Annotated in this window: 51 protein-coding genes and 3 tRNA genes (2 of these 54 cut by a window edge); 25 read left to right on the top strand and 29 right to left on the bottom strand. The window is 63.9% G+C overall.

What is annotated here, in order from left to right; all coding sequences use genetic code 11:
• Positions 1 to 773, top strand: the 3' portion of a protein-coding gene (locus PQR42_RS11250) for a hypothetical protein (protein ID WP_408385715.1). The gene continues 340 nt to the left of window position 1, outside the view; 773 of the gene's 1,113 nt are visible here — the last part of the coding sequence; its start codon lies beyond the left edge, outside the window; it ends in the stop codon at positions 771 to 773.
• 91 nt (positions 774 to 864) lie between these two features.
• Here PQR42_RS11250 and PQR42_RS11245 read toward each other — a convergent pair whose 3' ends face one another.
• From PQR42_RS11245 to PQR42_RS11235, 3 genes are all read right to left on the bottom strand, one after another.
• Complete coding sequence (locus PQR42_RS11245; protein WP_408385713.1) at positions 865 to 1,590, bottom strand: DUF2968 domain-containing protein; 726 nt, start codon at positions 1,588 to 1,590, stop codon at positions 865 to 867.
• Positions 1,591 to 2,113: 523 nt separating this feature from the next.
• Positions 2,114 to 3,613 carry a gamma-glutamyl-gamma-aminobutyrate hydrolase family protein gene (locus PQR42_RS11240; protein WP_408385711.1) on the bottom strand — a complete coding sequence of 500 codons (1,500 nt, stop codon included), beginning with the start codon at positions 3,611 to 3,613 and terminating at the stop codon, positions 2,114 to 2,116.
• 160 nt (positions 3,614 to 3,773) lie between these two features.
• A complete protein-coding gene (locus tag PQR42_RS11235; protein ID WP_408385709.1) occupies positions 3,774 to 5,531 on the bottom strand; it encodes a cation:proton antiporter in 1,758 nt (585 codons plus the stop codon).
• Between the two features lie 206 nt (positions 5,532 to 5,737).
• On the opposite strand from PQR42_RS11235, the gene PQR42_RS11230 reads away from it, so the two are divergent.
• The 10 genes from PQR42_RS11230 to guaD all read left to right on the top strand — a co-directional run bounded on the left by PQR42_RS11230 (position 5,738) and on the right by guaD (position 18,642).
• Positions 5,738 to 6,424, top strand: a complete 687-nt coding sequence (locus PQR42_RS11230; RefSeq protein WP_408385707.1) for a DUF2848 domain-containing protein — start codon at positions 5,738 to 5,740, stop codon at positions 6,422 to 6,424.
• 7 nt (positions 6,425 to 6,431) lie between these two features.
• Complete coding sequence (locus tag PQR42_RS11225; RefSeq protein ID WP_408385705.1) at positions 6,432 to 7,781, top strand: MFS transporter; 1,350 nt, start codon at positions 6,432 to 6,434, stop codon at positions 7,779 to 7,781.
• A 78-nt stretch (positions 7,782 to 7,859) separates the two neighbouring features.
• Positions 7,860 to 8,540, top strand: coding sequence for a GntR family transcriptional regulator (locus PQR42_RS11220; protein ID WP_132373483.1), 681 nt, complete (start codon positions 7,860 to 7,862; stop codon positions 8,538 to 8,540).
• A gap of 74 nt (positions 8,541 to 8,614) precedes the next feature.
• Positions 8,615 to 9,994, top strand: a complete 1,380-nt coding sequence (locus PQR42_RS11215; protein ID WP_408385985.1) for an amidase — start codon at positions 8,615 to 8,617, stop codon at positions 9,992 to 9,994.
• Between the two features lie 100 nt (positions 9,995 to 10,094).
• On the top strand, positions 10,095 to 10,604 hold the full coding sequence (locus PQR42_RS11210; RefSeq protein ID WP_132373482.1) for a disulfide bond formation protein B: 510 nt from the start codon (positions 10,095 to 10,097) through the stop codon (positions 10,602 to 10,604).
• A gap of 388 nt (positions 10,605 to 10,992) precedes the next feature.
• Positions 10,993 to 12,540, top strand: a complete 1,548-nt coding sequence (gene xdhA / locus PQR42_RS11205; protein WP_408385703.1) for a xanthine dehydrogenase small subunit — start codon at positions 10,993 to 10,995, stop codon at positions 12,538 to 12,540.
• On the top strand, positions 12,540 to 14,945 hold the full coding sequence (gene xdhB, locus PQR42_RS11200) for a xanthine dehydrogenase molybdopterin binding subunit (RefSeq protein ID WP_408493632.1): 2,406 nt from the start codon (positions 12,540 to 12,542) through the stop codon (positions 14,943 to 14,945). The genes xdhA and xdhB overlap by 1 nt, the downstream gene beginning before the upstream one ends.
• Before the next feature lie 95 nt (positions 14,946 to 15,040).
• Complete coding sequence (xdhC, locus tag PQR42_RS11195; protein WP_408216149.1) at positions 15,041 to 16,057, top strand: xanthine dehydrogenase accessory protein XdhC; 1,017 nt, start codon at positions 15,041 to 15,043, stop codon at positions 16,055 to 16,057.
• Between the two features lie 71 nt (positions 16,058 to 16,128).
• The gene (locus tag PQR42_RS11190) at positions 16,129 to 17,181 is read left to right on the top strand and encodes an adenosine deaminase (RefSeq protein ID WP_408385699.1); all 1,053 of its coding nucleotides are present in this window, start codon (positions 16,129 to 16,131) and stop codon (positions 17,179 to 17,181) included.
• Between the two features lie 105 nt (positions 17,182 to 17,286).
• Positions 17,287 to 18,642 (top strand): guanine deaminase, encoded by a 1,356-nt coding sequence (guaD, locus tag PQR42_RS11185; RefSeq protein ID WP_408216155.1) that lies wholly within the window; start codon positions 17,287 to 17,289, stop codon positions 18,640 to 18,642.
• Between the two features lie 84 nt (positions 18,643 to 18,726).
• Here guaD and PQR42_RS11180 read toward each other — a convergent pair whose 3' ends face one another.
• Positions 18,727 to 19,971, bottom strand: coding sequence for an NAD(P)/FAD-dependent oxidoreductase (locus PQR42_RS11180; protein ID WP_408216158.1), 1,245 nt, complete (start codon positions 19,969 to 19,971; stop codon positions 18,727 to 18,729).
• 132 nt (positions 19,972 to 20,103) lie between these two features.
• Here PQR42_RS11180 and PQR42_RS11175 point away from each other — a divergent pair, with 132 nt between their 5' ends.
• Complete coding sequence (locus PQR42_RS11175) at positions 20,104 to 20,832, top strand: class I SAM-dependent methyltransferase (RefSeq protein ID WP_408216160.1); 729 nt, start codon at positions 20,104 to 20,106, stop codon at positions 20,830 to 20,832.
• Between the two features lie 115 nt (positions 20,833 to 20,947).
• On the opposite strand, the gene PQR42_RS11170 is transcribed toward PQR42_RS11175, so the two are convergent.
• The 19 genes from PQR42_RS11170 to PQR42_RS11080 form a co-directional block, all read right to left on the bottom strand.
• Positions 20,948 to 21,391 carry an excinuclease ABC subunit A gene (locus tag PQR42_RS11170; RefSeq protein WP_012434019.1) on the bottom strand — a complete coding sequence of 148 codons (444 nt, stop codon included), beginning with the start codon at positions 21,389 to 21,391 and terminating at the stop codon, positions 20,948 to 20,950.
• 60 nt (positions 21,392 to 21,451) lie between these two features.
• Positions 21,452 to 21,874: a signal peptidase gene (locus PQR42_RS11165; protein WP_408216163.1), complete on the bottom strand. Its 423-nt coding sequence runs from the start codon at positions 21,872 to 21,874 to the stop codon at positions 21,452 to 21,454.
• Positions 21,875 to 21,910: 36 nt separating this feature from the next.
• Positions 21,911 to 23,152 carry a beta-ketoacyl-[acyl-carrier-protein] synthase family protein gene (locus PQR42_RS11160; RefSeq protein ID WP_408216166.1) on the bottom strand — a complete coding sequence of 414 codons (1,242 nt, stop codon included), beginning with the start codon at positions 23,150 to 23,152 and terminating at the stop codon, positions 21,911 to 21,913.
• Positions 23,149 to 24,375, bottom strand: coding sequence for a beta-ketoacyl-ACP synthase (locus tag PQR42_RS11155; protein WP_408216168.1), 1,227 nt, complete (start codon positions 24,373 to 24,375; stop codon positions 23,149 to 23,151). Before PQR42_RS11155 ends, PQR42_RS11160 begins: the two co-directional genes overlap by 4 nt.
• Positions 24,375 to 25,100 (bottom strand): 3-ketoacyl-ACP reductase FabG2, encoded by a 726-nt coding sequence (locus PQR42_RS11150; protein WP_408385697.1) that lies wholly within the window; start codon positions 25,098 to 25,100, stop codon positions 24,375 to 24,377. The genes PQR42_RS11155 and PQR42_RS11150 overlap by 1 nt, the downstream gene beginning before the upstream one ends.
• Positions 25,097 to 25,582: a hotdog family protein gene (locus tag PQR42_RS11145; protein WP_408385983.1), complete on the bottom strand. Its 486-nt coding sequence runs from the start codon at positions 25,580 to 25,582 to the stop codon at positions 25,097 to 25,099. Before PQR42_RS11145 ends, PQR42_RS11150 begins: the two co-directional genes overlap by 4 nt.
• Before the next feature lie 32 nt (positions 25,583 to 25,614).
• The gene (locus PQR42_RS11140) at positions 25,615 to 26,796 is read right to left on the bottom strand and encodes a beta-ketoacyl-[acyl-carrier-protein] synthase family protein (protein WP_408385695.1); all 1,182 of its coding nucleotides are present in this window, start codon (positions 26,794 to 26,796) and stop codon (positions 25,615 to 25,617) included.
• Positions 26,793 to 29,201 carry an MMPL family transporter gene (locus tag PQR42_RS11135; protein ID WP_408385693.1) on the bottom strand — a complete coding sequence of 803 codons (2,409 nt, stop codon included), beginning with the start codon at positions 29,199 to 29,201 and terminating at the stop codon, positions 26,793 to 26,795. The genes PQR42_RS11140 and PQR42_RS11135 overlap by 4 nt, the downstream gene beginning before the upstream one ends.
• The gene (locus PQR42_RS11130; RefSeq protein WP_408385691.1) at positions 29,201 to 29,881 is read right to left on the bottom strand and encodes a LolA family protein; all 681 of its coding nucleotides are present in this window, start codon (positions 29,879 to 29,881) and stop codon (positions 29,201 to 29,203) included. Before PQR42_RS11130 ends, PQR42_RS11135 begins: the two co-directional genes overlap by 1 nt.
• Positions 29,869 to 30,300 carry an acyl-CoA thioesterase gene (locus PQR42_RS11125; RefSeq protein ID WP_408385689.1) on the bottom strand — a complete coding sequence of 144 codons (432 nt, stop codon included), beginning with the start codon at positions 30,298 to 30,300 and terminating at the stop codon, positions 29,869 to 29,871. The genes PQR42_RS11130 and PQR42_RS11125 overlap by 13 nt, the downstream gene beginning before the upstream one ends.
• Entirely contained in the window at positions 30,297 to 31,892 is a 1,596-nt protein-coding gene (locus tag PQR42_RS11120) for an HAL/PAL/TAL family ammonia-lyase (protein ID WP_408385687.1), read from the bottom strand. Before PQR42_RS11120 ends, PQR42_RS11125 begins: the two co-directional genes overlap by 4 nt.
• Positions 31,879 to 33,603: a glycosyltransferase family 2 protein gene (locus PQR42_RS11115; RefSeq protein WP_408385685.1), complete on the bottom strand. Its 1,725-nt coding sequence runs from the start codon at positions 33,601 to 33,603 to the stop codon at positions 31,879 to 31,881. Before PQR42_RS11115 ends, PQR42_RS11120 begins: the two co-directional genes overlap by 14 nt.
• Positions 33,603 to 35,399, bottom strand: a complete 1,797-nt coding sequence (locus PQR42_RS11110) for an ApeI family dehydratase (RefSeq protein ID WP_408385683.1) — start codon at positions 35,397 to 35,399, stop codon at positions 33,603 to 33,605. The genes PQR42_RS11115 and PQR42_RS11110 overlap by 1 nt, the downstream gene beginning before the upstream one ends.
• A complete protein-coding gene (locus PQR42_RS11105; RefSeq protein ID WP_408385682.1) occupies positions 35,396 to 36,058 on the bottom strand; it encodes a COG4648 family protein in 663 nt (220 codons plus the stop codon). Before PQR42_RS11105 ends, PQR42_RS11110 begins: the two co-directional genes overlap by 4 nt.
• Complete coding sequence (locus PQR42_RS11100) at positions 36,058 to 36,309, bottom strand: acyl carrier protein (RefSeq protein ID WP_007180827.1); 252 nt, start codon at positions 36,307 to 36,309, stop codon at positions 36,058 to 36,060. Before PQR42_RS11100 ends, PQR42_RS11105 begins: the two co-directional genes overlap by 1 nt.
• Before the next feature lie 3 nt (positions 36,310 to 36,312).
• Positions 36,313 to 36,612 carry a phosphopantetheine-binding protein gene (locus tag PQR42_RS11095; RefSeq protein ID WP_408385681.1) on the bottom strand — a complete coding sequence of 100 codons (300 nt, stop codon included), beginning with the start codon at positions 36,610 to 36,612 and terminating at the stop codon, positions 36,313 to 36,315.
• The gene (locus tag PQR42_RS11090; protein WP_408248818.1) at positions 36,587 to 37,381 is read right to left on the bottom strand and encodes a lysophospholipid acyltransferase family protein; all 795 of its coding nucleotides are present in this window, start codon (positions 37,379 to 37,381) and stop codon (positions 36,587 to 36,589) included. Before PQR42_RS11090 ends, PQR42_RS11095 begins: the two co-directional genes overlap by 26 nt.
• Entirely contained in the window at positions 37,365 to 38,093 is a 729-nt protein-coding gene (locus PQR42_RS11085; RefSeq protein WP_408385678.1) for a beta-ketoacyl synthase chain length factor, read from the bottom strand. The genes PQR42_RS11090 and PQR42_RS11085 overlap by 17 nt, the downstream gene beginning before the upstream one ends.
• A 694-nt stretch (positions 38,094 to 38,787) precedes the next feature.
• The gene (locus PQR42_RS11080; protein WP_408216202.1) at positions 38,788 to 39,492 is read right to left on the bottom strand and encodes a DUF4136 domain-containing protein; all 705 of its coding nucleotides are present in this window, start codon (positions 39,490 to 39,492) and stop codon (positions 38,788 to 38,790) included.
• Positions 39,493 to 39,719: 227 nt separating this feature from the next.
• Between PQR42_RS11080 and pepN the strand changes: the two genes are divergently transcribed.
• The 5 genes from pepN (at position 39,720) to PQR42_RS11055 (ending at position 44,652) form a co-directional block, all read left to right on the top strand.
• Positions 39,720 to 42,425, top strand: a complete 2,706-nt coding sequence (gene pepN / locus PQR42_RS11075) for an aminopeptidase N (RefSeq protein WP_408385676.1) — start codon at positions 39,720 to 39,722, stop codon at positions 42,423 to 42,425.
• 204 nt (positions 42,426 to 42,629) lie between these two features.
• Positions 42,630 to 42,911 carry a type II toxin-antitoxin system RelE/ParE family toxin gene (locus PQR42_RS11070; RefSeq protein ID WP_408216208.1) on the top strand — a complete coding sequence of 94 codons (282 nt, stop codon included), beginning with the start codon at positions 42,630 to 42,632 and terminating at the stop codon, positions 42,909 to 42,911.
• A 16-nt stretch (positions 42,912 to 42,927) separates the two neighbouring features.
• Positions 42,928 to 43,383: a HigA family addiction module antitoxin gene (locus PQR42_RS11065; RefSeq protein ID WP_408216211.1), complete on the top strand. Its 456-nt coding sequence runs from the start codon at positions 42,928 to 42,930 to the stop codon at positions 43,381 to 43,383.
• 121 nt (positions 43,384 to 43,504) lie between these two features.
• Positions 43,505 to 44,521, top strand: coding sequence for a class 1 fructose-bisphosphatase (locus PQR42_RS11060; RefSeq protein WP_106283319.1), 1,017 nt, complete (start codon positions 43,505 to 43,507; stop codon positions 44,519 to 44,521).
• 55 nt (positions 44,522 to 44,576) lie between these two features.
• Positions 44,577 to 44,652, top strand: a tRNA-Thr gene (locus PQR42_RS11055).
• A gap of 107 nt (positions 44,653 to 44,759) precedes the next feature.
• On the opposite strand, the gene PQR42_RS11050 is transcribed toward PQR42_RS11055, so the two are convergent.
• Positions 44,760 to 44,960 (bottom strand): hypothetical protein, encoded by a 201-nt coding sequence (locus PQR42_RS11050; protein ID WP_408216214.1) that lies wholly within the window; start codon positions 44,958 to 44,960, stop codon positions 44,760 to 44,762.
• Positions 44,961 to 45,140: 180 nt separating this feature from the next.
• On the opposite strand from PQR42_RS11050, the gene PQR42_RS11045 reads away from it, so the two are divergent.
• Positions 45,141 to 47,891, top strand: a complete 2,751-nt coding sequence (locus tag PQR42_RS11045; protein WP_408385674.1) for an excinuclease ABC subunit UvrA — start codon at positions 45,141 to 45,143, stop codon at positions 47,889 to 47,891.
• Positions 47,892 to 47,911: 20 nt separating this feature from the next.
• Here PQR42_RS11045 and PQR42_RS11040 read toward each other — a convergent pair whose 3' ends face one another.
• Complete coding sequence (locus PQR42_RS11040) at positions 47,912 to 48,823, bottom strand: LysR family transcriptional regulator (RefSeq protein ID WP_408385672.1); 912 nt, start codon at positions 48,821 to 48,823, stop codon at positions 47,912 to 47,914.
• A 134-nt stretch (positions 48,824 to 48,957) separates the two neighbouring features.
• On the opposite strand from PQR42_RS11040, the gene PQR42_RS11035 reads away from it, so the two are divergent.
• The 3 genes from PQR42_RS11035 (at position 48,958) to PQR42_RS11025 (ending at position 51,600) form a co-directional block, all read left to right on the top strand.
• The gene (locus PQR42_RS11035; RefSeq protein ID WP_408493631.1) at positions 48,958 to 50,067 is read left to right on the top strand and encodes an aldo/keto reductase; all 1,110 of its coding nucleotides are present in this window, start codon (positions 48,958 to 48,960) and stop codon (positions 50,065 to 50,067) included.
• Between the two features lie 514 nt (positions 50,068 to 50,581).
• Positions 50,582 to 50,731, top strand: coding sequence for a hypothetical protein (locus PQR42_RS11030; protein WP_007180815.1), 150 nt, complete (start codon positions 50,582 to 50,584; stop codon positions 50,729 to 50,731).
• Between the two features lie 272 nt (positions 50,732 to 51,003).
• Positions 51,004 to 51,600: a chorismate mutase gene (locus tag PQR42_RS11025; protein WP_408216222.1), complete on the top strand. Its 597-nt coding sequence runs from the start codon at positions 51,004 to 51,006 to the stop codon at positions 51,598 to 51,600.
• A 148-nt stretch (positions 51,601 to 51,748) separates the two neighbouring features.
• Here the strand turns inward: PQR42_RS11025 and PQR42_RS11020 are convergent, their stop codons facing one another.
• Together PQR42_RS11020 and PQR42_RS11015 are read right to left on the bottom strand one after the other, a co-directional pair.
• A complete protein-coding gene (locus PQR42_RS11020; protein ID WP_408385668.1) occupies positions 51,749 to 52,900 on the bottom strand; it encodes an exonuclease domain-containing protein in 1,152 nt (383 codons plus the stop codon).
• A 351-nt stretch (positions 52,901 to 53,251) separates the two neighbouring features.
• Complete coding sequence (locus PQR42_RS11015) at positions 53,252 to 53,455, bottom strand: cold-shock protein (protein ID WP_064268598.1); 204 nt, start codon at positions 53,453 to 53,455, stop codon at positions 53,252 to 53,254.
• A 416-nt stretch (positions 53,456 to 53,871) separates the two neighbouring features.
• On the opposite strand from PQR42_RS11015, the gene PQR42_RS11010 reads away from it, so the two are divergent.
• Complete coding sequence (locus PQR42_RS11010) at positions 53,872 to 54,120, top strand: hypothetical protein (RefSeq protein WP_408385666.1); 249 nt, start codon at positions 53,872 to 53,874, stop codon at positions 54,118 to 54,120.
• 531 nt (positions 54,121 to 54,651) lie between these two features.
• Complete coding sequence (locus PQR42_RS11005; RefSeq protein WP_408216230.1) at positions 54,652 to 55,797, top strand: porin; 1,146 nt, start codon at positions 54,652 to 54,654, stop codon at positions 55,795 to 55,797.
• A 114-nt stretch (positions 55,798 to 55,911) separates the two neighbouring features.
• On the opposite strand, the gene greB is transcribed toward PQR42_RS11005, so the two are convergent.
• A complete protein-coding gene (greB, locus tag PQR42_RS11000; RefSeq protein WP_132373449.1) occupies positions 55,912 to 56,481 on the bottom strand; it encodes a transcription elongation factor GreB in 570 nt (189 codons plus the stop codon).
• A 120-nt stretch (positions 56,482 to 56,601) separates the two neighbouring features.
• On the opposite strand from greB, the gene PQR42_RS10995 reads away from it, so the two are divergent.
• Together PQR42_RS10995 and PQR42_RS10990 are read left to right on the top strand one after the other, a co-directional pair.
• Positions 56,602 to 56,678: transfer RNA gene (locus PQR42_RS10995), tRNA-Arg, on the top strand.
• A 77-nt stretch (positions 56,679 to 56,755) separates the two neighbouring features.
• Positions 56,756 to 56,832, top strand: a tRNA-Arg gene (locus tag PQR42_RS10990).
• 107 nt (positions 56,833 to 56,939) lie between these two features.
• On the opposite strand, the gene PQR42_RS10985 is transcribed toward PQR42_RS10990, so the two are convergent.
• Positions 56,940 to 57,113, bottom strand: partial view of a phage protein NinX family protein gene (locus tag PQR42_RS10985; protein WP_408385981.1) — the 3' end only. The gene runs 333 nt beyond the window's last position; 174 of the gene's 507 nt are visible here — the last part of the coding sequence; the start codon falls outside the window, past its right edge; its stop codon occupies positions 56,940 to 56,942.

Genomic DNA, 57,113 nt, shown 5'->3' with positions numbered 1-57,113 from the left:
CGCGCGGGTCCGGCCATCATTGGAGTGCGCTCGCGGGCGGTGCCTGCGTGCTCGGCGGCGCTGCGATGCTGGGGTGGATTGGGTTCGATCATCTGATGCATCGTGACACGGCCACTCATGTGGATTTCGCGAGCAAGGTCTCGGACGAGCGCGATTCGCAGTCGGCGAAATTTCAGCCACCGTCCGCAGTTACCGCTCGCGCAGCAGATGACGCTGCGGTAAACGCGTCTGCGGCAGTCGCGGCATCAACGCCCGCACTCTCGAGCGCGACGCCCAAGTCGCCACCTACGTCGATTCCCAAGGCAGCGTCGGTATCGATACCTGCTTCGATCTCGTCGCCCGCGTCGCGCCTGGCTCCGTCGCGCGTCATCGCTGAAAGACCCGCCTCGCAACGCCGCAAGCTCGTCCGCGACAAGAGCGGCGCACAACCCGAGCAAATTTACCCGCGCAGCGCGAGCCGCGCCGTCGCAAACCAACCTTCGCACAGAGCGGCAATCGCCGACGACGTGGCACGCAGCGCGATCCCAAAAGTCGCCGCAAATGTGTCGCCAAAGCCGTCGGTTGCCGGGCCCTATTCGCCTCTCGCCCCGACTCGGCCCGGCGTCGACGAATACGCGGGCGTAACGATGTCCGCCGCGACACATGTCCGCGATACTGCGCCGATGCCGCGCACCGGTTCTTCAAACAATGCGTCCGGCGCCAGCCGAACCGAATGGATGAACCATCTCTCACAGCGACGCGTGACCGACATTCCGGATCAATTCGCGAAGTAAGCACGACACGACTGCACAGACGTCGCGTAGTGCAAAAAAGCCCGGCCATTCACGAATTCACGAATGGCCGGGCTTTTTCACGTTCACGCATTTACTTCTTAATCGGCAATCCCATCTCGGTTTGCCGCTGCAGTTGCATCACTTCGCCCTGCACCTGGCGCAACTGCGCCTGCGCCCTTTCCTTCTCCGCATGCAGCGCGGCCGCTTCGCCTTGCGTTTGACGCTGATAGTCATTGACCTTGGCCTGCTGGGTGCGAGCCACGTCGAGATCGGCTTGCAAGCGTTTTGCGCGATCTTCGGACAATGCAATAACGTCGTCGATGTACGCCTTCTGCGCCTGCAACTGCGTGCGGCGAATCTCGACATCCGCGAGTTGCGCCGTCTGCTGCGCAAAGCCCGCATAGATCGCTTCCGCGCGCGCCGCGTCCTCGGACTTGATCACTCGCCAGAAATGCTTGTCCTGAAATAACGCGACGTAGTACGTCATTTCCCGCGGATAGAAAAACAGACTCGCGCCGTAACTGCCGTTATACGTGGTGCGCAGTTCGCTTAGCTTCGAGTCGTGAATCATCTGCATCAGTTCGGCGACATTGCCTTGCGCATCGCCGGCCGTGGCCGACGTGGCCGACGCAGCTGATGCGGTGTTGCGCAGCGCATCGGCGACAGGCTGCGGCGTCAGGGTGTTGATGGCCGGCCGTGTGCCGACCAGCGGCGCGGCCTCGTCGCTTTGCGCGGCCAGTACGAAACCGCCCTGCTGCAACAGCGCACACGAGGTCGCGAGCAGCATGGCGCGCCGTACTATTAAGGGGTACTTCATACGTGCATGCTCCATGCGAATCCAAAACAGCCGCAGATTATCGCGCGGATTCGCCTTTAAGCGAAGCATTCAAATGCCACGCGGGCGGACTTTAAATCGAGATAAATTGCCAGCGAATGATTTGATCGATCCAGTCCATCCATCGCGAAATAAACGAGTTCGGAAAAGACGAAAATGCGACGTTCCGTCTCGTGCGGATGACGCTGAATTTACGTCGGGGTCGTACGAATTCAGCCGTCAACGGATTCGCAATATGGAGATAAGGTGATTGATAAAGAGATACGCGCACTCCGGTCAAGAAAAAACTCGCATTCCTGACTATCTATCTCGATAACGAGATATCGCGACTCCGAAAATTAAAAATGCCGCACGCATCGACAGACTGATACAAAAGGCGAGCGAGAAGCCAGCCATTAAAACAGCAAGAGAAAACACAAGAGGCGTACCGCTGCAAACTGCAGCGGTACGCCTCTAACAAACCACGCATTCGGCCATCCAACACCACCTCACCAGCCCGGCAATCTCAAAACCGCGTCTCACGCGCCACACGCAGGAACGTATCGAGCAACGGCGTGCAGTCGAGCAACTCCGGACCGCCCGCGCGATGAAACTCCGGATGCCATTGCACACCCATCACGAACGGCGCGCGCCGGTAGCGCACGGCTTCGATGATGCCATCCGACGCCGACACCGCTTCGATATTGAGATCGCGGCCGAGCGTCTTGACCGCCTGATGGTGAATCGAGTTGACGATCGCATCGCGCCGGCCGGGAAACATATTGGCGAGCGTCGAGCCGTCAGGGAAGTGAATCCCGTGTCGATGCTGATCGTAGTTCTCGTTGACGTGCGTGCCCGCGGTCGGCACATCGGTAGCGATGTCCTGATACAAGGTCCCGCCGAACGCCACGTTGATCAGTTGACAACCACGGCACACGCCGAGCACCGGCTTGCCCGACTCGACGAACTCATGCAGCAGTTCGAGTTCGTACATGTCGCGCACGCGGTCGCCGGGCCACTCGTGGCTGGTTGCCTGTTCCGCGTACGACTGCGGCGAGACGTCGGCGCCGCCTTGCAGCAGCAGGCCGTCGAGATGCTTCGCGTAATCGCGCAAACGGATATTGCTCGGGTGCAGCATGCCCTGATGACCGACCGTCGGGATCATGAACACCAGCACGTCGCGCGACATCACCCAGTGCGCGATCGATTCCTCGAGATACTGCAAGGTCTTGCCGCGCAGTCCCTTCGCACCCGGCTCGGGATGGAAGATACGCGCCGACACGCCGATGCGCAGCGTGCGCTGCGTGATCCGCTGGCCCGCGCGATCGAACAACTGGCGCGCGCGCGCCGCGACGATGCGGCCGAACACGGTCCACGCCGAATCGTTGTGCTTCAGATAGCGCGGCGGCGACGGCGGCAAGGCATTGGGCGGCGGCGGGTTGGACGCGGTGAAGTCAGGCGCCGCGCCGAAACCGGGCGGCGGCGAGCCAGCTCGACGTTCGGTGGAAGCCTGAACCTCTTCGACCACGGTAGCGTCTTCAACGGAGCTCACCATCTCGCCGTCGACGGGTTCGCTGCTCCCGACAGTCGGCGGCGGTCTCATTGCATGGACGCCGGCACGCCGCGCTTCCTGTTCATGCACCGCCGCTTCCTGCTTCGCGGTGGATGCCGCAGCCGAGCTGCGTGCTTCGGCCGCATCGCGTTGCCGCGCCGTTTGCGGATCGGTGGGCGTGACGGCGGACGCGCTGTCGGGATCGTCGGTCGACGATCGCACGGCGGCCTCCTCGGCAGCCGGCGTCGCTCGGGACTCAGCGGGCGCATGGGTGGACGACGCCCCCGGCGGCCTCACCGTGTCCTTGATCGGCGACTGGATGGCATCTTCGTGCGAGAGGGGTAGCGAGGCCGCCGGGTCGGTCGGCGTGGAGCCAGATGTCGACACAGCGGACGTGCCGGACGGCGCGGGCGACGGCGAAGGCGGCGTTGGATTGCCGGGCTTGCCGGCATTTTCAGGTTTGTTTTCGCTCATGACAGTCAGACAGGCGCCTTCCACGCGAACGAATGAATATGCCCTGATTATCCGCTAGCGAGGCAAGCGCCGCAAACCCGCACACAATTGCTCACATTGTTGCGGGCGCCTATGACGCCTATGAGGAACTCAACCTGGAGAATCGCGCGGCAAGTCTGACTTAAGGATCCGGCTGCTCTTCGAAAGTCTCGCGCAAGGCGATCTGCATCGCCGCGTGGATTTTCACGCACCAGCGCCACACCAGCGCCAGCAGCAACGCGGCGCAGACCAGCACCGCGGTAAGCAGGCCGGTCGGCGGCAGAATGCCGCCGGAAAGCGCCGCGACCAGCAGAAACACGCCGACCATCGAGACCACCGGCACCAGATCGGAGATCGCGTAGCGGATCGCACTGGTGAAGCGCCCCGCCGTCGCCGGTTGCACGCTGACCTCGGCGAGCAGCAACGCAAGCGACTTGAGCTTGCGATACACGGCCACCAGAAACGGCATCGACACAACCAGTGCGAGGCTCCATAACACCACGCGCTGCATCGGCTCGGAACTCACCCAATGTGCGAGCCACGAACTGGTATAAGGCGCGCTATACGACACAATCAGGAAAATCGCGGCGACGAGCGCCAGATTGACGGCAATCTGCAGGATGATCCGCCGCGTCATGCTGAAGAGCGTCGGTTCACCGCTTCCCGTACTCAGGCTGCGCAACCATTGCCCGTACATGCCGAATACGTTCGCGAGCGTGCGCGGCATGGCGTGACCGAGACGCTGCGTCAGCGGGTCGGCCGCGCGGATCAGATACGGCGTGAACAGCGTGGTCAACGCGGACACCGCCACCGCGATCGGATACAGAAACGCGCTCGTCACCTTGAGCGTCAAACCGAGCGACGCGATGATGAACGAGAACTCGCCGATCTGCGAGACGGTCATGCCGACGCGCATCGCGGTGCGGCCGTCCTTGCCGGCGAGAAAGGTGCCGAGCCCGCACGAGACGATCTTACCGACGATCACCGCCACCGTGATCACCGCGATCGGCCACGCGTAGTCGACCAGCACAGCCGGATTCAGCATCAAGCCGATTGTCACGAAGAAGATCGCGGAAAACGCGTCGCGCAGCGGCGCGATCAGATGCTCGATCCGATGCAGATGACGCGATTCGGCCATGATCGCGCCGATCAGGAACGCGCCGAGCGCGATGCTGTAGTCGAGTTTCACGACCAGCAGACAGAAACCGAAGCAGAAACCGAGCACCGAGACGAGCAGCATCTCGTCGCTCTTCGCGCGCGCCACGTAGTTCAAGGCGCGCGGCACGACCAGAATGCCGACCACCAGCGACACCGTCATGAACAGCAGCAGCTTGCCGAGCGTAACCATGGCGACGCCCGCGCTCAGCTGCCCGGTCTGTGCAATGCCCGACAGCAGCACCAGCATCGCGATGGCGAGAATGTCCTCGACGATCAGAATGCCGAACACCAGTTGCGCGAAGCTCTCGCGTTTCAGGCCCAGTTCGGAGAGCGCCTTGACGATGATGGTGGTCGACGAGATCGCGAGAATCGCGCCGAGGAACAGCGAATCCATCGAACTCCAGCCGAACGCGCTGCCGATTTCGTAACCGATCCACAGCATCAGCACAATCTCGGAGAGCGCCGCGACGATCGCCGTCGCGCCGACCTTGAAGAGTTTGCGCAGACTGAATTCGAGGCCGAGCGAAAACATCAGGAACACCACGCCGAGTTCACCGAGCGTCTGAATGGTTTGCTCGTCGTGGATCAACTGGAACGGCGGCGTGTACGGCCCGATGATCACGCCGGCGGCGATGTAACCGAGCACCACCGGCTGTTTCAGGCGATGGAACAGCACGGTGACGACGCCGGCGAGCGCCATCACGACCGCCAGGTCCTGAATGAAGCCGATGCCATGGTGCATGAATGCGTCCCTTACAAAAAGTAATGTTGGAGAACGCAGTTTAACAAACGAATGCGGCAAGCCGTCGCGCGCCAATGTCCTTCGGGCGTTGGACTAATCGCCGGGCCGCACGACTCATCCAGCCCTCAAAAGAATGTTTTTGACACGCTGGACTCCTGTGAAATATCACAATAATATTTGTGGCATATTTTCTTGGGAGTCGAGCAATGCAGCAGCTGTCCTTCAACGTTGTAGACCGTTCCGGCGGCAGTCGTGCCGAGATTGCCGAGGTGAATCGTCTGACCATTGCGGGTTGGGCCGGGCGCGATCAGGCCGCGATCGAGCATCACATCGCCGAACTGGCCGAACTCGGCGTGAAGCGGCCGTCCACCACGCCGTGCTTCTACCGCCTCGGCGCGGAACTGCTGACGCAGGCCGAGCAGATCGACGTGGTCGGCGTGAAGTCGAGCGGCGAAGCCGAATGCGTGCTGGTGCAGTCGAAAGCAGGCTTGCTCGTCACCGTCGGTTCGGATCACACCGACCGCGAGGTCGAGGCCTACGGCGTGACCGTCTCCAAACAGGTCTGTCCGAAGCCGGTGGCGCGCGACGCCTGGCGCTTCGACGATGTCTCCGGCCACTGGGACCAGCTGGAATTGCGCGCCTACGCGGTGACAAACGGCGAGCGGCGCGTCTATCAGCAAGGCAGCGTGGCGTCGCTGCTGCCGGCCGCCGATCTGCTCACGCGCGCGCCGCTCGCGCAAGGCGCGGCCATGTTCTGCGGCACGCTGGCGGTACAGGGCGGCATCGTCGGCATGGCCGACGGTGACGCGCTCGAACTCGAATTGCACGACCCGATCCTGAACCGCACGCTGCGTCACGCCTATCGCGTGTGCGCGCTACCTATCGTCGAATGAGGCACCCATGAGCTCCCCTTCGCTATCCGCCGCCGACGCGTCTTCCGACGCGTGGCTCGAAGCCGCCGCCCTGCGCAAGATCACCTGGCGCATCATGCCGTTCCTGTTTCTCGTCTATGTGCTGTCGTATCTGGACCGCGTCAACATCGGTTACGCGAAGCTGCAGTTCACCGGCGACCTCGGCCTGTCGAACGCGGCGTACGGACTCGGCGCGGGGATCTTTTTCTTCGGCTACTTCGTGTTCGAAGTGCCGAGCAACCTGCTGCTGAAGAAGTTCGGCGCGCGCGCCACGATCGCCCGCATCACGATGCTGTGGGGCTTGCTCTCGTGTCTGATGATGTTCGTGCGCTCGGAAACGATGTTCTACGTGCTGCGCTTTTTCCTGGGCGTCGCCGAAGCGGGGCTGGTGCCGGGCGTCGTGCTCTATCTGACCTTCTGGTTTCCGTCGGACCGGCGCGCGCGCATGGTCGCCGTGTTCATGGCGGCGATTCCGGTGGCAGGCATCATCGGTGCGCCGTTGTCGGGGTTTCTGATGTCGGCATTGCATGAAGCGCATGGTTTGCGCGGCTGGCAGTGGATGTTCCTGATCGAAGGCATTCCGTCGATTCTCGCCGGCTTCTGGGCGCTCGCCGTGCTGCGCAATACGCCCGCCGAAGCCGCCTGGCTCACCGACGACGAAAAACGCGTGATTCTCGGCCGCCTTGCGCGGGAGAACACAGCGGCCGCGGCGGCCGGCGCGGAGCATAGCCTCGCGGTGGCGTTGCGCTCGGGCCGCTTCTGGCTGCTCACGCTGATCTATTTCTGCCTCGTCACCGGCAATGCGGGCTTCTCGTTCTGGCTGCCGCAGATCGTCAAGGATCTGGGCGTGACGAACCTCGTCACCAACGGCTTCGTCACCGCGATTCCGTATCTGGCGGCGGGCATCGGCATGATCCTGATCGGGCGTTCGTCGGACATCACCGGCGAGCGGCGCTGGCACTACGCCGTGTGCTGCTTCATCGGCGCGGCGGGTTTGCTCGGCAGCGCCTCGGTGACCAACTCGATTCCGCTCGCCGTTACCGGTTTGTCGATCGCGTATATCGGCATTCTCGCGGGCTTCGGCATCTTCTGGTCGATGTCGACGACCTTCCTGCAAGGCTCGGCCGCGGTCGCCGGGATTGCCGTGATCAATTCGATCGCGAACCTCGCGGGCTATGTGAGCCCGTATGTGCTCGGCATCGTCAAGGACGCGACGCATAGCGTGACGTTCGGGCTCGTGCTGATCGCGGGGGCCCTGATCGTCGGCGGGCTGGTCACGCTGATGATGCCGCGCGTCAAGGTGCAGCATGCGGCGACGGTGTCGCCGAGCCGCGCCTGAGGCGGCCTGAGCCTGCCCGCGCCGTCCACGCAAAACCTTGCTCTACAATGCGGACGACATCGTCCGCTTCCACTTCACATGACGCTTTTGCAGACTGCCCGCCCTTCCACGCCCGCCCGCGCGACCGCTGCCGCGAGTCTCGCCGAGCAGGCGTATGCGTTCGTCAAGCGCGAGATCATCACCATGCGCCTGCGGCCGAGCGAGGTGCTCAACGAAGCGGAACTGATGGCGCTGACCGGCATCGGCAGGACGCCGGTGCACCAGGCGCTGCACCGGCTGGTGCATGAAGGCATGCTGACCATCATGCCGCGCAAAGGCATCATGGTCCGCCCGGTTTCGCTCGACGACGTGCTGGCGATCATCGACGTGCGCCTCGTGAACGAAAGCTATTGCGTGGAGCTGGCCGCGCGCCACGCGCAACAGCACGACTACGACGCGATGCAGGCGCTGCTGGACCGCTCGGCCGTGTGCGTGGCCGCGCACGATATAGAAGGCATGATGGATATCGACCGCGAGTTTCATCTGGCGATCTCGGCGGCCTCGCGCAACCCGGTGCTGGCCGACATCCTGCGCGGGCTGCACGAGCGCTCGCTGCGCTTCTGGTTCATTTCGCTGTCCGAGCCGCATCATCTGGAAGACGTGCACGAGGAACATCTCGAACTGTTTGGCCTGCTGCGCGAACGCGATGCCGAAGGCGCGCGTCAATCGGTGCAAAAGCATATCGAAGCGTTCCGCGCGACACTCTTCAATCGCATGTAGCCGAACGCACTTAAGCCATCGCATTTAGCCCAATGACCGGCTTTGCCCGGTTCAACCGGATTCCTACCGACATCATGGCCACTGAATTCACGCCCTTTCCGCCGCTAGCCCAACTTGCCGCCGACCTCGCCGCCGGACGCACCACGAGCCGCGCGCTCGTCGAGACCGCGCTCGAACGGATCGCCGATCCGGCCGGCCAGGGCGCCGCCGTCTTCATGCACGTCGACGCCGACAGCGCCCGCGCCGCCGCCGATGCGCACGACCGTCTGCGCGCCGCCGGCACCGTACTTTCACCGCTCGCCGGGATTCCGGTATCGGTCAAAGACCTGTTCGATATCGAAGGCCAGCCGACCCGCGCCGGTTCCACAGTGCTCGCCGACGCCCCCGTCGCCAAGGCGGATGCCGTCGCGGTCGCGCGTTTGAAGCGCGCGGGCGCCGTGATCGTCGGCCGAACCAATATGAGCGAGTTCGCGTTTTCCGGACTTGGCCTGAACCCGCACTATGGCAACCCGCTGTCGCCGTACCAGCGCGGCGTGAAAGGCGACGAGCGGATTTCGGGCGGCTCGTCGTCGGGCGCGGCGGCTTCCGTCGCGGACGGCATGGCGGCCATCGCGCTCGGCACCGACACCGGCGGCTCGATCCGCATTCCGGCGGCACTGTGCGGCCTCACCGGCTTCAAGCCGACCGCCGACCGGATTCCCAAACAGGGCGGCGTGCCGCTTTCGTCGACTCTCGATTCGTTCGGCCCGATCGGCGTTTCGGTGGCGTGCTGCGCGCTGGTCGACCGCATGCTGGCCGGGCTCGAGCCGCGCATTCCGACCGCCCGCCCGCTCGAAGGCGTGCGCCTCGGCGTGCTGACCAATTTCGTCACGGACGGCGTCGAGCCGGCGGTCGCGGCGGCGATCGACACGGCGCTGAAGCATCTGGAAGCGGCCGGCGCGATAGTCAGCGAAGTGCGTTTCGCGCCGCTCGACCGTTTGCCCGAGATCAACCGCTTCGGGTTCTCGCCGATCGAGGCGTATGCGTGGCATCGTCCGTTGCTGGAAAAGCATCGCGACCAATACGATCCGCGTGTGCTGGTGCGCATTCTGAAGGGCCAGCCGGCCAGCGCCGCCGACTATCTGGACCTGCTCGCCGAACGCGAGGCGATGCTCGCCGAGGCCGCCCGCACGCTGTGGCAGCGTTTCGACGCGGTCGTGGCGCCCACGGTGCCGGTGGTGCCGCCGCGCGTCGCAGACCTCGTTGACGACGATGACGCCTTTGGCCGCACCAACGCGTTGATCCTGCGCAACCCGAGCGTGTTCAACTTCCTCGATACGTGCGCGCTGTCGCTGCCGTGCCATCTGCGCGGCGACGCCCCGGTCGGCCTGATGCTGGCCGGCGCGCCGCATGCCGACGACGCCCTGCTGGCCATCGGCCGCGGCGCCGAAGCGGTGCTCAAGGCGATTCGCTGATCAGGAAATACGTCGTAAAAGCAGGATAAGCTGGGGGGCGGGGGTTCGCGCTAGAATCGCGGGCACCCGCCCTTTCCGTTTCCAGACAGCCACACGATCCATGAATAACGACACTGCAATGCTGCGCCGCGAGCGCTCCCTGCTGGTTCTGCTTGGCCTGATCTGCGTTGCCCTCGTGGGCGGCGCGCTGTATCTGCAGTATTTTCTGCACGAAGACCCTTGTCCGTTGTGCATCATCCAGCGGTATTTCTTTTTGCTGATCGCGATCTTCGCGTTCCTCGGCGCGCGTTTTAACAGCTGGCGCGGCGTGCGTCTGCTGGAAGTGATGGCGGCCTTGTCGGCGCTGGCTGGTATCGTCACGGCCGCGCGTCATGTGTATGTTCAGGCGAATCCGGGCTTTAGCTGCGGCTTCGACGCGCTGCAGCCGCTGGTCGACAGCTTGCCGCCCGCGCATTGGCTGCCAGGTGTATTCAAGGTCGCCGGGTTGTGCGAAACGGCCTATCCGCCGATTTTGGGTCTGACGCTGCCGCAATGGTCGCTGGTCGCATTCGTGATCGCTTTCATCCCGTTGGCGCTGACGCTGGTCCGCAACCGTCGCCGGATCGCCTGATCGGGATTTGCCGGCCCGCTTTGCCACACTGAAGGAATATCGCCGGATTCGGGCCGCCATTTTGGGCGGCAGAAATCCGGCGTTTTTTCGTCCAGAATCCCCGTATTCAGCGGTATTTAGCGTTTGATCGAGTGCCGATTTCCCCCGCCGCGCCCCGCTCCGCCTTCTTTTCCGCCTTCCGCCCCGTTTTCACGCAACTTCCCGCCTAAGCGCGAATCGTACTTATCTCATGACCGCTCCCGAATAAGCTTCATGCGATATGGGAAATATTTTTGGGACAAGGTAATGCTATCTTCGTAATTGGATGGCGATCTACGTGCGCGAGGCCGGCTTTGGCGCGACCCCATGCGTAACGCGCGCCCGGTCCGCACTGTCTTTCGGATTCGCCATGACAACGCAAACCATCCGCTTTTATCACCAGGGGTCCGTCCGTGAGGTTGCGGGCGTCCCTGCGTCGCGCACCGTGCTGCAGCACCTGCGCGAGGATCTGCATTGCACCGGCACCAAGGAAGGCTGCGCGGAAGGCGACTGTGGCGCCTGCACGGTCGTCATCGGCGAACTGGACGCGCATGGCGGTCTCGCGCTGAAAGCGGTCAATGCCTGCATCCAGTTCCTGCCGACGCTGGACGGCAAGGCGCTTTTCACCGTCGAAGACCTGCGCGCCGCCGACGGCGCCCTGCATCCTGTGCAGCAAGCCATGGTCGACTGCCACGGCTCACAATGCGGCTTCTGCACGCCCGGTTTCGTGATGTCGATGTGGGCGCTGTACGAAAACCAGCCGGCCGCCGCCGGCCTGCCCACCCGCGATGAAATCAACGCCGCGCTCTCCGGCAATCTGTGCCGCTGCACCGGCTATCGGCCGATCGTCGACGCCTCGCAGAAGATGTTCGACTATCCGCAATATCCACGCGTGACACTGGACCGCAAGGCCGTCGCCGATCAGTTGCGCGAACTGCAACGGCGCGACACCTTCGAATACCACGCGCCCGATACACGCGGTGCCGCGTTCGGCTCGCCCGCCTTTTATGCGCCGGTCTCGCTCGATGCGTTCGCCCGGCTCCGCGCCGACAATCCGCACGCGCGTCTGCTCGCCGGCAGCACGGACGTCGGCCTGTGGGTCACCAAGCAATTTCGCGATCTCGGCGACATTCTGTACATCGGCAACGTCGCCGAATTGAGGACGATCGAGCGCGATGCGCAGACGCTGACGATCGGCGCCGCCGTCACGCTCGAAGACGCGTACGCGGCACTCGCTGTGGATTACCCCGAACTCGCCGAACTGTGGACGCGTTTCGCATCGCTGCCGATCCGCAATGCGGGCACGCTCGGTGGCAACGTCGCGAACGGCTCGCCGATCGGCGACTCGATGCCGGCGCTACTCGCGCTCGGCGCCGAAGTCGTGTTGCGCCACGGTCCGAAAACGCGCACGCTGCCGCTCGACGCGTTCTACCTCGGCTATCAGAAGACCGCGCTCGCCGCCGGCGAATTCGTTGCGGCGCTGCGCGTGCCGCGCCCGGCCGGCAATCTGCGCTTTCGCACCTACAAGGTGTCGAAGCGCTACGATCAGGACATCTCGGCCGTGTGCGCGGCGTTCGCGCTGCACTTCGGCGAAAACGGCGTCATTCAGCAAGCCCGCGTCGCGTTCGGCGGCATGGCGGCCACGCCGAAGCGCGCCGCGCAAACCGAAGCCGTCCTGAATGGCGCGACATGGGACGAAAGCACCGCGCGGCAAGCCATGAATGCGCTCGTCGCCGATTACCAGCCGCTCACCGACATGCGCGCTTCGAGCGCTTATCGACTGAAGGTGGCGCGCAATGTGCTGTGGCGCTTCCACCTCGAAACGCGCGATGACGCGCCGCTCGCCCTCTTCGACGTGAATGCGTTCGCGTTCGAAGCCGGTGCGCCGGACGCCGCCGTTGCGAAGGAGCCGTCGTGATGAACCGGACCGATGCTTTTGTCGAACATGCTGCGAGGCACATCGCTCACGAGAGCGACGCGTCGATCGGCGTATCGCTGCCGCATGAATCGGCTGCGCTGCATGTGAGCGGCGAAGCCACCTACACGGACGACGTGCCCGAACTGCAAGGCACGCTGCACGCTGCGCTCGGCCTGTCGCGCCACGCCCATGCGCGGATCGTGTCGATGGATCTCGAGGCGGTCAGGAAAGCGCCGGGCGTGATCGCCGTGCTGACCGCCGAAGACATTCCCGGCGAGAACAATTGCGGTCCAGTGCTGCACGACGACCCGATTCTCGCCGTCGACGAAGTGCTGTACCTCGGCCAGCCGGTGTTCGCCGTGATCGCCGAAAGCCACGAGCTCGCCCGCCGTGCCGCCGCGCTGGCAAAGAGCGACGACGTGATCCGCTACGAACCGCTCGAAGCCATCCTCACGCCCGCCGAAGCAAAAGCCGCCAGGCAGTTCGTGCTGCCGCCGCTGCATCTGCGACGCGGCGAGCCGGATGCGAAGATCGCCGCCGCGCCGAACCGGATCAGCGGCACCTTCGAAGTTGGCGGCCAGGAGCAGTTCTATCTGGAAGGCCAGATCGCGTACGCCGTGCCGAAGGAAATGGACGGCATGCTCGTCTACAGTTCGACCCAGCACCCGAGCGAGATGCAGCAGGTGGTCGCGCATATGCTCGACTGGCCGGCGCACAACGTGGTGTGCGAATGCCGGCGCATGGGCGGCGGCTTCGGCGGCAAGGAATCGCAATCGGCAGTGTTCGCCTGCGTGGCCGCACTGGCGGCGAAACGGCTGCGCCGTCCGGTCAAACTGCGCGCCGACCGCGACGACGATTTCATGATCACCGGCAAGCGCCACGACGCGGTCTACGCGTACGAAGCGGGCTTCGACGACAGCGGCCGCATTCTCGGCGCGCGCGTCGAAATCGCGTTGCGCGCGGGCTATTCCGCCGACCTCTCCGGCGCCGTCGCCACGCGCGCTGTCTGTCACTTCGACAACGCGTACTACCTGTCCGATGTCGACATCGTCGCGCTGTGTTGCAAGACCAACACGCAATCGAACACCGCGTTCCGCGGCTTCGGCGGCCCGCAAGGCGCGCTCGTGATGGAAGTGATGCTCGACAGCATCGCGCGTCAGTTGAACTGCGATCCGCTCGACGTGCGCCTGGCCAACTACTACGGCATCGGCGAGCGCGACACGACGCCGTACGGACAGCGTGTCGAAGACAACATCATCGCGCCGCTGACCGATGAGCTGCTCGGCACCAGCGACTATCGCGCGCGCCGCACAGCGATCGTGGCCTTCAACGCGAGCAGTCCGGTGCTCAAGCGTGGCATCGCGTTTTCGCCGGTGAAGTTCGGCATTTCGTTCAACGTGCCGTTTCTGAATCAGGCCGGCGCGCTGGTGCATGTGTACAAAGACGGCTCGGTGCTCGTCAATCATGGTGGCACGGAAATGGGCCAAGGTCTCAACACCAAGGTCGCGCAAGTGGTCGCCAATGAGTTCGGTCTGCCGCTCTCCCGCGTGCGGGTCACGGCAACCGATACCTCCAAGGTCGCGAACACGTCGGCGACCGCGGCTTCCACCGGCAGCGACCTGAACGGCAAAGCCGCCGAAGCCGCGGCGAAGACGATTCGCGCGCGGCTCGCGGAACTCGCGGCCAAACAACTCGGCGGTGCAGCAAACGACGTGCAATTCGCCAACGGCGAGGTGTCGGTGAACGGCGGCGCGATGCCGTTCGAGCAACTAGTCGGCGCTGCGTATCTGGCGCGCGTGCAATTGTGGTCGGACGGTTTCTACACCACGCCGAAAGTGCATTGGGACGCGAAAACACTGACCGGTCACCCGTTTTATTACTTCGCGTATGGCGCGGCGGTCTCGGAAGTCGTGATCGACACGCTGACCGGCGAATGGAAACTGGTGCGCGCGGACCTGCTGCACGACGCCGGTCAGTCGATCAACCCGGCCATCGACATCGGCCAGGTGGAAGGCGGCTTCATTCAGGGCATGGGCTGGCTCACCACCGAGGAACTCTGGTGGAACCGCGACGGCCGTCTGATGACGCACGCGCCGTCCACCTACAAGATTCCAGCGGTGAGCGATACGCCCGCCGCGTTCCACGTGCAGCTCTATCAGAACCGCAACGCCGAGCCGACCGTGTTCCGCTCGAAGGCGGTCGGCGAGCCGCCGCTGCTGTTGCCGTTCTCGGTGTTCCTCGCGATTCGCGACGCGATCGCGGCCGCCGTGCCGGACGCGCAACAGGCGCCGGCATTGCGCGCACCGGCCACGCCCGAAGCGATTCTCGACGCACTGGACGCGTTGCAGCCACCGGCCGCGCCGCAACCGGCAACGGAACCGGCGGCGACCGACACGACAGTTTGAAAAAATAACCCACGGCCTGACGCGACACGAACGCGTGAGACCACACTCAACCGGCCGCACGGACACCCCGCGCGGCCACGTATGGAGAACGCCGGATGCAAGCCTGGCTACCTGACCTGCAACAACTGCTCGCGCACGGCGACGCCGCCGTGCTGGTGACGGTCGCGCGCGTCGAAGGTTCGGCGCCCCGCGAAGCCGGCACCAAGATGATCGTCACGCGCGATTCGGCGAAGCACACCATCGGCGGCGGACATCTCGAATGGAAAGCCATCGAGACCGCGCGCCAGGTGTTGCGCGACGGCATGCGCTCGCCGCACATGCGTCGCCTGGAGCGCTTCGCGCTCGGCCCGAGCCTCGGCCAATGCTGCGGTGGCGCGGTGATTGTCGCCTTCGAGCGACTCGATGTGGGCGACCTCGGCTGGATCACGTCGCTGGCGAAACGCGTGGCCGCCGGCCTTTCGACGGTGCGTAGCGTATCATTCGGCCCCGCACCGGATGCGGTGATGCTGTCCGACCCCGAGCCGGGCGTCGACGCCGCTGACTGCCTGCTGTGGGACGGCGCCGGTTTCGACGACAGCGGCGCGCTGCTCACCGAAACCATCGCGCCAGGCGATTTCTCGGTCGTGCTGTTCGGCGCCGGTCACGTGGGTGCCGCGCTGGTTCGCGTGCTGGCCACGCTGCCTTGCGCGGTCCGCTGGGTCGACGAACGCGACGCGCAATTTCCGCCCGCGGAAACGCTGCATGCGCCGAACGTGAAGATCGATCCGAACGACGCCCCCGACGAAGCCATCGACCAGGCCGCGCCGAACACGTACTTCATCGTGATGACGCACAACCATGCACTCGATCTCGAGTTGGCCGAGCGCATTCTGCGGCGTGGCGACTTCGCGTTCTTCGGCATGATCGGCTCGCACAGCAAGCGCAAGCAGTTCGAACACCGGCTGGCCGCGCGCGGTCTCGATCCGTCGCTGATCGCGCGGATGAAGTGCCCGCTCGGCGTGGACGGCATCGTCGACAAGTCGCCGGAGATCATCGCGATCTCGGCGGCGGCGCAGGTGCTTCAGGCCGTCGAGGCGAACGCGGGCATGCATCACGCCACGCAGACGGTTTGAAGCGCGGCACGTCGTCGACACAACACCTACGCATCCGGCGCGAACCGACTCCAACGAACTCCTGACCGACCATGACTACAACGACCGTTACCCCCACGCCGCTAGCCGAAAAAACCGCGCTGGCACCGAAGGCAGAGTTGCACATTCACATTGAAGGCTCGCTCGAACCTGAATTGATCTTCGCGCTTGCCGAGCGCAACGGCGTGAAGCTCGCCTACGACTCGATCGACGCCTTACGTGCCGCGTATGCGTTTACCGATCTGCAATCGTTCCTCGACATCTACTACGCGGGCGCGAGCGTGCTGCTGCACGAGCAGGACTTCTACGACATGACGATGGCCTACGTCGAGCGCTGCCTCGCCGACAACGTGATTCACAGCGAAATCTTCTTCGATCCGCAGACGCACACCGAACGCGGCGTGCCGATCGCGACCGTCGTGGCCGGCATCGAACGCGCGCTCGCCGACGCGGAAAAGCGCGGTATGACGAGCAAGCTGATTCTGTGCTTCCTGCGCCATCTGTCGGAAGAGGACGCGCTCGCCACTTTCGAAGAAGCGCGGCCTTTGTTCGAGCAGTACAAGCATCGCCTGATCGGCGTCGGTCTCGATTCGTCGGAACGCGGCCATCCGCCTTCGAAGTTCGAACGCGTGTTCGCCAAGGCGCGCGCGCTCGGCCTGAAACTCGTCGCGCATGCCGGCGAGGAAGGCCCGCCCTCGTATATCTACGAAGCGCTCGATCTGCTGAAAGTGGACCGCGTCGATCACGGCGTGCGCAGCATCGAAGATCCGGCGCTCGTCGCGCGTCTCGCGGATTCGCGCGTCGCGTTGACCGTGTGTCCGCTGTCGAACCTGAAGCTGTGCGTGTTCGACGACCTGACCAAGCACACGCTGAAGGATCTGCTCGATAGCGGCGTTGCCGTGACGGTGAATTCCGACGATCCGGCTTACTTCGGCGGCTACGTGAACGCCAACTATTTCGCCACCATCGACGCGTTGAAGCTCAACGATGCCGAGGTCTACACGATCATCCGCAACAGCTTCGAAGCGTCGTTCGTCACGCCCGAGCAACGCAGCGAACTGATCGCGAAGCTCGACGCGCACTGGCACCCAAGCGGTCCGCACTGACGGGCCGAGATATCGCAGCCGGCGGCGGCACGGGCTCATGAGTGAGCCGAGGATTCAACCGTCGTCCGGACTGTGCAGCTTCCCACAATCGGAGACGGTTTTTCCATGACTCAATCGGCTAAAGCAGCCCAATCGGCATTCCGCGCGCAACTGCTGACCTTCAACGGCGACCCCGCGCAATCGCCCAACGCGGCGGTCTTCAACGAGGACGGCCTGCTGATCGTCGAAGACGGCCACGTCATCGCGGCCGGCGCGTATGCCGCGCTCGCGCCGCAACTCGCGCCCGGCACCCAGGTGCAGGAAATGCGCGACAAGCTGATCGTGCCGGGTTTCATCGATACGCACATTCACTATCCGCAGACGGACATGATCGCGTCGCCGGCGCCGGGTTTGTTGCCGTGGCTCGAGACGTACACGTTCCCGACCGAGCGCCGCTTCACCGATCCGGCTTATGCGCGCGACACCGCGAGCTTTTTCGTCGACGAACTGCTGGCGTGCGGCACGACGACCGCGCTCGTGTACTGCACGGTCCATAAGGAATCGGCCGACGCGCTCTTCACCGAGAGCGAAGCGCGCAATCTGCGCATGGTGGCCGGCAAGGTGCTGATGGACCGCAACTGCCCCGAGTTTTTGCGCGACACCGCGCAGTCGGGCTACGACGACAGCGCCGAGCTGATCGGCCGCTGGCACAATCGCGGCCGCCAGATGTACGCGCTCACGCCGCGTTTCGCGCCGACCTCGACCGAAGCGCAACTCGAAGCGTGCGGCGTGCTGGCGGGCAAGAACCCGGACATCTTCATCCAGAGCCACGTCGCGGAAAACACCGACGAGGTGAAATGGGTCGCCGATCTGTTCCCGGGCCACCGCAGCTATCTCGACATCTACGATCACTACGGTCTGCTGCGCCGCCGCGCCGTGTACGGCCACTGCATCCACCTCGACGAGGAAGACCGCAAACGCATGGCGCAAACCGGCACGGTCGCCTCGCATTGCCCGACTTCGAACCTGTTCCTCGGCAGCGGCCTGTTCGACTTCGACAAGGCCGATGAAGCCGGCATGCCGATCGCACTGGCGACGGACGTCGGCGGCGGCACCTCGTTCTCGATGCTGCAAACCATGAACGAAGCGCACAAGGTCGCGCGTCTGGGCGGACATCATCTGACGGCCACGCGCATGTTCTATCTGGCGACCGCCGGCGCGGCCGAAGCGCTTGATCTGGCGGACAAGGTCGGTACGTTGAAGCCGAAGTCGGAAGCGGACTTCGTCGTGCTCGATCCGCGCGCGACACCGCTGCTCGCGCGCCGCACCGCGCGTATTGAAACGCTGGAGGAACTGTTGTTCGCGTTCGCGTTGCTCGGCGACGATCGCGCGATCTACGAGACGTATGCGGCCGGCAAGCGCGTGCATCGTCGCGATGATGCGCGGCAGCCTGCGTCGGGAGCGGCCAGGATCGCGGCTTGAACTGAGTGATTCACACGGCTGAATGAAGAAACGGCGCTTCGATTACGAAGCGCCGTTTTCTTTGATGCCTGCCGCGCAGTTGGCTCACCGCTGCATGCACACCTCATGCAACGCATTCAACCGACGCACCGGATCCGCGACATACGGATTCGACTCATCCCACGCATAGCCCGCCAGCACCGAGCTGATCATGCGGCGAATCGAAGGCGTCTGGTCCGGATAAAAAATGATGTCCTGCAGCGCGCCCGAATACCACCGCTCGACGAACGCGCGGAACGTATCGATCCCCTTGCGCAACGGCACGTCGTAAGCGGCCGACCAGTCGATCTGTTCGCCGTCCAGTTGCCGGTTCAAGGTTTCCACCGCGAGATGCGCCGAGCGCAACGCAATCGTCACGCCGGACGAGAACACCGGATCGAGAAACTCGCCCGCATTGCCGAGCAGTGCGTAGCCCGGCCCATGCAGGCGCTCCACGTTCGCCGCATAGCCGCCGATGTGGCGCACCGGCATCAGGAACGGCGCGTTACCGATCAGGCCGCTCAACGTCGGCTCCTGCTGGATCAGCGCGCGCAGCTTCGCGTCACGCTCCGCGTCCGGCACGTCGAGGAGACTCGCCTCGGCGACACACCCCACCGACGAACGTCCGCCCGCCAGCGGAATCATCCAGAACCACACGTCGCGGTGTTCGGGATGCGTTGCCACGCAGATCTTGTTGCGATCGGTCACGCCGGCCGGAATGCCGTCCTGCACATGCGTGAAGATCGCGGCGCGCGTTGGCATGCGCGTCGGCGCTTCGAGGTTCAGCAGGCGCGGCAACACGCGGCCGAAGCCGCTAGCGTCGAACACGAAACGCGCTTCGATCTGATAGGCGTGATCCGCTTCGTCGACCACATCGACCAAAGGCGTAACGCCGGGGTGAACCGCGCGCACCGTATGCCCGAAGCGCACGTCGGCGCCCTGCTCCGCCGCGCAGCGAATCAGAATATCGTCGAACACCGCGCGCTCGACCTGATAGGTGGTGCCCCAACCCGGCGAATGCTTGTCGCGGAAGTCGAACGCCGACGACTGGTCGCGATACACGAAATGCGCGCCGTTCTTGTACTGGAAGCCCGCTTCGACCACGGCCTGCAGCATGCCGGCCTCTTCGAGATAGGCCATGCTCTGCGGCAGCAGGCTCTCGCCAATGGAAAAGCGCGGAAAGTGCTGGCGCTCCAGCACCAGCACGGAGCGCCCGGCCTTGCGCAGCAATGCCGCCGCAACCGCGCCTGCCGGTCCGGCACCGATGATCACGACATCGACGGTCGTGCGCTTTGACGAATGTGTACTCAAATTTGCCTCAATCGTTTGGCTTGCCCGGAGCAGCGTTTCGCTGCATCCTTACGTCTCGTTACAATTGCGTTCGACGCCCCGGAGGAAAACCCTTGGGCGTGGTAATAACGCCATTTCGCCGGGGAGCCCAGCGTGTCGCCATCCGAAACATCCAGTGTGCCTTTCGTGCCCGAAACGGCTTTCGGGATCTGGTTCCTGCGTACCTACACCTGGGAACATCATGTGCTGCGGGTCGCGATCAACGACCTCAAACGCCTGATCGACACGCCCTTGCCCGAGGCGCCGGTGATCGTCGACGTCGGCTGCGGCCAAGGCATTTCCTTCCGTCTGCTCGCCGAGGCGTTCAAGCCGCGCCGCCTTGTCGGCATCGACTTCCACGAGCCGTCGTTGACGCTCGCCGCTCAGGCAGCGAGCGCCTGTCGCGACAAGCTAGCAGATATCGAACTGCTGCACGGCGACTGCGCGAACTTGCCGCTACCCGACGCGAGCGCCGATATCGTGTTCTGCCATCAAACCTTCCATCATCTCGTCGAGCAGGACCGCGCGCTCGCCGAGTTCCGCCGCGTGCTCAAACCGGGCGGCGTGCTGCTGTTCGCCGAATCCACCGACGCATACATCAAATCGTGGGTAATCCGGCTGCTGTTCCGTCATCCGATGCACGTGCAAAAGAGCGCCGACGGCTACCTCGACATGATCCGCCGCGGCGGCTTCAACTTCAGCGAGCGCAACGTCTCACTGCCCTACCTCTGGTGGAGCCGCGCGAAAGACTTCGGTCTTCTCGAACGGCTCGGCCTGACCCATCCGCAACCCGGCAAGCGTCGTGAAACGCTGGTCAATGTCGCGGCGGTTAAAGCCGGTTAATGCGCAGCAAGGCGCGAGCCTGATGCGGTAAAACAGCGCGAGGCGGCGCACGCCGCCTTCCTGTCTGCCTCGCGCGCATACGTACTTTTCCGCGCTGGCTTGCGCGGACCCACTCTTACTTACGCAGCGTCACCACTTCGCCCGTCAACGCGACGCCAGCAACCACCGCGCCCGCGCCGCACGTGTACTCGGTGGCGCTCTCACGCAATTCGTTCTTGTAGTTGCTCTTGATGTTGATCACCGCGTTGCCGCCTTCCTTGCGCGCGCGCTCCTGCAACTCGATCACCGCCGAGAGGAAAACGTGCTGGCAGGCTTGCAGATCGCTCTTGCCGAACGCGTTGGTCTTCTTGTTGGTGGCGAATTCGCCCATCGTCTTCACGACAGCCGGATGGCGCTGACCCGCGAAATACAGCCCGATGTCTTCGCTCACTTTGCCGGGTTCGCTTTGCAAGGCCTGCTCGACCGGAAAGTAGCTGACCGTATCGCGGGCAAAAGCCGGCGCAGCGCTCAGCGTGGCAAACGATGCAAACAATGCGGCAAACAGCAGATGGCGTTTCATTGAGACTCCTTGGTGGTTGTTGTTGCTCTGTGAGTTCTATTTCAATCGACCCGGTTCGACTCAGTTCGATTCCAGCACGACGAGCTGACCGCTTACAGCGATCGCGGCGGCGCTCGGACTAACGCCGCAGGTGAATTCGGTCGACGAGTTGCTCTCGGTGCTATGAAAACGCGTCGATACATCGATCACGGCATTGGCGTGGCGTTCGCTGGCCGCCGCGCGCAGTTTCTGCACGGCTTCGGCGAGCGCTTCGTGGCAAGCGTCGTCGGGACCGGCGACCTTGCGCGCGATCCGCACGGAGTACGACACGTCGCCCTGGCGGCTCTTGACCGCCGGGTGGTCCTGCTGGCCGAAATACACCGGCACGTTGCCGCGCGATTCGCCGCCGGCCGCGGCGAGCGGCAGCGACTTCACCTGCGTGGCGCAACCCGCCAGCGTCAGCGCCATGACTGCCAGCGCGCCCAGTACACCTGCTCTTTTCATTGTTATCGCCCTCGTTTCTATAAAGTCGCGGCCGTTTCAGCCGCCCTGCCATGCTTCGAACATCAGGCTCGCGCAACTGCCGCCGAATCCGTATGACACCGACATCGCCGTGCCGATGCGCGCGTCGCGCGTCGTGCGCACGAGCGGCATGCCGTCGAGAGCCGGCTCCGGCGTGTCGATATCCGCCGTGCCCGCGATGAAGCCGTCGCGCATCATCAGCAGCGTGTAGACCGCCTCGTGCGCGCCGCATGCGCCGAGCGGATGGCCCGTCATGCCCTTGGTCGACGAAAACGCCGGCAGGCGATGGTCGAACGCCGCGCCGAACACCTCGTTCAATGCGTGCAGTTCTTCGAGGTCGCCGAGCGGCGTCGACGGTGCGTGCGTGTTGATGTAGTCGGGCCGCTTGCCCGCTTCGTTCAGCGCGCCGCGCATGGCCCGCGCGATCCCCGCCGCGCGCGGCGTGACCATGCCGCCGCTGTCCGTGCAGTCGCCGAAGCCGGTGAGCTCCGCGTAAATGCGTGCGCCGCGCGCGAGCGCGTGATCGAGTGCTTCGAGCACGAGCACGCCGCCGCCGGACGCGATCACGAAACCGTCGCGCTCTGTGTCGTAGGGGCGCGATGCCTTCTGCGGCGTATCGTTGAAGCGCCGCGATAACGCGCCCATCGCGTCGAACATCAACGTCATGTTGTCGTGCAGCGACTCGCTGCCGCCGGCCAGCACGATCTGCTGACGGCCGGTCTGAATCAGTTGCATCGCCTGGCCGATCGCGAGCGCCGAAGTCGTGCATGCCGACGACGGCGAATAGCTGACGCCTTCGAGCCCGAACACCTGCGCGACATTGGCCGACGCGGTGCTGCTCATCGCATGCGGCACCGTGTACGGCGGCACCTTGTCGACGCCGCGGGCATTCGCGATCGCCATGGCCGCGTCGTAAGTGGACATCGTGCCGACGCCCGAACCGATCACCGTGCCGGCGAGCGGCGAACGCAACTGCGTGGCGTCGAGCCCGGCGTCGCTGATCGCCGTGCGCGCGGCATGACACGCGAAGCGCGCGGTGTCGCCCATGAAGCGTTCGAGCTTGCGCTCGAACGGCGTCTCATGCGCGACCGACGCAACGCCCGCCACCTGCGAGCCGAAGCCGCGCTCCCGCCATGCATCGACCCGCTCCACACGCGAGCGGCCGGTGCGCAAGGCAGCGGAGACTTCGTCGAGCGTATTGCCGAGACACGACACGATGCCCATGCCGGTCACGACCACGCGTTGCAGCGCGACGCTCATCGAACGCGCCTGAAAATCAGTGACGTGTTGATGCCGCCGAACGCGAAGTTGTTGCTCATCACGTATTCGGCGTCGATCTCACGCCCCGTGCCGACGATGTAATCCAACGGCGCGCAGGCCGGATCGACGTTCTCCAGGTTCAAGGTCGGCGCATACCAGTTGCGCTTCATCATCTCGATGGTCCACCACGCTTCGAGCGCGCCGCACGCGCCGAGCGTGTGGCCGACATAGCTCTTGAGCGAGCTGATCGGCATGCGCGCGCCGAAGGTCTGCGCGGTCGCATGGCTTTCGGCGATGTCGCCGCGATCCGTCGAGGTGCCGTGCGCGTTCACGTACGCGATCGCTTCGGGCGGCAGTTGGGCGTCGTTGAGTGCGAGCTGCATCGCGAGCGCCATGGTTTCGGCGGTCGGCTGGGTCATATGCGCGCCGTCCGAATTGCAGCCGAAGCCGACGATCTCCGCATGAATCCGCGCACCGCGCGCCACCGCGTGCTCATATTCCTCGAGCACCAGCGTGGCCGCGCCTTCGCCGACCACGAGGCCGTCGCGCGCGGCGTCGAACGGACGCGGCGTCAGATGCGGCTCATCGTTGCGCGTGCTGGTGGCGTATAGCGTGTCGAACACGGCGACGGCCGGCCCCGACAATTCCTCAGCGCCGCCGGCCAGCATCAGCATCTGCTTGCCGCTCTGGATCGCTTCATACGCGTAGCCGATCGCCTGACTGCCCGACGCGCAAGCGCACGAGGTCGGAATGATCCGCCCTTTCAGATCCCAGAACAGGCTGACGTTGACCGCAGTCGTATGCGGCATCATCTGCACGTAGCTGTTCGATGTGACGTCGCTCATCGAGCCGGTTTCGAGCATCGTGCCGAACGCGCGGATCGGCTGCACCGAGCCCGACGACGAACCATAGGCGACACCCATGCGGCCGTCCTTGATGGTGGCGTCGTCGGCAAGGCCCGCGTCGGCGAGCGCCAGTTCGCTGGCGCGCACCGAGTACATCGACACCGGCCCCATCGAGCGGGTCTTCTTGCGCGGATAGTGCGCGGGCGCCGTGAAACCCGGCAACGGACACGCAAGCCGCGTATGCAGCGACTCAAAGTAATCCCACTCGGGCATGCGGCGCACGGCGTTCACGCCGCTCTTCAAACGCGTTTCGATCACGTCCCAGCTATCGCCCAACGCCGTGACGCCGCCCATGCCGGTAATGACGACGCGCTTCATCAGATCATCCCGCCGTTGACGCCGATCACCTGACGCGTGACATACGAGGCCGCATCCGACATCAGGAAGCTGACCACGGACGCCACCTCGGCAGGCTGGCCGACGCGGTTCATCGGCACCGTCTTCAACGCCTGCTCGAGCGGCATGTCGTCGAGCATGCCGGTCTCGATCAGACCCGGCGCGACGCAATTGACGGTGATGTTGCGCGACGCCAGTTCGACGGCGAGCGCCTTGCTCGCGCCGATCAGGCCGGCCTTCGCCGCGCTGTAGTTGACCTGGCCGCGGTTGCCCATCACGCCGGACACCGAAGCGATCGTGACGATGCGGCCGCCCTTGCGGGCGCGCACCATCGGCATGGTCAACGGATGGACGACGTTATAGAACGAGTCGAGACCGGTTTCGATCACGACGTCCCAATCTTCTTCCGTGAGCGCGGGGAACGCGGCGTCGCGCGTCACGCCCGCGCTGCACACGATGCCGTAGTACGGGCCGTGCGCCGCGACGTCCGCTTCGAGCACTTCGCGGCACACGGCGCGCTCGCGCACGTCGAACTGCAGCACGCGCGCCGTGCCGCCCTGCGCGGCGATGCCCGTCGCAACCGCGTCCGCTTCACTGCGTCCCGTGCGGCAATGCACGGACACCGCGAAGCCGTCGGCGGCCAACTTGTACGCAATCGCGCGGCCGATGCCGCGGCTTGCGCCGGTAACGAGAACACGCCGGCTCATGAACTGAAACTCCCTTCGATGAATGACTGAAAATCGCGCGGTTGAAAAACCTTGATGACGGCTTCGGCGCAACCCGCGTCGCCGTGCCGGATCGTGCATTCGTAGGCGCCGTGGCCCTCTTCGCTGCGCAGCAGTTCCACAACGTGGATCGACAACTGCGCGCCGCCAGCGAACGAGGGCTGCAATGCCTTGTAGCTGCGTGAGCCGAGCAGCACGCCGGGCCGCGCGCGGCCGCCGCCGCGCATGGCCAGTAACGCGACGTGTGCGGCGATCGCCTGCGCCATCAGTTCGATGCCGATCCACGCGGGCATCGCGCCGTCCGCGTCGGCATACCAGGTGTCGGCGCGCACCGTGGCGCGCGCGGTCAGCGTTTCTTCGCTGAACGTGTCCACGGCGTCGATCAGCAGCATGGTGCCGCGATGCGGGATGATCGCTTCGATCGGCTGCTGGACCAGTTCGTCAACGGTAGGCGTCGGGTTCATCGCGTGGCTCATCGGGCAACTCATCGGGCAACTCATCGGGCAAGGACAAGGCTGACATTGCTGCCGCCGAAAGCAAACGAGTTGCTCATCGCGTATTGCACACCGCCTTGCGGCATGAAGCGATCGCTAACGACCAGGTCCAGCGCCGGCAGCGCGGGATCGGCCTCGCCGTCCCACAGATGCCGCGGCAGCGGCACGTTGTCATGCGCCAGCGAAAGCCACGTGAAGCCGAGTTCGGTGGCGCCCGCCGCGCCGAGCTGGTGGCCGGTCAACGGCTTGGTGCCGCTCGTCGGCACGCCTTGCGGAAACACGCGCGCCATCAAACCCGCTTCCATCTCGTCGTTCTTGCGTGTGGCGGTGGCGTGGAGATTCACATAGCCGATCGCCGACGGTTCGATGCCCGCATCGGCGAGCGCCGCGCGCAACGCGAGTTCGCCGCCCACGCCACGCGGGTCCGGCGATGAAATGTGATGCGCGTCGCTCGATTCACCGACGCCCGCGAGCCGCACCGCTGCTTCGTCGCGGCTCATGAGAAACACGGCCGCGCCTTCGCCGACATTGATTCCGCAACGATTGCGGCTCATCGGATTGCTGCGCACGTTGCTGGTCGATTCAAGCGATGCGAAACCCTGCACCGTCAGCTCGCACAGCGAATCGACGCCGCCCACCACGACGGCGTCGCACAGTTGCAACTGCAGCAGCCGGCGCGCCGACGCGAAGGCCTTCGCGCTCGACGTGCACGCGGTCGAGATGGTGAACGCCGGACCATGCAGGCCGAGCGCGGCGGCGGCGAACGGCGCGGCGGTGCCGATTTCCATTTGCCGGTAGTTGAAGTTCGCGGGCAGATCGCCCGCTTGCGCCTGATAGACGAACGCGGCTTCGGCGGCCTCGATACCCGACGTGCTGGTGCCGAGCACCACGCCGATGCGATGCGCGCCGTAGCGCTCGCGCGCTGCGTCGACAGCGGGCGCGATCTGCGTCAGCGCGGCGAGCAGCAAGCGGTTATTGCGGCAGTCGTAACGGGCGAGTTCGGCGGGCGGCGCCAGCTCCAGCGGCGCGAGCACGCTGCCGACGAACGCCTCGCCGATCCCCGTGTGCGCGTTCGCCATACCCGGCGAGCGGCCGACGGCGAGCGCCGGGACAATGCTGTCGAGGTCGCCGCCAAGCGCGTTGATCATGCCGAGCGCGTGCAAATAAACTGATGGCGCTTTCATGCGGCCCTCCTTGATTCCGATGGCATGCCGATCGGCGCGAGCAATACCGATACGGCGATGCCGAGCGCGAGCGTCGCGCCGAAACTCTTCAGCGCGGGCATCGCGCTCATACCGAGCATGCCGAACGACAACAGCGTGGTGGCCGCCGACAACAGCACGCCCGTCCACACCGCGCCGAGATCCGCGTCCGCGCGCAGGCAGCCTTCGCGCAGGAACACGGCATAGTTTGCGCCCACGCCGAGCACGAGCATCAGCGCGAGCCAGTTGAACAGATTGAGCGGCACGTGCGCATAGCCGAATACGGCGAGCGTGACGCCCACGGCGAGCAGCACCGGCAAGGTCACGGCGATACCGCCGCGCACACGGTAGCGCAACATCAGCAGAACGAGCACGAGTGCCAGCGCGCCGCCTAGCCACCAGCCGCTATCCACGCGATACGCGCCGAACAGTTTCGACACGCTGGCGGCCTTGTCGACGAACACGACCCCGGTCAAGCCCTGCGCGGTCGCGATCAGCGCGGGTTCATTCCGCGGCGTCACGCCCTGCGGAATGACGACGGCGGCATAAGCTTTCGTCGATGAATCGACTTCGCCGAGCCAGAGATGTTTGTACGGTTGCGACCACGGCGCCGCGAGCCACCTATCGATCGTGAGCGGCGCTTGCGGTTTGGCGTACGCGGCGAGCCAGGCATCGGCGACTTCGTCCTTGAAGCCGGCTTGCAGAAGCGTGGCGCGCAACGCGGCGCGGTCGTTGAACACGTGCTGCGCGAGCAATGCACGATCTTCATTCTGCTGTTTCGCGGACGGCACGAACTGCGCGACCGACTGATAGCTGCCGACCTTGTTCGCGGTGCCGTTCAATGCATCCAGCTTCGTGCCCAACGCTTCGGCGCGTTGCAAAACGAGTTCCGGCGTCTCGCCGCGCACGACGAAAAACTGCGCGCTGTTATCCACGCCGACTGCCTCACGCACCTTGTCCTCCTGCGCGACGAGCGCGGGATCGCGCTGGATCAGCAAATGGATATCGTCGTCGCTGGTCAGACGCAGCCAGCCGGGAATCGCCAGCAGCAGCAACAGCGCGGCCACGAACCACGCCCGCTTGCCGCCGATCGTGCGATGCCACACCGTCAGCACGCGCGCCGCGCCTGCAAATACACGCTTGGGGCTGCGTTTGGGCGCGCGCGTGAGCAGCGCGGGCAGCAGCCACAGCACGGAGGCGAACGCCGTCGTGATACCGGCAATCGCGAAGCAGGCGATCTGCTTGAGCGCGGGAAACGGCACCCACGTGAGAATCGCGTAGCCGAGCAGGCTCGTGGCGAGCGCCACACTCAACGCGGGACGCACCGCGCGCGCGCCGCGCCGCGCATCCCAGTCGCGCTGCGCGCCGAGATACACCACGAAGTACTGAATCGAATAGTCGACGGCCTCGCCGATCAGGCTGGCGCCGAACACCAGCGTCAACAGATGCAGCTTGCCGAATACCAGCATCGTCACCGCAAGCGCGCAGACAATGCCGAGCGCGGTCGACACGAAGCCGAGTAACAACAGGCGCGGCGAGCGGAACACCCACATCATCAGAAGCGCGATGCCGCACAGCGACGCGACGCCGATCAGATGCACTTCATGTTCCGACGCGCTGCGTGCCGATTCCGCGTAAAAGACGGCGCCGGTTCGCGCGACCGAAACATCGGGGAACGCTTGCTTCAACGCGCCTTCGCCTTGAGCGAGCGCCGCGAGCACCGCGTGCTGCGTCTTCGTTTCGTAGGCGGAGCCCGGCAGCGTCGCGACGATCAACACGCTGGTGGCGGCGCCGCGATGCGCAACCAGCATGTTGTCTTCGAGTTCGAGATTCGACGTAGCGAGCGGCAGGCCGCCGAGCCAGTGTTCGAGCCAGCCGAACGGATCGTCGGCGAGCGGCGTGGTGAGTCCGCCGCGTAACGGGCTGTAGATGCGCTGGGCCAGCGTGTCGTGCAACGTGGTGTTGGCCGCGCCGCCCGCGAGCGCCGCGCGATCCGCCGGTGCCAGCAAGCCGAAACGATACGGCATATACAGCGACGCGATCTGCGACAGATCGAATGGCGGCAACTCCGCCGTCACCGAACCGAACGCGCCGCTCTTTTGCAACGACGCGCCGAGTTGTTTCGCCGCGGCTTTCGCGTGCGCGTCGTCGTTGCTGGTGACGAGGAAAACGGTGCGGTCGCCGAGCGCGCTCGCCAGCGTATCGACTGCCTTTTCGGCGACCGGATCGGCCTCGGTCGCAGGCAACAGCGCAAGCAGATTGGTTTGCAACGGCGACGGTCCCATGAACCGCCAGCCGCAATACAACGCCGCAACGAGCGCGAGCAGCAGCCACGCGGCGCGCATGCCCCACGTCTGTTTCGCGGATCGCTGTTGCAGCATCTCCATTACGGCGCCCCGAGCAAACCGCGTTCAGCCGCGGTGAGTTCGGTCACGGCCGCGCTCTTCGTGAACTCGAGTTGAGTGACGTCGCCGTTCGCGAGCGTGATGCGCAAGCGCTGTAGATAGTCACCGCCGTTCATCTCCAGACCTTTGATCGACTGCGCGATCTGCGGCTGGTTCGGCGTCAGTTGCATGCGCCATTGAGCGGCGCTGCCTTCGGCCTGCACGTCGAATTGCGAGTACAGCGCCGACAGGTCGCCGCCGAGCATCGCGCGCATCATCTTCGAAACTTGCGCGACGCCGCGCGTGCCCTGCGCGCTGTGAGCCGTGACGCGCTGACCGTTGGCGTTGACTTCGGCGACGCCGGCATCGGTGATCACGTAGGTGGCTTTGTACGGCGTGTCGATTTGCCAGATCACGCCGCGTTCGCGGAAGAACAGCAGCGAGCCGGTGCTGACGAGCGGCTGCTTCATCGCGGCGAGCGTTTGCGTCTGCGTGAATTGCGCACGCACGCCCTTGGCTTGCGCGAGATGCGCGGCGATCTGCGAGACGAGCGCGGGGTTGCCGGGCGCGGCTTCTTTCGTCGATGCGGCCGATGCGGGTTCCGTCGATACGACTGTCGCGGCAAACACGCTCAATGCGCTCAACGTGCCCACGACAACGGCACGGAAATTCATTGTCCCCATACGCGCTCCAGCTTCTCGAACACGACAGGCGGCGAGACGAACTGCAACTCCTGAGTGGCGGCATCGACCGCGACCTGGATCGTATAGCCCTTGGTCAGTCGCGTGCCGGTCGCGCAATCGAGGATTTCATAGCCTATTTTCAGGCGGTTTTCGTGTTCGAGCAGTTGCGTGCGCACTTCGATCTGCTGACCGTAGGTGGCCGGCTTCACGTACTTGAGATGCGCTTCCACGATCGGCCACAAATAACCCGAAGCCTGCATCTCACGATAGTCGTAGTCGAACGCGCGCAACAGCGCCGCGCGGCCGATCTCGAAGTACTTCAGATAGTGGCCGTGCCAACAGACGTTCATCGCGTCGACATCGTGGAACGGCACTTCCACCGTCGCGCTCGCGCTCAGCACTTTGCGGGAACCGGTCATGCGCTCGATCCTCCGCGATAGTGGCTCACCAGATCGCATGCGGCGATACGCGCGGTCAGTGCACGCAGTTCGTGTTCGAGCGCACGGTCTTCGTCGACGAACGGCGACTGCGCGCCCACGCTGTCGATGAACGCCTGCAGCGGCGCCGGTACCGGCGTCGCGCTGTCGATCTTCAAGCGCAGACGCGCGGCTTGCACCGTCGCGAGCGTATGCGCGGCGGCAACCTGCTCGGTCAATTCCAGCACGCGCAGGCAGTCGCGCGCGGCGATCGTGCCCATGCTGACCTTGTCCTGATTGTGCGCCTCGGTGGAACGCGAAAAGACGCTGGCGGGCATCGTGTTCTTCAAGGCCTCAGCGGTCCACGCGGACGACGAAATCTGCACCGCCTTGAAACCATGATTGATCGCGGCGCGCGCGGGCGGGGCGCCCGACAGATTGCGCGGCAAGCCGTTGTTGAAATTCACGTCGACCAGGAGCGCGAGTTGCCGGTCCATCAGATCGGCGAGATTCGCGACGGCGACCTTCAGCGAGTCCATCGCGAACGCGATATGGCCGCCGTAGAAGTTGCCGCCGTGCAGTACGCGTTCGTTGTCCGGATCGATCAGCGGGTTGTCGTTCGCGCTGTTCAGTTCGTTCTCGACATCGCGGCGCACCCACGAGAGCGCGTCGCGCGCCACGCCGATCACGTGCGGCGCGCAGCGAATCGAATAACGGTCCTGCAGACGATGGCCCGGCGTATCGTCGCGGCCGGACAGGTCGTCGCGAATCCATGCCGCGGCTTCGGCCTGGCCGGCATGCGGCTTCACTTCGAAGAGCATCGCGTCGAAGTGCGCCGCGCGGCCGTCGAGCGCGACGGTGCACAGCGCCGTCAGGCGCGCGGTGAGCCGCGTCAGATGATCGGCGCGCGCAAACGCGAGACAGGCGAGACCCGTCATCACCGCCGTGCCATTCATCAGCGCGAGCCCTTCTTTCGGCGCGAGCGTGAGCGGTGCGTGACCGAGTTCGTTCCACACTTCGCGCACGTCACGCAGATGCCCTTCAAACATCACGTCGCGTTCGCCCGCGAGCGCGGCGGCCACATACGAGAGCGGCGTGAGATCGCCGCTCGCGCCGACCGAGCCTTCCGACGGAATCCGCGGCAACACACGGTGATTGACCAGATCGGCCAGACGTTCGAGCAACACGGGACGCACGCCGGAAAAACCATAAGCGAGCGAGTTGAGCCGCGCGGCGATCACCGCGAGTGTTTGCGCGTCGTCGAGATACTGGCCCATGCCGCAGCCGTGATAGCGCGTGAGTTGCAGCGGCAACGCTTCGACCAGCTCCATCGGCACGTCGACCACGCAGGCGTCGCCGTAACCGGTGTTGACGCCGTACACAGTCGCGCCCGCGGCCAGATGCCGACGCAGAAAATCCGCGCCGCGCTGGATACGTGCGCGCCACGCCGGGTCGTCGCTCAAGGCGACCGGCGCGCGGTGCTGTGCAATCGCTACGACCTCTTCGATCGTCAGCTTGCGGCCGCCGATCACGACTGCCGCGTTGTTCACGTTCGCGCCTGCATTCGGCACATCGATCAGATCATGTTCGGCCATTCGCGCCTCGCTTGGGGCTGGCCCAGAAATCGAAGAAGTTGAACCATTGATAAGGGGCCTTGCGGCAATAATGTTCAAGACGCACGGCATAGCGCTGCGCCCACGCGGCGAGATGCTGCGCGCGTTCGCGGCGCGGCAGTTCGATGCGCTCGGCGAACGGTTCGAAATACAGACGGTAGCCGTCGCGCTCTTTCAGACAGAAGAACAAATAGACCGGACAGCCCAGCGCATGCGCGAGCACATACGGACCCTGCGCGAACGGCGCGGTCGAGCCGAGAAATTGCGCTTCAGTCGTGCGGCCCGCTTCGTGCGCGGGCACGCGGTCGCCGACGATCACCAGCAGTTCGCCAGAATCGACACGCTCCTGCATCATCATCGCGGTCTCGGGGCCGAAGTCGCTGACTTCGAGCAGATGCTTCGCGAACTCGCTATTGGCCGAGGCCAGCACGCTATTGAAGCGGCGCGCGTGCTCCGTATAGACGACCGCCGTGACCTTCGCATAAGCGCCCTGCGCGGCGAGCGCGCGGGTCATTTCCAGATTGCCGAGATGCGCGCCGATCACGAGCGCGCCCTTGCCGCTCGCCACCAACGCTTCGAATGCCGAAGGATCTTCGAATTTGACATCGGCGTTGTTCACGCGGCCCGACCATGCCGCGAGTTTGTCGAAGCCTGATTGCGCGAACGCCAGCATATGGCGATACGCGGACAGCCAGCCAGGACGCGGCGTGTCGCCGTGCGGCGCAGCCTCGCCGAGATGCTTGAAGTAGTTACTCGAAGCCTCGCGCGCGGCACGCCCCGTCAGCAGAAAATACGCGACGATCGGATGCAGCCACAGCGCGGTGAAGCGTCGGCCAAACAGCTTGCAACTGAGCGCGAGCAGCGACATGCCGAGATGGCTACCGCGTTCGGCGATGCGCCACCAGTCCTGTTCGTTCTCTTTGCCCTGCCCGTCCGCAAGTGCAGAGCGACGCGGCATCACCTTGTGCGCGAGCAGCATCGGCAGACGCCACAGCATGCCGAACACGAGCCGCGTATGACTGCGGCTGATACGCACGTTGTCCCACAGCACGTCGAAGTGCGAGACGCCGTCGCTTGCGTAGGTGACGCGCGTCGGAATCGAACGAAACGCCGCGCGCCGCCAATACAGACGCACGAGGATCTCGATGTCGAAGTCCATGCGCGTGGGCAGTTGCACGCTGTCGATCAGATTGCAGGCGAGCGCCAGCGGATAGAGGCGAAAGCCGCACATCGAGTCGCGGATCGTCAGCGAAAGCGTTTCGATCCACACCCACACGTGCGTCAGATAACGGCCGTAGAGGCGCGCTTTCGGCACGCTCTCGTCGTAGATCGGGCGGCCGAGGATCACCGCGCCCGGTTCGGCGCGAGCCGCTTCGATGAAACGCGGCACGTCGGTGGCGTCGTGCTGGCCGTCGGCGTCGATCTGCAACGCGTGCGTGTAGCCCGCCTTGCGCGCGGCGCGCAGCCCCGCCATCACCGCCGCGCCTTTGCCGCCGTTGACCGGCAGGCGCAATAGCGTGAGCTGCCCGGCGTACTGCTGCGCGAGCGCGGCGAGCACCTGCTGGGTCGCCTCGTCGCTGCCATCATCGACGACGAAAAACGGCAGGCCGTGAACCGCCAGATGCGCGACGGTCGCGCCGATCGCGTCCTTATGGTTGTAGATCGGAATGACGATGCACGGGGAGAAGCTCATCACGCGGCCTCCCCGTAGACGATCACGCCGGACGCGCAGTCACGGCCGTTCACGCGGTACGCGAACTGCACGCGCCGGCGGGTTGCGTCGTGAGCGAGCGTGAGCTTGAGCACCGCGCCCGGCGATACCGGCGCCATGAATTTCAGACGATCGATCGACGCCACCGCGCGCACGGCCGGCACGTGCTCGGCGGCCAGCCGCATCGCCCAATCGACCTGGACGACGCCGGGCAGAATCGGCAGGCCGGGAAAGTGGCCGGCGAAATGCGCGAGCGTCGACGGCACGCGCAACTCATAGTGCAGCGTGTCACCGCTGCGCGCTTCGGCCAGCACTTCCATGCCTTCGACGCGCGGTTCGAACGCGGCCGCCACGGCGGCCACCGGCAGTTTGCCGCGCGCGTCGAACGGCAGCGTGACGCGAAAACGCCAGTGGCGCGGCAGCACCACGACGTCGAAATATTCGGCGAGATGCCGGCGCAGCACTTTCGCGAGCGCCACGCGGCCTTCGTCGCGCAAGGCCGCGCCGCCCGCTTCGGTCAGCGCCACGACGGCGCCGACGCGCTCGCGCGAGGCGCCCTCCAGCGGCACGAGCGCCGCTTGCGCCACATACGGATGCAGCGCGAGGCGCGCTTCCAGTTCCGGCAGCGACACGCGTTTGCCGTCGAGCTTGAGCACGCGGTCGAGCCGGCCTTGCAGACGGAAACGGCCTTCGGCGTCGAAGGAGATTTTGTCGTCAGTGCGGTGCCAGCCGGCGTGATCGAGATGCGGCGAGCGGACGTTCAACGCGCCGTCTTCGTCGCGGCGCACTTCGATGCCGGACACCGGTTGCCACGCATCGGTCTGATCCTGACGCCGCCACGCGATGCCACCGGTTTCCGTGCTGCCGTAAATTTCGAGCGGCGCGGCGCCGTAGGCTGCGGCGTATTCCTGCGCGGCTTCGAACGCGAGCGGACCGCCCGACGAGAAAAATGCGCGCGGCGCCGGCGTCAGGTCGGCGAAACCGGGCAGCGCGGGCCAGCGCGACAGTTGTGCGGGTGTTGAAACGATCACCGCTGCGCCGCATCGTTCGATCTGCGCCTGCAGATGCAAAGGCTCAATGCTGACCGCGCGGTCGAACGCACGGCCGGCTGCGAGCGGCCAGAGCACGCGAAACAGCAAACCGTAGATGTGGTGATGCGGCACGCTCGCGAGCATCGTCGCGTCGCCGACTAGCGCGCCCCACTGCTTTTCAAGCGTGTGCACTTCGGCGTTGAATTGCGCGAGCGTCTTGCGGATCGGCTTGGGGCGGCCGCTGCTGCCTGAGGTGTAAAGCGTGAGCGGGGCTTGTGGGTCGATCGGGTAAGCGGCGCGGGACGTGTGCGCTGGAGCGGCTTCGGCGTTGGTGTTGGCGCCGGCGTTGTCGTCCGTTCCTGCGTTGAAGTCCTCGTCGGCATTGGCTTCGGCGTTGACACCGGCGTCGGCTCCGACAGTAAACGCAAACGGCGGCAAATCCGCATCAGTCAGCACGACTTCATACGCGTCGGCGAGATCGGCAAGATAGCCAGGCGTCGAATTGGCCGGAATCACCGGCTCCTTGCGGCACGCGAATATCGCAAAGAGCGCGCAGGCGAAATCGAACGGATCGTCGATGCACAGCGCGTAGCGTTGCGCGTTCTGAGTTTGCACGAGCGCGATCAGCGCAGCGACGCGCGCGCGAAACGCCGCGCGATCGAGCACCGTGGCACCGTCCCGGCATACGGGTGCAGACAGCGCGGCAGTCTCAGCGGCCACCGACAACAGATCATGCAACGCGATCATGCCGCCTCCGAACGCGCGGCGCGCGGCAGCACGACCAGATAACGCCAGATGACCTCGGCCACCAGCAGCACGCCGATCAGCACATAGGCGATCGCGCCGTTATAGAGCGACCAGCTCGCCCGGCTCCAGTACAGCGCCGTATAAGCGGAAAACACGCCGTTCAGCGCGAAGAACGCGCACCACACCTGGGTCACGCGCAGCGTATGGCGCACCGCGCCCGGCGGCAGGTTCGGATTGCCGAGGCGCGCGAATTTTTCGATCATCGACGGCCCGCGCACGAGCGTCGCCCCGAACGCGATCAGCAACCCCAGATTGACGAGCGACGGATAAAGACGCAACAGCAGCTCGCTATTGGTCAACACGATTGCCGCCGAAGCGCAACTCAGCAAACCGACCACGGTCCAGTCGATCGTGGAGAGCCGCCGCAGCGAGGTCGCGACCGGGCCGCTGCCGGCCCAGCGCTGCAGCCACAGGATCGCAAACAGCATGCAGCCGACGTAGCGCGGCGTGTCCCATTTCCACGCGCACAGAATCAGCGCGGGGTACGCGAGCTTCAACAGCACCTGCACGACGGTTTTGCCCAGGTGGCGCTCAGTGCCGGGCGAGGCATCGGCGGCCCGATCCGCCGCCGCTTGCGTTCGCGAGCGCACGGCGGGCATCAGCCTTGTGCCGCCAGCAGCGATTCGACCGCACCGATCACGTCGCCGACCGTGCGCACCGACTTGAACTCTTCCGGCTTGATGCGGCGTCCGGTCATTTCCTGCAGCTTGATCGCGAGGTCGACGGCGTCGATGCTGTCGAGATCGAGGTCTTCGAACAGATGCGCTTCGGGCGTGACACGCTCGGGCTCGATTGCGAAGTTCTCTTTGAAGATGGCGCGGATGCGCTCCAGAATCTCTGCCTCGGACACGATTTACTCCCCCTTTCTGGTTGTTTCGTTCACAGCGTGCACCGCTTCGCGCTGGCTCGCCACCAGCGCCGCCAGCGTGCTGATCGAGCGGAAGTGTTCGCGGGTGCGCTCGTCGTTCGCCGCGATGGTCAGTTGGTATTGTTTGCGCAGCACAATGCCGATTTCGAGCGCATCGATCGAATCGAGACCGATGCCGTCGGTATCGAACAACGGTGCATCGTCGTCGATATCGTCCGGGCTCAGGTCTTCCAGATCGAGAGCTTCGATCAGGAGCTGTTTAATTTCCAGTTTTAAAGAATCCATAATCGAACAGGTGCTGAGTAATGTGTGCTTCGACGGCGCTCGTCACGCTGCGCGCCGCGAGAGCCGGTGGAGTGTCATGGGCCGCGAGTTGGTCGACGCCGAGCGGTTCGAGCACGTTCACGCGAATTCTGAACGCGCGCGCCGGCACGTCGTACCAGCGCATCTGCTTGGTGAATGCGGGCGGGTCGCAATCCATCAGCACTGGGACGATCGGCGCGCCGACCTTCAGCGCCATGTGCGCGAAACCGCGCGAAAACGCATGCAGCCGGTTCGGCGCAGGGCTGCGCGTGCCTTCCGGAAAAATGATCATGGTATAGCCTGCGGCCAGTTGCTTCGCGCCGGCCTCGACGAGTTCCGCGGGATCGGCATTGCTGACGTACTCCGCCGAGCGCACGATGCCCCAAAAACACGGGTTGCTCCAGTGCGCGTTTTTCACCACGCAGCAGGCATGCGGCGTGAGCGACAGTAGCACCATCACGTCGAGATAGGTCGGGTGATTCGCGACCACGATCGCCGGGCCGCCAGCGCGCAACGCCTGCACGCCCGACACCTCGAGTTCCATCACGCCGATGCGTTGCAATACCGCGACGAGCGCGCGGAAAAACCAGTGAATCACGCTCGTCACCGCGAATTGGCGCGAGGCGCGGTGCGGCCACACCCATGCGAGCGGAAATACCACCACCGAGAACAGCACGCCGCACACGCCGAAGACCACGAAGGCCATGCCGGTCGCGCAGAATCGCCAGAAGTAATCAAGCCGCGCGGTCATGCCAACTCCAATGCCAGGTGGCGCCGGCGTTTTGCCAGGCGGTGGGCAGGCCGGTTTCCAGACAGTGCTGCAGCGCCTGGCTTTGAGTCGCGAAGAGGGCTTCCGAGGCGGCGGCGCCTGCGCTGATTTCGTTCGCCGGCGCGGATTCTGTCTGGTCCGCGCGCGACACCGTGCATACCAGCTCGCCCGTCGCCGTTTCGCTATCGAGCAGGATCGCGATCGCGCCGCCCTGCACTTCGTCTTCGATCGTGCCGTACGCCGGATCGGCCGGTTCGTCGGCGTACACCAGCAGCAGCGGCGAATCCGGCTGCGTGGCGTATTGCGCGTGCGCTTCCAGCAGCGCGTAACCGAGCGTTTCCGCGCCGGCCGAGATCGCACTCGCCGCAGAGCGGTCGCCGCGGGCAATGCCGAATATACCGGTCATGGCGTTGAGCACCGATAGGCTGAACGCGGTCGGCGACACCGGCTCGCCCGCGCTGATGGCGCGCAGGATATCCGTGGTGCGCCGCAATTCGCCGTGGCGCGAAGCGAACACGACCCGCGCCGCGTCCTTGGCGACACAATCGTGCGCAACCTTCAGCGCCACTCTGGACAGAGTGCTCAGACGACGCCGCACGATCGGCTCGATGAAGCCGATATCGGGTGCGGCAGATGCGGCAGCAGGCCAGCTAGACCAGCGAGCGACCGGAATGGTCCAGTACAGATCGGGCATATCGGTGTTCGCGCGTAGAAGCGAGGAGAGGCTGAAGCGCCTGACGGAATACGGCACCGTCACAGCGTGTACGCGCCGCGCGGACCGGCAATCTCCAGCCGGGGTCAATCCAATCTTCTTATATAGGGTTCAGCGATTTAACGGCACTTGGCCCCGATTATTTAGGCGCCTCTGCCAATTAGTCTGAAGGATTGTCTCGGGCCCCCTGTGGTCGCCGGAATCATACTGAATATTCTGGGATAAATCAGCCACAAAAGACGTATCCATCTGTATCCGTATCTCTCATGCGACGCCCGGCTGAACAGCGATGGCATGGGCCTCCGGCACCATTTCCCGATTTGCGAACGGACCCGCTGCCCATTGGCAGCGCGGCTTGCCGCCGATCCGGCCACGGAAGTATTCGGCCGAAATGCACTAATACTTTCAATTTACTTTCTTAAAAAGTGTTTCACATGAGAAGGCGCTTGCGTTGTTAGCCAGCCTCAATCTGAAATGCGCGACGCATGGCCGACTCGAGTCCGCCTTTTATGAGATGCATATTGCGGTAGCGCGATGCCGGAATCCGGTATCGGACGCGGAGCTTCGCGCTTTCTTCGGCGCTGAAAAACGGAACGGCCCGGCAGGGTGACCTGTCGGGCCGTTTGCTTGCCGCCGCCGACGACGGTTTCGACGCGCGCCGCCAGCCAGGTACTATTTACTGAACGATCTTCGCACCGGACGCCGGCACCGGCACGGCGGCGGGCGCCGTACCGGTCGCCACCATTTCGTTCGATGCCCCGCCGCTCTTGTCGACCGGAATCTTCACCGTATGAACCACGCCGTTGCCGAGCGGGAAATCGGCCAGCGCGCTACGCGCCAGGTACGGCATGGCCCGAACCAGCGACGACTCGCCGCCTGAGTTGCGCGCCGTCACGTTGTAGACCTCCTTGCCGCTCGCCCGCTCGGTGATCCGCACGCCCAGCAGGTGCGTGAAGATCGGATAGCTCTGGTTCACGTAACTGGTCGGGAATGCGCCCCACGGGCCCCACGGATCGAACGGCCGGCCATAGCCCCAGTACGGCGCCGGCCACGGGTTGTAATACACCGGCTCTGAGACCGTCACCATGTCCGAACGGATCCCATACGAGAGTCCGACCAGATAGCGCGCCTGAGCACTGTCCACCTGACGGAACGAATGCGTGGCGAGTTCGTTCGCGACGAAGCGCTCGTAGGTGCTGAGTTCGAGATTATTCTGCTGGTCGGCTGCTCGCGTGAACGCATAGGTTCGGGTGGCGTCGCTACCGCTCCAGTCGGAGAAGGCCGTGACCTGGGTGGTGACGTAGGTCGTGCAGCCGGAAAGCAGCGCCGTCAGCGCGGCTATTAGCAGCGTGGCGCGACGGGTCCATCGATCGATTTTCATGGTCTACCTCGTGAAGCTTCTGAGTTGCCTTTGTATTGTCCGTCAAACCCGGCCTCGTCGACGCACAGGCTTTCCCGCACGCGGGCGCCCGATAATACGCTGACCAGGCAACTCGGTAAAAAGTTCGCTCCGCACAATTCGCCGAGGCTTTGTACAATGGCTCGACATGCCCGGCCCGCACGCCAGAAGCGCGCCCGCCGACTCGAGTTCCAACACTACAGAACGCCATGGCCGATACCGCAACGCCCAATGTGATTCGCCGCGCCGACTACGCGCCGCCCGCCTTCCTGATCGACACCGTCGCGCTGGAGTTCGATCTGGTCCCCGAACGCACGGTTGTGCGGAACACGATGCGCGTGCGCCGCAATCCGGAGGCGTCGCGCGCCGCGCACCTGGAACTGATGGGCGAACAACTGGAGTTCGTCAGCGCCGAGATCGACGGCCAGCCGTTCGCCAACGCCCACGCGCACGAACACGGCCTGCTGCTCGATAACGTGCCGGATCAGTTCGAACTGACGCTCACGAGCCTCTGCAATCCGGTTGAGAACACGACGCTGTCGGGCCTTTACGTGTCGGGCGGCAACTTCTTCACGCAGTGCGAGGCCGAGGGCTTTCGCCGCATCACTTACTTCCTCGACCGTCCGGACGTGATGGCGACCTTCACGGTCACGTTGCGCGCCAGCAAGGCTGATTACCCGGTGCTGCTGTCGAACGGCAACCTGCTCGAAGAAGGCGATTTGCCGGACGGCCGCCACTTCGCCCGCTGGGAGGATCCGTTCAGAAAGCCGAGCTATCTGTTCGCACTGGTCGCCGGCAAGCTGGTCGCACTGGAAGAGCGCGTGAAGAGCGGCTCGGGCAAGGAGAAGCTGCTGCAGGTGTGGGTCGAACCGCACGACCTCGACAAGACCCGTCACGCGATGGATTCGCTGATCCATTCGATCCGCTGGGACGAGGAACGCTTCGGGCTCGAACTCGATCTGGACCGCTTCATGATCGTCGCGGTGAGCGACTTCAACATGGGCGCGATGGAGAACAAGGGGCTCAACATCTTCAACACGAAGTACGTGCTGGCGAACCCCGAAACCGCGACCGACACAGACTTCGCAAACATCGAGGCCGTGGTCGGCCACGAGTATTTCCACAACTGGACCGGCAACCGCGTGACCTGCCGCGACTGGTTCCAGCTGAGCCTGAAAGAAGGCCTGACGGTGTTCCGCGATCAGGAGTTCTCGGCCGACATGGCGGGCGGCCAGACCAACAGCAGCGACGAAGCCGCGCGCGCCACCAAGCGCATCGAGGACGTGCGCGTGCTGCGCCAGATGCAGTTCGCCGAAGACGCGGGTCCGATGGCGCATCCGGTGCGCCCGGAAAGTTACGTCGAGATCAACAACTTCTACACGATGACCGTCTACGAGAAAGGCTCGGAAGTCGTGCGGATGTATCAGACGCTGTTCGGCCGCGACGGATTCCGCAAGGGCATGGACCTGTACTTCAAGCGTCATGACGGCCAGGCCGTGACCTGCGACGATTTCCGTCACGCGCTCGCCGACGCGAATGGCCGCGATCTCGCGCAGTTCGAGCGCTGGTATAGCCAGGCCGGCACGCCGCGCGTGTCCGTGCGCACGCACTACGACGCCGCGCAGCAACGCTACAGCGTGACGCTCACGCAAGGCTACGGCGAAGGCGTGCCGGCCGCGCGCGAAACGCAAAAGGGTCCGCTGCTGATTCCGTTCGCGATCGGTCTGATCGGCAAGGACGGCCGCGACCTGCCGCTGCAATTGCAAGGCGAAAACACGGCCTCGGCCTCTACCACGCGCGTACTCGAATTCACGCAGACCGAGCAGACCTTTACGTTCGTCAACGTGGCGCAGGAGCCGTTGCCTTCGCTGCTGCGTAATTTCTCGGCGCCGGTGATCGTCGAATACGACTACTCGGCGGAACAGCTCGCGTTCCTGCTCGCCCACGACAGCGATCCGTTCAACCGCTGGGAAGCCGGCCAGCGGCTCGCCACGCGCGAGCTGCTCACGCTCGCCGGACGCGCCGCCACCGGCGTGCCGCTGCAACTCGACGACTCCGTGGTCGCCGCGTTCGCGCGCGTGCTGACCGACGAAACGCTCTCGCCTTCGTTCCGCGAACTCGCGTTGATGCTGCCTTCGGAAGCGTACCTGGCTGAGCAGATGGCCGAATCGAATCCGGCTGCCGTGCACGCCGCGCGGCAGTTCGTGCGCAAGCGTCTCGCTAACGCGCTCAAGAGCGACTGGCTCAAGGTGTACGAGCAGCACCGCACGCCGGGCGCGTACGAAGCCACGCCAGAGGCATCAGGCCATCGCGCGCTGAAGAATCTCGCGCTGTCGTACCTCGCGGAACTGGACGATCCGGCCGAGGCCGTGCGCCTCGCGTCCGCGCAATACGATGCGGCGAACAACATGACCGACCGCTCGGCGGCGCTCTCCGCGTTGCTCAATGCATCGGCGGCGAATGGCGGCAGCGCCGAGGCGCAGCAGGCGTTGGACGACTTCTACCGGCGCTTCGAAAAGGAGCCGCTCGTCATCGACAAGTGGTTCGCCTTGCAGGCCACGCAGCGAGGCAGCGCGCAACGTCCGGTGATCGACATCGTGCGCAAGCTGATGGCGCATCCGGCTTTCAACCTGAAGAACCCGAACCGCGCACGCTCGCTGATTTTCAGCTTCTGCGCGGCGAATCCGGCGCAGTTCCATGCCGAAGACGGTTCGGGCTACGCGTTCTGGGCCGATCAGGTGATCGCGCTCGACGCCATCAATCCGCAAGTGGCCGCTCGCCTCGCCCGCTCGCTGGAACTGTGGCGCCGCTTCACGCCGACGCTGCGCGACGGCATGCGCGCGGCGCTGGAAAAAGTGGCGTCCCAGGTGAAATCGCGTGATGTGCGCGAGATCGTGGAGAAAGCGTTGGCGTGATGCCCGTCTGAGCGCCTTTGTCGCATCGAAAAGCCGGCACGTGTTGCCGGCTTTTTTTCGCCCTGCATTGTTTTGGAGGCACGACGCGGCCGCGCGCCGCAATAACGTTAGCCATCTGGACGACTGTTCGACTCGCGCCGACGGGGTGAAAGTAAACGTATTCACTTAACGGTTTACGTTTAACGCATCGCGTTATATCATCCCATGATCACGACATTCGGCGACAAAGCTACGGCGAGAATCTTTCAGGGCAAGTTCGTGTACTCATTGCCGCTTCACATGCAGGCGCTCGCGCGCCGCAAGCTGTTCATGATCGACGCCGCGGAGTCCATCCGCGACCTGCATGCGCCGCCGGGCAACCGTCTGGAAGCGCTGCAAGGCCAACGCAGCGGGCAGTGGAGTATTCGAATCAATGCGCAATGGCGCATCTGTTTTCATTTCGTCGACGGGGAGGCGCTGAATGTCGAAATTGTCGACTATCACTGATTATTGGGAGACCGGTATGGTCATCAAACGCTCCGATCTGGACAGCATCGATTTCTCGGACATCGACACCGGCGACAGCATCCCGGAAATCCATCCGGGCGAGGTTCTGCGCAGCGAGTTCCTAGAACCGCTCGGCATGTCCGTCAACGCGCTCGCGCTTGCGCTGCGCGTACCGGCGCCGCGCATCAACGACGTGGTGCGCGGTAAGCGCGCCGTTTCGGCCGACACAGCGCTGCGGCTCGAGCGCTACTTCGGCGCGAGCGCGCAGTTCTGGCTCAACCTGCAAATCGCCTACGACCTGCGCGTCGCCACCGCGGCGGCCGGCGAACAGATCGAACGCGAGATCGAACCCATGCCGAAGGCGGACCGACCGAAAATGCCGAAGGTTTCGACCGAACACGCCCGCGCCGCAGCGCTTGCGGCGAGCGTGAGCGGCAAGCTCACGGCCGGCAAGGCGCGTCGCAAAGCCTGAATTTCAGCCGCACCGGCGTACCCCGGCGGCGTCGCCATACACGGTTCTCGCGTAAAAGCACGGAAGCGACACAACGAACGGTTAAAATCGAAATATTCCTCAAGCCTTCCCGGAGTACAGCATGGCTTTGCAACGTCGTACCACTCTCACGAAGTACCTGATCGAGCAGCAGCGCGAAACCAACAACCTGCCGGCCGATCTGCGCCTTTTGATCGAAGTCGTTGCGCGTGCGTGCAAAGCGATCAGCTACCACGTCAGCAAGGGCGCGCTGGGCGATGCGCTCGGCACAGCGGGCAGCGAGAACGTTCAAGGCGAAGTGCAGAAGAAGCTCGACATCCTGTCGAACGAAATCCTGCTCGAAGCGAATGAATGGGGCGGCAACCTTGCCGGCATGGCGTCCGAGGAAATGGAACAGTTCTTCCCGATCCCGGCGAACTATCCGAAGGGCGAATACCTGCTCGTGTTCGATCCGCTCGACGGCTCGTCGAACATCGACGTCAATGTGTCGATCGGCACGATCTTCTCCGTGCTGCGCTGCCCGGACGGTCAACAGCCCACCGAACAGTCATTCCTGCAGCCGGGCACGCAGCAGGTCGCCGCGGGCTATGCGGTCTACGGACCGCAAACCGTGCTGGTGCTGACCACCGGCAACGGCGTGAACTGCTTCACGCTCGACCGGGAGCTCGGCTCGTGGGTGCTCACGCAAAGCGACATGCGCATTCCGGTCGAAACGCGTGAATATGCGATCAACGCTTCGAACGAGCGCCACTGGTACCCGCCGGTCGAGCAGTACATTGGCGAGTTGAAGGCTGGCAAGGACGGTTCGCGCCAAAGCGACTTCAACATGCGCTGGATCGCGTCGATGGTGGCGGACGTGCACCGTATCCTGAATCGCGGCGGCATCTTCATGTATCCGGCCGACAAGCGCACGCCGGACAAGCCGGGCAAGCTGCGCCTCATGTACGAAGCGAATCCGATGGCGTTCATCGTCGAGCAGGCGGGCGGCGCCGCGACCAACGGCGAGAAGCGCATTCTGGACATTCAGCCGAAAAGCCTGCACGAGCGCGTGGCAGTGTTCCTCGGTTCGAAGAACGAGGTCGACCGGGTTACCCGCTACCATCTCGAAACAAAAAAGTGAGTGCAGGGGCTTGCCAAGCCGATAAAGAAGTCCCTATAATCTCGTTTCTCCTGATGCCGGAATAGCTCAGACGGTAGAGCAGCGCATTCGTAATGCGAAGGTCGGGGGTTCGATTCCTCTTTCCGGCACCACAAGATTCAAGCAAAAAGCCCAGTCATTGCGACTGGGCTTTTTGTTTTTCTGCGTGGGCTTTCCCAGGTCCGCTCAACGCCAAGGTGCAAGCAAACCGCGCTACCACTCAACCACGAAAACCCGGCCGATCGAATTGCGCCGTCGTGCCGAGATTGCGTGCCACAACGGAATCTTCCACACGCGCCGGCTCTGGCTGCTGAGTGCCATAGGCCGCGACCGCTTCCTGCGGCGCCGAAGAGAACCACAAAATCCGGCCGTCACACTCGATTCCGACCTGACGACCTTTCCAGTACACAGCGTTTTCCATGGCGAACTCTCTGAAGGACGAAGACTGCCATCTTCCGCGCCAGTCGTGGCGCGTCCGTTATCCACCGCACTCTGGGCGCGGATAGTCGCTTCAATGATAGGCGGCGATTGCTGGGTTCACTGGGGTGCGCGCGCCTCGCCTTCACTGGCATCATCGCCATTTCATCGTCGGGCATGTTCCGTGCAGCCTCACAATCGTTCGCCCGATTCGCCGGGCCACGCTTATCCGCTACTCATCGATATGGACGCCATCCGCAACAAACCTCGCTCGACACCGCCCTCTTCCGACGCCCCCGCATTCACCGGCTTCGTGCGCGTGCGCGGCGCTCGCGAACACAATCTGAAAAACGTCGACGTGCAGATTCCGCGTGATGCGCTGGTCGTTTTCACCGGCGTGTCCGGCTCGGGCAAATCGTCGCTGGCATTCGGCACGTTGTACGCCGAGGCGCAACGGCGCTATTTCGAATCGGTCGCGCCGTATGCCCGACGTCTGATCGAGCAGGTCGGCGTGCCCGAAGTCGACGCCATCGAAGGGCTGCCGCCCGCGGTCGCCTTGCAGCAGCAGCGCGGCACGCCGAGCGCGCGCTCGTCGGTAGGCAGCGTGACCACGTTGTCGAGTCTCGTACGCATGCTGTATTCGCGCACCGGCGACTATCCGCCGAAGCAACCCATGCTGTTCGCCGAAGATTTCTCGCCGAACACCGTGCAAGGCGCCTGCCCGACTTGCCACGGCCTCGGCCGCGTGTACGAGGTCACCGAAAAATCGATGGTGCCCGACGACTCGCTGACCATTCGCGAGCGCGCGATCGCCGCATGGCCGCCCGCCTGGCACGGACAAAATCTGCGCGACATTCTGGTGACGCTCGGCTACGACGTCGACAAGCCATGGCGCGACTTGCCGAAGAAAGACCGCGACTGGATTCTCTTCACCGACGAACAGCCAACCGCGCCCGTCTACGCCGGCCTCACGCCGAAGGAAACCCGCGCCGCGCTCAAGCGCAAGGACGAGCCGAGCTACCAGGGCACCTTCACCGGTGCGCGCCGCTACGTGCTGCACACGTTCGCGAACACCCAAAGCGCGTTGATGAAAAAACGCGTGTCGCAATTCATGGTCGGCAGCGTCTGTCCGATCTGTCACGGCAAGCGGCTCAAGAAAGAAGCGCTGTCGGTGAAATTCGCCGGACTCGATATCGGCGAGTTCGCCCAGTTGCCGCTCGCCAGACTTGCCGAGATGCTCGAACCGATCGCGCGCGGCGAATGGCCCCAAGCCGGTGCCGCCCACTCAGGTCAATCCGCCGCCGCCAAAGGCAGCGTGCTCAGCAAGAGCGCCATGCGCGACGCCGTCGACAAACGGATCGCCGCCGGCGGCTCGGCGCACAAAGCCTCGCCCGACGTGCGGCGCACGCCCAACCTGTCCGAGGAAAAACGCGTCGCCGCGCAACGCATATCAGCCGAACTGCTTGAACGCCTGACGACCTTGGTCGATCTGGGTCTGGGCTATCTCGCGCTGGAGCGCAGTACGCCCACGCTGTCATCTGGCGAATTGCAACGCTTGCGGCTTGCCACTCAGTTGTCGTCGCAGTTGTTCGGCGTCGTGTACGTGCTCGACGAGCCATCGGCCGGCCTGCATCCCGCCGACGGCGAAGCGCTCTTCAGCGCGTTGCAGGGATTGAAGGCGGCGGGCAATTCGCTGTTCGTCGTCGAACACGATTTGCAGATGATGCGGCGCGCCGACTGGCTCGTCGACGTCGGTCCGGCAGCCGGCGAGGCAGGCGGCCATGTGGTCTATAGCGGGCCGCCCGCCGGACTCGCGAAGGTCGAAGCGTCGCAAACGCGCCGGCACCTGTTCGCGCCGCCCGCGCCCGTCGAACGTAAGTCGCGCGAACCCGCCGGCTGGCTGCGGCTCGCCGGCATCACGCGCAATAATCTGCACGGGCTCGACGCCGCATTTCCGCTCGGCTGCCTGACTGCCGTCACCGGCGTGTCGGGCTCAGGCAAATCCAGCCTCGTGAGCCAGGCGCTGCCGGAACTGGTCGCAAGCCAGCTTGGACGCGTCTTCGAAAACCCGGACGACGACGAGCAAGACCCGTTGCTCGCCACCGCAACCGCGCCGACCGGCGGCCACATCGTCGAAGGCATGGACGCGCTGCGGCGGCTCGTGCGCGTCGATCAGAAACCGATCGGCCGCACGCCGCGCTCCAACCTTGCCACCTACACGGGTCTCTTCGACCACGTGCGCAAGCTGTTCGCCGACACGCCGCTCGCCCGCAAGCGCCGCTACGGCGCGGGCCGCTTCTCGTTCAACGTGGCACAAGGCCGTTGCCCGACGTGCGAAGGCGAAGGCTTCGTCAGCGTCGAACTGCTGTTCCTGCCGAGCGTCTATGCGCCCTGCTCGACGTGTCACGGCACGCGCTACAACACGCAAACGCTGGAAGTCACATGGCGCGATAAGAACATCGCCGAAGTGCTCGGCCTGACTGTCGACGCCGCCTGTGATTTCTTCGCCGACGAGCCCAGCGTGATGCGCGCGCTGAAAGTGCTGCGCGACATCGGCCTCGGCTATCTGCGGCTCGGTCAACCGGCCACGGAATTGTCCGGCGGCGAGGCCCAGCGCATTAAACTCGCCACCGAACTGCAACGCGCGCAACGCGGCGACACGCTGTATATCCTCGACGAGCCGACCACCGGCCTGCATCCCGCCGACGTGGACCGGCTCATGGTGCAACTCCAGGGACTCGTCGATGCCGGCAACACGGTGGTGGTGGTCGAACACGACATGCGGGTGGCCGCGCAAAGCGACTGGGTCATCGACGTCGGCCCGGGTGCCGGCGACGCCGGCGGCAAGATCGTGGCGAGCGGCACGCCGGCCGAGGTCGAGCAGGTGAAGGAAAGCCGCACCGCGGAGTATCTTCGGCAGCAACTCGCAGCGTGAAGGCCAAGTAAGCGTGTGCGCTAGCGAGCGCCGCGCTTCTCTTTCAGGAAATCGATCAGCGCGCGCAGTTTGAGCGGCATCTGCGCGCGGCTCGCCGTGTAGAGATAGAAACCGGGAAAGCTCGGACACCATGCATCGAGCACGCGCACGAGGCGGCCATCGTCGAGTTGCTCGCGTATGTAGTCCTCGATGACGTGCAGCAGACCCACGCCCTGCTCCGCCGCTTGCACCATCGTGCGCAGGTCGTTGGTGACGAGCGCGCCGCGCGTCTCGACTTCGAACACGCGCGCCGGATCGTCGGGTGGCGCGAACTCCCATCGATAAATCCCGCCGCTCGACGCAAACCGGTAGCGCAGGCAGTCGTGCACGGCGAGATCGGCTGGGGTCGCGGGCGGCGCATAGCGCTCGAAATAGGCCGGCGAGCCCGCCACCGCAATGCGGATCTCGCCGCTCAACGGCACCGCCACCATGTCCTGCGCGAGCCGTTCACCAAGCCGGATGCCGGCATCGAAGCCTTCGCCGACGACATCGGCCAAGCCGTCGTCGAGTGTCATGTCGAGACGAATCTGCGGATAGCGGCGCGTGAATTCCGCGAGATGCGGCTGCACCAGCAACTCGCTCGCGACTCTCGGCAGATTGATGCGCAAATTGCCGGCGGGCTGGTCGCGGGTTTCGTCGAGCGCTTCGAAGGCGGCCTCGAGCTCGCCCAGCGCCGGTCGCACGCGAGCGAGGAACTGCGCGCCGGCTTCGGTCAGCGCGACGCGCCGGGTCGTCCGGTTAAACAGGCGCACGTTCAATTGCGTTTCGAGCGAACGGATGCTTTGCGACAGCGCCGAAGCCGTCAAGCCCGTCTCGGCCGCCGCGTGCGTGAAGCTGCCGTGACGCGCCACGCTCACGAACGCCATCAACGCCGGCAATTGAGCAGGATCCATCGCGGCCTCCATTATTAAGTCAGACTTCACAATCCTTGCAGACAAGCGGCATTTTTCCAAGAAAAGAATCGGCGCAGGATAGCGCCATCGATTCAATTTTTTCTACGACGCCGCTCAAGGAGACTGACATGACGATGAACCGCTATACCCTGCTCGGCCGCTCAGGCTTGCGCGTCAGCCCGATCGCGCTCGGCACGATGACCTTCGGCACCGAATGGGGCTGGGGCGCCGAGGAAAAGTCCGCGCAACGGCTGTTCGATCTGTACGTGGATGGCGGCGGCAATTTCATCGACACCGCGGACCTCTACACGGAAGGCACCAGCGAAAAATGGCTGGGCAAGTTCGTCGCGGCGCGCGGCCTGCGCGAGCGGCTCGTGATCGCGACCAAGTACGGCTACAACGCCGAGTCCGGCAACCCGAACGCGGGCGGTAACCATCGCAAGAATCTGCTGCGCGCGCTGGACGGCTCGCTCAAACGGCTCGGCACCGATTACATCGACCTGTACTACCTGCACACGTGGGATCGCGTCACGCCGGTGGACGAAGTCATGCGCGCGATGGACGACGCCGTGCGCGCCGGCAAGATCCGCTATGTCGGTTTGTCGGATACGCCCGCCTGGTTCGCCGGACGCGCGCAGACGCTCGCCGACTGGCGCGGCTTCGAACCGGTCGCGGCCATGCAGCTCGAATACTCGATGATCGAACGCAACGCGGAAAATGAATTTGCCGATCTCGCCGCCAATCTGGGCATGGGGCTCGTGCCGTGGAGTCCGCTCGGCATGGGCGTGCTGTCCGGCAAGTACCGGCCTTCGCAAAGCGGCACGGCGGGCGGTTTTTCCGGCGACGGACGTCTCGCCAGCATGGCGAGCGCGCCGCCGCCGGGATTCGACAAACTGACCGAACGCAACTTTCGCATCGTGGCGGAACTGGAGTCCGTCGCCAATCTCGCCGGCCGGCCGATGGCGCAAGTCGCGCTGAACTGGCTGCATCAGAAGCGCGGCGTGTCGAGCATCATCGTCGGCGCGACGCGGCCGGACCAGTTACAGCAGTCGCTCGGCTCGCTCGACTTCACACTGGCGCCGGAACTGATCGCGCGGCTCGACGCCGTGTCGGAACCGGCTCGCCCATTCCCGTACTACATGTTTGCGGACGGTCATCAAGCGCGGATTCACGGACAGGTCGAAGTGACTGATAAACCGGACGCGTACTCCCCATCGGTGAAAATCCCCGCGCCGACAGCGTAGAAATCGCGTCTGACGAATGCCCAGCGTTCGCTGCCGAACGTTGGGTTTTCTTATTCAGGCAAAAAATCTTAAAAAGTGTTTTTAGTCGTCAACGAAACTCGAGAATCGTTCGTTTACTAAAGATTAGGGGGCCGAATGGCTCGTACTGAACGAAACGGTAATTAACGAACGTTCGACCTCTTAAAGAGAAAATCCTGCCGATGCGGCAGTGCACAAAAATCCGCGATGATTGGTTTGATATCGACCAATATGAACGTGGAGTGCGCAAAAACGAGGGCTACTTGCTGAACAGCCCGTGGGACAAGGTTAGGAAGGGAATGGCGGGGAGTATCGGATTGACTGGACCGGTGACGGCGAAATCAGTGCATTCGCAGTCAACCGATAAATTCTATTCAAACATTCCGCTCCATTGTTGGCCTGTGCCGTTAAAGCAACAAACAACATGTGACCCGCATCAGGCGCTGGTGCAAAACGGGGACCGAGGCCGATAATCGGTTTGTAAAGGAGAAAGATCATGGATGCCAAACCACCGAAAGTTCCGACCCCGGATAAAGTCTTTTGCCCGGATCCGGAACCCGCTGGCGTCGAGTTTCTGGGTGCTGAACTGCCGGAGCACGTTCGCGCCTTTTTCGACGAACAACGCAAGTCGTGCGACTCGAAGTAACGGTGCAGTGGCGCGATGCAGCATCGACGTCCGCGCGTCCGGCGCGCGGCGGTTGCGTGCACACGTTTAACCGCTCGTTTTCTGCTCGATTCGTGACGCGGGGTAAGTCCGTCTGATTCGGACGACGCCTGGCCGTGCGGCCCGGCGTCCGCTTTTGCTCGCCTGTTCAGGTGTACGTTTGACGGTTTCCAGCCGGAACACAGACGAACGTTCGGCGCATCGTCTATTCTTCTGGTTTTTCTCCTTTGGCCACTCGGCCGCTGCCATCTTCCATGAACCGTTCGTACCGCTTCGGCGCGTCATGCGCGCTCGCGCTCTTGACTGCACTTGCATTCGCGCCCGCTCCCGCCATCGCGGATGGTGACGATACCGCGCTCACCAATCTGATCGCACTGGCCTCGCAGCGCCTCGCGCTCGCGGAACCCGTGGCGCGCTGGAAATGGGCCAATCACCAGGACATCACCGACACGCCGCGCGAGAACGCGCTCCTCGCCGATGTCGAAAAGCGCGCGGCTGCCGCAAACGTCGACCCGGCGTTCGCCCGTGCTTTCTTTCAGGATCAGATCGACGCCAGCAAGGACGTGCAAAACGCGCTGTTCGCCACATGGCGTGGCAGCCAGCCACCGCAAGGACCCGCGCCCGATCTGGCGACCGGCACGAGACCGCAGTTGGACCGGCTGACACAATCGCTCGTGGCCGGCCTTGCACGCGTGCAGCCGTTGCGTGCGGCGCCGGATTGTCCGTCGCGCGTCGCGCAATCGCTGGCCAACTGGAAATCGCTGACTCGCTACGATTCGGCTCATTCGAGCGCGTTGACTCGCGCGCTCGGGCACGTGTGCGAAACGGGAGGCGTTGGCGCGACGGGTTAGTTCTGGACGAGATGGAGCGCGCGGTTTGACGCTGGTTGTTGGCCGCGGTGACGACGCGCGCGATTGAGCCCGCTTTGAACGGCGGGCTATCGGTTGAAAATCAAGCCGCTGAAAACGAAGCCGCTAAACGCCGAGTGGGCGAACGCCTTCAGGCAAGACTCGCCACCGCCGTTCCGCTCGACACGCTCAACGGCATCACACGCAAACCGCGGGCGAGATGACTCTGCAAGATGCGATACGTCGACAGCTCGAACGGTCCCGCCGCGCTCGACGCATGCAACTCCGCAGCCTGCGCGAGCGACGCCGCATGGCCCACGTAACACCAACGATCGACGACATGAAACGCGCGCGCCTGCGACGCCTCCTCGCGCTCCTCGAACACGATCGGCCCCTCGAACGGCCAGGGCGCGTCCGCTGGATCGCTCTTGGCGACACGTGGCACCCGATTATGGCTGGGGCGCAGCGTCGCGATCCACTGTGCCTCCGCGAGCATGGCGCCCAACTCGCCGCCGGTCGCGCGCCACTCGACACGCCGCACCTGCTGGGCAAGCCGGATATCTTTGGAAGAGCGCCGCTCGCCGGTCAAATGTGAACGCAGCCGCTGGCGCACGCGCACGCTTCGCCCGACATACAGCGGCAAATCCTCTTCCCCGTAGAACGCGTAGACGCCGCAACCCGCTGGCGCGGTGTCGAGAAGATCTTCCGTGATGTCGCCCGCAAGCCGGTAGCGCCGAGTGGTGCGCTCGATCTGCGTGCGCAAAACGTCGAGCGGCACGAGGCCGTGCAGACGCTGCCAGAACTGCCAGATCAGATCGGCATCGGCGAGCGCGCGGTGGCGATCGGACGGCACGAGCGCATGACGCTCGACCAAAGCGTCGAGACCGTGACGCTTTTCCGCGGGAAACAGCGCGCGCGACAGGCGCACGGTGCACAGTACGTCCGGATCGAACGCCAGCCCCGCCCGGCGAAACTCGCCGCGCAGAAAACCACGATCGAAACTGGCGTTATGCGCGACGAACAGTTTGCCGTTCAGACGCTCGAAGAGAGCTGGCGCGATCGCGTCGAAGGTCGGCGCGCCCCGCACCATCGCATTCGTGATGCCGGTGAGCTGCTGGATGAATGAGGGAATCGGCTGCTGAGGGTCGACCAGACTGCTCCAGCGCGATACGCCGGCAGGCCCTATTTCGACCACACCGACCTCGGTGATGCGATGCTCGGCAGTCGAGCCGCCAGTGGTTTCAAGGTCGACGAAGACGATCGGACCATCCAGGGCCGGTTCCGGCAAAAACTGTTCAGACATGGAAAAGGAGACTTTGGACGCGTGGCTTTGCGGCAAGTATGCACCAGTTGGCGGCCGAGTACCCGGCCAGCATCGCATTACGTCAACTGACTTGGGGCGCAATGTTCCCGTTTTGGTGTGAGCGGCGAGCCTCTCGCAAAACCAGAAATCATTATGTTTTTCACGACGGACATCGGGAATGACATAGAAGCGATTCGGCGGTCTTTGGCCGCCCGTTCAAGACATTCCGAACCGGATAGTTAAAATCGATTGCCCCGATCAATAATGATTCGGCATAAAAAAGCCCTCGCGTTTTGCGAAGGCTTTCGTGCGTTCTGCCGTCCGGCCAAGCGCCGAGCCGCGTTGACTGGCTTACAACGGCTGGATGTTCGCCGCCTGCTTACCCTTCGGGCCAGCCTTGACGTCGAACGAGACGCGCTGGTTTTCCTTCAGCGATTTGAAGCCTTCCGCGCGAATCTCCGAAAAGTGCGCGAACAGATCTTCGCCGCCCGAATCCGACGTGATGAAGCCAAAGCCCTTAGCATCGTTGAACCATTTGACGATACCAGTTTCCATTTTCCAGTTTCCCTCGATGATTTATCAAAATCGGGCATTGCCCTCAAAGCCGAATATCGCGGCCACGCCACGCAATCAAATCCGGCGGGCGAAATTCAGCATTGCCGTTATACGGGGAACCAAGAATTGTCGTCAAGCGAATTCTCGGTATGCGTTTATCACGCTATGCGATAAGCCTCTGCTTATTGGTTTAAAAAATCCCAAGCGCATATATTCACTCAATCTGAATAATCAGACCAAGTCAATATTACCCAACTGACTACGGAGATGCTTGATAGCGGGAAAATTTTCAGCACTCCGCCGAAAATATGTAACAAAAGATGTTTTCCGTAAGTGTTTGTCCGACTTGCTGCACTGCGTTCACGGCCGGATGATTGGATTTAGTAGTGGTAGTAACGCGCATTAGGGAGATTGCCATGCTGTTCAACCAAATCCGCCGGCTCTTTACCTGGCTGACGCACTCGCACGCAAACACAGCTTCCGAACAATCCGCACCGGCCGCGGACACGCCGTCTATCTTCGAAATCGATCCCATGTGGCACGGAGATCATTGGCAGAACCTGCTGTCGTCCCCCATGGACGCGCGTCGCTACGTCATGGAAGACTGGAGCGTCTCCGTAGCGGACGACTGGAACGATGTGGACGGCGCAGCGCCTGCCCACTGACCGCGTCGTCAATCGGCAGAACACAGGCGAAAAAAAAGCGCGACTGGGAAAGTCGCGCCGACAAAGGTTTGGAGATCTTTTTCGTCAACGAAAAAGTCTGCTTCGGAAAGCAGAAATTTCAGTATACCGGCTCAGCGCCATTTCGATTATTCGCATAAATAACAATCATCTGTTTCAGTAACGACAACAATCTCTTTTTACGTTTTATTACGTTGTTTTTCCGCATCGTTTAGTGTCGCGAATCAACAACGCCACTCCATCAGCGCATCGCCTCCATCTCGTGAAAATCGCCGGAAGCCTTTATTTATAAGGCTTAAACGCCATTCCTATATCGTTTCCGAACGCGTAATACTTTATTGTGAAAATCGGAACGTCCACTGCGCGAAGTGTCTCTCTACACTCTGCCTAACCGGAAACCAGCGCGATTTTGTTCAGCGCGCATCTCACTCGGATAACGCCTCTCGCAGCGCCCGCGTGAAAGGTCTCCCTAAGCCTGGGTTCAATGCCCACTCTCGCTCTCGGAGTTACAAGATGAAAAAGACACTCATGGTCGCCGCCCTCACGGGCGTCTTCGCAACGGCCGCGCATGCCCAAAGCAGCGTGACGTTGTACGGCTTGATCGACGCCGGCATCACCTATACCAACAACCAGCACGGTCACAGCAACTGGCAGGAAACGAGCGGTTCGGTGAACGGTAGCCGCTGGGGCCTGCGCGGATCTGAAGATCTGGGCGGCGGTCTCAAGGCCATCTTCACGTTGGAAAACGGCTTCGGCATCAATGACGGCACGCTCAAGCAAGGCGGCCGTGAATTCGGCCGTCAAGCCTTCGTGGGTCTGACGAGCGACCAGTTCGGCGCCGTCACCTTGGGCCGTCAATACGACAGCATGGTCGACTACGTCGGCCCGCTGGCGCTGACCGGCACGCAATACGGCGGCACGCAGTTCGCCCATCCGTTCGACAACGACAACCTGAACAACTCGTTCCGCGTCAACAACTCGGTCAAGTACCAGAGCGCCAACTACGGCGGCTTCAAGTTCGGTGCGTTGTACGGCTTCTCGAACCAGGCCGACGGCTTCGCGAACAACCGCGCTTATAGCGCGGGCGCTTCGTACAACTGGGGTGGCCTGAACGTCGCCGCCGCTTACCTGCAACTGAACAGCAACGGCGCAACCGGCGCGGCTGCTGCATTCAATTCGGGCGGCGCGGTGTCGAGCGACAACACGTTCTTCGCCGGCCGCCAGCAAACGTGGGGCGCGGGTGCTAACTACGCGTTCGGCCCGGCAACGGTCGGTCTCGTGTACTCGCAAACGAACCTGTCGAGCCTGGCCGGTATCGGCGCTGGCGCTTCGGGTCAAACGGGGGGCATCGCCTTCGGCAACAACAGCGCTCACTTCCAGAACTTTGAAGCGAACGCTCGCTATGCGCTGACGCCGGCGGTCAGCATTGCCGGTTCGTACACGTACACCCGCGCAAGCCTGGCCGGCACGCGTCCGCACTGGAACCAGTTCAACCTGCAAACCGCGTACGCGCTGTCCAAGCGTACCGACGTGTATCTGCAAGGCGAGTATCAGCAAGTCAACGAAAACGCTGTCGTGGATGCGGACATCAACGGTCTGGCCGCTTCGGGCAACAACAAGCAAGTCGCTGTGACCGCAGGTCTGCGTCACCGCTTCTAAAGCTGCGGGTAGCATCCCCGGTCTCAAAGGCGCGCCGTTCGCGGCGCCTTTTTTTATACCTTGGCGCAGGAACTGATTGGCGAGAACGAGACGGAGGCGTCCGTCAGACGTGACTCAACCGCCCGTATCAGGCGGCGGATATTTGACGTCGAGTATGTCGATCGGCTGCGGGCCGGCCGGTGTGTACAACGTGACCGTATCGCCGACCTTCGCCTTGAGCAGCGCGCGCGCAATCGGCGAGATCCAGCTCACATGGCCGATATCCAGATCGACCTCGTCGATGCCGACAATCGTCACGATATGTTCCTCGCCGTCCTCCGTTGCATACTCGACGGCCGCGCCGAAGAAAACCTGGTCGACATTCTCCTGCTTGCTGCTGTCGACGACTTCAGCGAGATCCAAGCGTTTAGTCAAAAAACGGATGCGCCGATCGATTTCGCGCAAGCGGCGCTTGCCATAGATGTAGTCGCCATTCTCCGAGCGATCGCCGTTCGAGGCCGCCCACGACACCAGTTTGACCACTTCCGGCCGATCCACGTCGATCAGATGCAGTAGTTCATCGCGCATGCGCCGGTAGCCGGCGGGCGTGATGTAGTTTTTCGTACCAGCGGGAACGTCCGGCTGGGCGACGTCGAGGTCGTCGTCATTCTCTTCGCTCGACTCTTTGACAAAGGCCTTGTTCATGATGATCCGGTAACTGCAGCAAGCGACTGCCTATCAAGGGTACACGATCACGACTATGAGACAAATCGCAGTTACATGCTTCCCTTTTTCAAAACCTTTGCTATAATCTCGTTTCTGCGTGCGGCTGTAGCTCAGTTGGATAGAGTACTTGGCTACGAACCAAGGGGTCGTGGGTTCGAATCCTGCCAGCCGCACCACTTATTCGAGGGCCTTCCTCCTGGAAGGCCCTTACGTTTTACCCAGTTTCATTGCAGTAGCATCACCCGTTTAGCGTGCGGCTGTAGCTCAGTTGGATAGAGTACTTGGCTACGAACCAAGGGGTCGTGGGTTCGAATCCTGCCAGCCGCACCACCTATAAAGGGCCTTCCGATCGGAAGGCCCTTTGTTTTTTGTCCGTCGATTCCGGCCTCGTTGGGTCTCTCTGCACCCGAAAGCCTTCGGCAACCAAGCACGCCCCTTTATCGCGGCGCCGACTGAATATCCCCGATCTGCCCGTCCGGGCTCGGCACATCTCCGAACGAAGCCGCCGTCGCCTGCTCGCCGCCAATTTCCCGCTCACCGATTGGTTGCGCACGGTCGCCGGTCAGCGCCTGTGCTTCATGCAGCACATCCTCCACGGTTTCGCCATAACG

The organism is Paraburkholderia sediminicola (assembly GCF_046027355.1).
Taxonomy (GTDB): domain Bacteria; phylum Pseudomonadota; class Gammaproteobacteria; order Burkholderiales; family Burkholderiaceae; genus Paraburkholderia; species Paraburkholderia sediminicola_B.
Note: the sequence above shows the minus strand (reverse complement) of the source record. Positions and strands in the feature narration are given on the sequence as shown.

Bases quoted from the DNA above. Each gene is read 5' to 3' on its own strand.
- PQR42_RS11035 (WP_408493631.1), top strand. From the start codon at position 48,958: ATGAACCGCTATACCCTGCTCGGCCGCTCAGGCTTGCGCGTCAGCCCG.
- PQR42_RS11235 (WP_408385709.1), bottom strand. From the start codon at position 5,531: ATGCACCATGGCATCGGCTTCATTCAGGACCTGGCGGTCGTGATGGCG.
- PQR42_RS11140 (WP_408385695.1), bottom strand. From the start codon at position 26,796: ATGAAAGCGCCATCAGTTTATTTGCACGCGCTCGGCATGATCAACGCG.
- PQR42_RS11020 (WP_408385668.1), bottom strand. From the start codon at position 52,900: ATGTCTGAACAGTTTTTGCCGGAACCGGCCCTGGATGGTCCGATCGTC.
- PQR42_RS11060 (WP_106283319.1), top strand. From the start codon at position 43,505: ATGGCTTTGCAACGTCGTACCACTCTCACGAAGTACCTGATCGAGCAG.
- PQR42_RS11120 (WP_408385687.1), bottom strand. From the start codon at position 31,892: ATGGCCGAACATGATCTGATCGATGTGCCGAATGCAGGCGCGAACGTG.
- PQR42_RS11150 (WP_408385697.1), bottom strand. From the start codon at position 25,100: ATGAGCCGGCGTGTTCTCGTTACCGGCGCAAGCCGCGGCATCGGCCGC.
- pepN (WP_408385676.1), top strand. From the start codon at position 39,720: ATGGCCGATACCGCAACGCCCAATGTGATTCGCCGCGCCGACTACGCG.
- PQR42_RS11050 (WP_408216214.1), bottom strand. From the start codon at position 44,960: ATGGAAAACGCTGTGTACTGGAAAGGTCGTCAGGTCGGAATCGAGTGT.
- PQR42_RS11240 (WP_408385711.1), bottom strand. From the start codon at position 3,613: ATGAGCGAAAACAAACCTGAAAATGCCGGCAAGCCCGGCAATCCAACG.
- PQR42_RS11160 (WP_408216166.1), bottom strand. From the start codon at position 23,152: ATGAGCGTCGCGCTGCAACGCGTGGTCGTGACCGGCATGGGCATCGTG.
- PQR42_RS11115 (WP_408385685.1), bottom strand. From the start codon at position 33,603: ATGAGCTTCTCCCCGTGCATCGTCATTCCGATCTACAACCATAAGGAC.
- PQR42_RS11220 (WP_132373483.1), top strand. From the start codon at position 7,860: ATGACGCTTTTGCAGACTGCCCGCCCTTCCACGCCCGCCCGCGCGACC.
- PQR42_RS11145 (WP_408385983.1), bottom strand. From the start codon at position 25,582: ATGAACCCGACGCCTACCGTTGACGAACTGGTCCAGCAGCCGATCGAA.
- PQR42_RS11065 (WP_408216211.1), top strand. From the start codon at position 42,928: ATGGTCATCAAACGCTCCGATCTGGACAGCATCGATTTCTCGGACATC.
- xdhC (WP_408216149.1), top strand. From the start codon at position 15,041: ATGCAAGCCTGGCTACCTGACCTGCAACAACTGCTCGCGCACGGCGAC.
- PQR42_RS11130 (WP_408385691.1), bottom strand. From the start codon at position 29,881: ATGGGGACAATGAATTTCCGTGCCGTTGTCGTGGGCACGTTGAGCGCA.
- PQR42_RS11125 (WP_408385689.1), bottom strand. From the start codon at position 30,300: ATGACCGGTTCCCGCAAAGTGCTGAGCGCGAGCGCGACGGTGGAAGTG.
- PQR42_RS11005 (WP_408216230.1), top strand. From the start codon at position 54,652: ATGAAAAAGACACTCATGGTCGCCGCCCTCACGGGCGTCTTCGCAACG.
- PQR42_RS11025 (WP_408216222.1), top strand. From the start codon at position 51,004: ATGAACCGTTCGTACCGCTTCGGCGCGTCATGCGCGCTCGCGCTCTTG.
- PQR42_RS11190 (WP_408385699.1), top strand. From the start codon at position 16,129: ATGACTACAACGACCGTTACCCCCACGCCGCTAGCCGAAAAAACCGCG.
- PQR42_RS11245 (WP_408385713.1), bottom strand. From the start codon at position 1,590: ATGAAGTACCCCTTAATAGTACGGCGCGCCATGCTGCTCGCGACCTCG.
- PQR42_RS11040 (WP_408385672.1), bottom strand. From the start codon at position 48,823: ATGGATCCTGCTCAATTGCCGGCGTTGATGGCGTTCGTGAGCGTGGCG.
- PQR42_RS11090 (WP_408248818.1), bottom strand. From the start codon at position 37,381: ATGACCGCGCGGCTTGATTACTTCTGGCGATTCTGCGCGACCGGCATG.
- PQR42_RS11010 (WP_408385666.1), top strand. From the start codon at position 53,872: ATGCTGTTCAACCAAATCCGCCGGCTCTTTACCTGGCTGACGCACTCG.
- PQR42_RS11085 (WP_408385678.1), bottom strand. From the start codon at position 38,093: ATGCCCGATCTGTACTGGACCATTCCGGTCGCTCGCTGGTCTAGCTGG.
- PQR42_RS11155 (WP_408216168.1), bottom strand. From the start codon at position 24,375: ATGAAGCGCGTCGTCATTACCGGCATGGGCGGCGTCACGGCGTTGGGC.
- PQR42_RS11230 (WP_408385707.1), top strand. From the start codon at position 5,738: ATGCAGCAGCTGTCCTTCAACGTTGTAGACCGTTCCGGCGGCAGTCGT.
- PQR42_RS11165 (WP_408216163.1), bottom strand. From the start codon at position 21,874: ATGAAAAGAGCAGGTGTACTGGGCGCGCTGGCAGTCATGGCGCTGACG.
- guaD (WP_408216155.1), top strand. From the start codon at position 17,287: ATGACTCAATCGGCTAAAGCAGCCCAATCGGCATTCCGCGCGCAACTG.
- greB (WP_132373449.1), bottom strand. From the start codon at position 56,481: ATGAACAAGGCCTTTGTCAAAGAGTCGAGCGAAGAGAATGACGACGAC.
- xdhA (WP_408385703.1), top strand. From the start codon at position 10,993: ATGACAACGCAAACCATCCGCTTTTATCACCAGGGGTCCGTCCGTGAG.
- PQR42_RS11105 (WP_408385682.1), bottom strand. From the start codon at position 36,058: ATGCCCGCCGTGCGCTCGCGAACGCAAGCGGCGGCGGATCGGGCCGCC.
- PQR42_RS11095 (WP_408385681.1), bottom strand. From the start codon at position 36,612: ATGGATTCTTTAAAACTGGAAATTAAACAGCTCCTGATCGAAGCTCTC.
- PQR42_RS11070 (WP_408216208.1), top strand. From the start codon at position 42,630: ATGATCACGACATTCGGCGACAAAGCTACGGCGAGAATCTTTCAGGGC.
- PQR42_RS11110 (WP_408385683.1), bottom strand. From the start codon at position 35,399: ATGATCGCGTTGCATGATCTGTTGTCGGTGGCCGCTGAGACTGCCGCG.
- PQR42_RS11135 (WP_408385693.1), bottom strand. From the start codon at position 29,201: ATGGAGATGCTGCAACAGCGATCCGCGAAACAGACGTGGGGCATGCGC.
- PQR42_RS11210 (WP_132373482.1), top strand. From the start codon at position 10,095: ATGAATAACGACACTGCAATGCTGCGCCGCGAGCGCTCCCTGCTGGTT.
- PQR42_RS11015 (WP_064268598.1), bottom strand. From the start codon at position 53,455: ATGGAAACTGGTATCGTCAAATGGTTCAACGATGCTAAGGGCTTTGGC.
- xdhB (WP_408493632.1), top strand. From the start codon at position 12,540: ATGAACCGGACCGATGCTTTTGTCGAACATGCTGCGAGGCACATCGCT.
- PQR42_RS11215 (WP_408385985.1), top strand. From the start codon at position 8,615: ATGGCCACTGAATTCACGCCCTTTCCGCCGCTAGCCCAACTTGCCGCC.
- PQR42_RS11030 (WP_007180815.1), top strand. From the start codon at position 50,582: ATGGATGCCAAACCACCGAAAGTTCCGACCCCGGATAAAGTCTTTTGC.
- PQR42_RS11170 (WP_012434019.1), bottom strand. From the start codon at position 21,391: ATGAAACGCCATCTGCTGTTTGCCGCATTGTTTGCATCGTTTGCCACG.
- PQR42_RS11080 (WP_408216202.1), bottom strand. From the start codon at position 39,492: ATGAAAATCGATCGATGGACCCGTCGCGCCACGCTGCTAATAGCCGCG.
- PQR42_RS11225 (WP_408385705.1), top strand. From the start codon at position 6,432: ATGAGCTCCCCTTCGCTATCCGCCGCCGACGCGTCTTCCGACGCGTGG.